The organism is Mycoplana sp. 10N416 (genome assembly GCF_056394765.1).
In genome coordinates, this window is sequence record NZ_JBFTIM010000001.1 from 505,581 (window position 1) to 561,004 (window position 55,424).

Consider the following 55,424-nt stretch of genomic DNA (forward strand, 5'->3'; position numbering starts at 1 on the left):
TCGTCGAAAACGGCGGCCCGCACCTTACGGCGGCATCGAAAATCCTGTTCACCCCGAAGCCGGAGATCGAAGCGATGCTTGCCGCCAGCGGTCTTTCGGTCGAGCGCTGGGCGGGCGACTGGCAGGGCGGCGCATGGCACGAGGACGCCCCGGAAATCATCCCGATCGGCCGGCTCTCCGCACCCTGACATCCGTCACCTCGCTGGCACGCCTCCCCCCGAGTCGTTGTGACGTATACCAATTGTTAAAATTTTAGCATCTCCTTTTATTCGGGGATAAGCGTGTTTCTTAAGCGCCCGGCAACACCCTGCGACGATCATCGGGGGATGCTGGAGGGAGTATGATGCACCCGAAATTTGCCGAGCATAGGCAGGAGCGCCGTCGCAACCTGCCGCTTGTGTCAGCCATTCCCGGCCTGATCTGTGTCGGGCTGTTGTTCGTCATTTTCGACAATATGAGCGGCGCGGGGCTGGTCACCGCCTTCCGCGCCGCGATCCAGAACTGCCAGATCAAGGGCAATATCGACCTGGTCGATGGCGCCAGGGCCTATTATCTGCCCGGTCAGGATCGATATGCGGCAATCCGCGTCCAGCCTGCTGGTGGCGAACGCTGGTTCTGCAGCGAGGAAGAGGCGCTGGCCGCGGGCTGGCACAAGGCGCGCCACTGAGCGTCGGGCAGGATGATCGGCGATGACGGCACGCCTGCCGGCGCGCCCCATCCTCCCGGATGCCATGGTCGCCATTGTAAAAAAGCATCCAAAATCAATCGCTGGCTGTAGGAATTGTGTGCGGACCAGTTCAGGTTCATTTTCCGTTCAGATACAACCTGCTTTAACGCTTACACCCAAATAATGGGGACTTTAAAGGGTTGTATAATATGAATAAGTTCAAATTTGCGGCGCTCGCTGCGGCACTTTCTCTGACCGCCGGCGCAGCCCAGGCCGAGGACCTGGTCTTCACCCTGAAGAACGGCACGAACTCCGTCTTGAACAATTTCTACGCTTCTCCGGTCGGCGTCGAGGCTTGGGAAGACGACATCTTCGGCCGCCAGGCGCTTGGCCCGGGCGAAACGATGGAAATCACGATCGCCGACGGCCGCACCGTCTGCGAATACGACATGCGCTTCGAGTTCCAGGGTGACGACCTCGACACCACGACGGACACCCAGAACCTCTGCGAGCTCGGCGAATACACCATCCACGAGTAAGCGTTCCGACGCATGAACCGGACGGTCCCCGTAATCCGGGGATCGTCAGCAGCCGGTAGTATCGAAGAATGCTCCCCGGCTTCGAGACACGCCTGACGAAGCTGGAGGCGTCCGCCGCGCCCGGATGCCAAAAATAGCCGCCTGACCGATTCCTTGCCCCATGCTATGCAACGGGTGCGACAAAGAATCGAACGCAGGGAACAGGCACGTGAACTCAGCAATGCAAACCGGTTTCTGGTGGGATGAGAAATGCTTCTGGCACTCGGGGGGCAGCTATGCCTTCATCGCGCCCGTCGGCGGCCTCGTCCAGCCGCTCGCGGCCGGCGGACTGCCGGAAAACCCGGAAACCAAGCGTCGGCTCAAGAACCTCCTGAGCGTCACCGGCCTGATCGACGAACTTTCGGTGTCGTCCGCGCCGGTGGCGAGCGAGGAGGAATTGCGGCGCGTGCATCCCGCCGCCTATCTCGAGGCCTTCAAGCGGCTGTCGGACGACAAGGGCGGCGAACTCGGCGAGCGGACGCCGTTCGGACCGGGCGGCTATGAGATCGCGGCCCTTTCGGCGGGGCTCGCCACCGGTGCGCTGCGCAGCGTGCTGTCGGGCCGCCAGCGCAATGCCTATGCACTGTCGCGCCCGCCCGGCCACCATTGCCTGCCGGACAAGCCGATGGGCTTCTGCCTGCTCGCCAACATCGCCATCGCCGTCGAGGCGGCCTTCGCCGAGAAGCGGGCCGAGCGGATCGCCGTCATCGACTGGGACGTCCACCACGGCAACGGCACCGAGGGGATCTTCTATGACCGCGCCAATGTGCTGACGATCTCGCTGCACCAGGAGAACTGCTATCCGCGCGATTCCGGCCGGGTCGCGGACCGCGGACAGGGCAAGGGCGAAGGCTGCAACATCAATATCCCGATGCTGCCGGGAACCGGCCACCTCGGCTACCTGCACGCTTTCCGGCGCATCGTGCTGCCGGCGCTCGAGCGCTACCGGCCGGATGCGATCGTCGTCGCCTGCGGCTTCGACGCCTCCGGCGTCGATCCGCTGTCGCGGATGATGGCGTCTGCGCAAACCTTCGCGGACATGACCCGCATGACCATGGAGGCCGTCGATGCGCTGTGCGGCGGCAGGCTGCTGCTCGTGCACGAGGGCGGCTATTCGGAGGCGCATGTGCCGTTCTGCGGCCACGCGGTGATCGCCACCCTCGCAGGCTCCACCATCGTCGCGCCCGACCCGCTGGCGGTCCGTCTCGATTTCCAGCAGCCCAACCCGGACTTCACCGCCTACCAGATCGCCACCATCGACCGGATGGCCGAGGTTTTCGACGGGCACAGGTTTTGAGTGAAGGGAAGCGCCCTACCCGATTAGTGGTGGGGCGATGCCCGCCCAGGCCGTCCCCGCGTTTAAACGCAGGGACGGCACTCCGGTCGCTAAATTCCGGTCCCTTGGTTCCTCAATCTTTGACAGCACTCGCAAAGACTGCAAACATTTTTACCAGCTTTTCAAAATTGTCCGGCGTAGGGGCATTTGTCCATTCGGCAATACCTTGACCAATCGCCATGATTGCCTGCGGATTATCGATACTAAAGTTCACGAAAAGTGTATGGGAAAACTTTGCGTCGGACATAACCAATTTCATTGGCATAAGCCCAGCCTGCGCGACCATTCCAACATCTTCGAAACGGGCGTTAAGTACTCGACTATAATGGTCCGCTGCGGTCATCAGAAAGATGGCCGTCATGTAAACCTTCTTGTTCGACGACAACAGTTCCGCAGTACGCGATCCGCCCTGCTCCACAATTCTTGATACCAATTCATAGACCGCATCTGATGCGAAATCGGTATCGTCTTTCTGCCCATCCACTTGAGCACCGAGAGTGGACAATGCAGCCCTGATTTGTGAGCGCGCATTGCCTGCTGACCATGCTTGGGTCATGGCCTGAAACAATTCCTGCTCGCGCTTCCTTCGACCGGTTAGCCAACCAAACAATCTAAAGCTCCATTTCCGAATTCTTGTTCGCTGTCATTTGTGCCAGCGCGCTCGTAAATATTGAAAAGACAGGCTTGAGTGATATGGCCTTCGTTACTCCTCAACAGATTTAACTCCGCCCGCTGAAGCGCGATTAAGGCACTGAATGCGGCACGTATCGAGGCGCGAACCACGTCATATGCCGCTGAATTCATTGATGAAAAATGGGTGGCTGGGGCGCCTGGATTCGAACCAGGGGATGGCGGTACCAAAAACCGCTGCCTTACCGCTTGGCTACGCCCCAACGCGCGGGCCATGTGCCCGCCAAGCGGGAGCCTGATAGCAAAGCTCATCCCGGCGGACAATCCTTAAGTTGCCATCTGCCCAAGTTTCTTTTCGGTGAGCCTTGCTGCGTTGCTGGCTGCGCGGTCGTGTCCGCTGTCGTTGCGCTGCACCGGCTTCTTCGTCCGACAATGACACTGCGGCAGGCGCGTTTCGGCGGGAGATGGCCGGGCCGGCATGAATGGCGATAACGACTTGAATCTGCGCCCGCTTCTGCCTCGGAAATCGATTCCGGTCATCGTGGTTATGCGCTAAGGTCGCCGCCGCGCGCGCCGCCACGTGCATGGGCGTGCCAGCAATTGCAATGGAGAGATCATGAGCCAGTTCCGCGCCCGCCCGCCCGCCATGCCCACCCTGCTTCTCGACGACGCGGTCGTGCGTGTCACCCGCTGGGACTTCGAGCCCGGCGCCGATACCGGCCATCACGTGCATGGGCTCGGCTACGTGGTCGTGCCGATGACCGATTGCCACCTTTTGATCGAGGACGAGAGCGGTACGAACCGCGTGCATCGGCCGGCCGGCGTCGTCTACCGCCGCGAGGCGGGCGTGGCCCACAATGTGGTCAATGGCGGCGACGAGCCGATGAGCTTCATCGAGATCGAGTACAAGTGAAAAAGTCCGCTGCACCCGCCTTCAATCTCGAATTCCAGCCGGCGTACGGCCAGGCCGTGCCGGTGGCGGAGCATGTGCAGCGCATCACTGTCAACAACCCTTCGCCGTTCACCTTCCACGGCACGAACAGCTATATCGTCGGCGACCGCTCGGTCGCCGTGATCGATCCCGGCCCTGATGACGAGGCGCATTTTCAGGCGCTGATGAAGGCGCTGAGAGGCCGCGAGGTCACCCATATCGCCGTCAGCCACACCCATCGCGACCACTCGCCCCTCGCCCGCCGGCTGAAAGCGGAAACGGGCGCGCTGATCGTCGCCGAAGGACCGCATCGGGCGGCGCGACCGCTCCATGCCGGCGAGACCAATCCGTTCGCCGAAAGCTCCGACACCGACTTCCTGCCCGACCTTGCGCTTTCCCACGGCGAGCGCGTCATCGGCGACGGCTGGTCGCTGACGGCGCTTCTGACGCCCGGCCATACCGCCAATCATGCCGCGTTCGCGCTCGGCGACACCGGCATCCTCTTTTCCGCCGATCACGTCATGGCCTGGGCCACGTCGATCGTGGCGCCGCCGGACGGCGCCATGGCCGACTACATGGCCTCGCTGGAGATGCTGCTCGAGCGCGACGACCGGCTCTACCTGCCGGGCCATGGCGGTCCAGTTCTGCAACCCGCCGCATTCCTCCGCGGCCTGCGCACGCACCGCAAGATGCGCGAGCGGGCGGTAAAGGAACGGATCCGCAAGGGCGACCGGCAGATCGCCGACATGGTGAAGGCGATCTACAAGGACACCGACCCGCGCCTGCACGGGGCTGCGGCCCTCTCCGTGCTTGCGCACCTGGAGGACCTCGTCGAGCGCGGCGAAGTTGTCACCGAGGGTCCACCGTCGCTGAAGAGCCTCTACCTGCCCGGATGAGTGGCGCGGCCGGGCCCCATCCCGCGCCAAAGCGGGTCGCGATCGTTCAGGTCGCTCGTTGTATCTTCGGATATCTCGTTAGCGCCTGACCGCACGCGCGACCGCGATCAGGATGCAAGCGCCGATGAAGCCGGCAATCAGGTAGCCGACCCATCCCCCGAGGTTCACGCCGATCAGGTTCAAGAGCAGATTGGCGACAAAGGCACCAACAATGCCGAGCACGATATTCATGAACACGCCCATTTGCGACTTCATGAACATCTCGGCCAACCATCCAGCAATGCCGCCGATGATGATGGCGGCGATCCAGCCAACGCCTGCGTTTTCCATGTGCACGGCCCTCGGTTGAAGATCAACTTAGGATAGCGCGCATTGCAGGGGCGTCAATGCCCCGCGCTCGCTCCGGCATCGTCGCACCGCAACCAAGCCGAAGGGTGCCGGTGAGGTCATGGCACTTCGCTAGTCGCCGGCAATTCCGAGAAGCTCTGCGTCGAGCGCTTTCAGATAGCGCTCCACGAAAGCGGCTCCCAGACCAAGGTCATGCGGACCGTAGCGCGAGGCAACTCGCATGTCGACGAGCGCCGTCTCCTCCTCCTCGCGCAGTCGGATCGACACGTCGAAACGGAAGCCGAACAACTGCGAACGCCACTCGCCCTGCAACAGCACGTCGCTCGGCCCGCCGCTGTTCGGCAGCAGCCCCTGTTCGACCGGACGCTCCGAAGGGACCGGGACGACGGCGATTTCGCTTTCTCCGGACTTGTCTGCCTCCGGCTTGACCACGAGGTCCTCCAGATCAGCGATCACGTTCTCCATCCCGCTTTCCTCGGTGAAGACGATGCCCTGTTCCTCGGCAACCTTGCGCACCCCCTGCAGAACGCGGTCGAGCGCCCCCTCGTAGCGGCGGCCCGTCAAGCCCGGATAGGCCGCATCCTGGACCTCCCGGTCCCTCACCGTCACCGGCGGCCGCGGCAGAAAGTCCTGGTTGGCAAGCGGCACCTTCAGCCAGGGGGGCGACGCGTAAGGATCCGTCGTTACGTCGTATATCATCGGCCGGGTGAAATAGGCCTGGACGGCATAGCCGGCCACGCCGAGCGGAAGGGCCGCTAACAGGAGCGCCGCAAAGGCTGCCTTGCCGCCACGCGCGCCAACCCGCCACAGCCGCACCAGTCCGGTGACGGCGAGCAGGACGGCACACAACGCAAGGCCGGCAGCGATGCCGGCAAGCGCGAGGAAATGCGGCGTCGTCAGCGGCCCGAAGCGATGCGACAAGGCAGCGGCGAGAAAAAGCACGAGCGCAAAGGACGCCATGCGGCGCGCCCAGTGCGCCGCATGGGAATGGGGCCGCTCGTATCGAATGACCATTGCCATTGGCCGCTCCTCTTCTCCGCCCGCGCACCACCCAAAGGCTGACGACGCAAAGCACGGCAACAAACAACTCTCTCGCAACGGCAACGTCAATGCGCGATCCGGCCGTGATCGACTGCGACCCGAATTCGGTGGACAGGATCGCCAGGAGCCGAATCTCCTTGTGTGCCGCAAAAATGACACGCTCGTTAACGATTTTCCCGGTGGGCGGGCAAAAGGAGAATACTGTATGGCATCGACATCGATGATTGGCCAGGACGTCCGTCTGGCCCTGCCTCCCCCCGCTAGCGAGCCTGCCCTTCCGCTTGAACTGATCGAATTGGAACTGTCGCTCGACGGGTTTGCCACCGAGCAGGACGGATTTTCCGAGGCGGTGCGCCGCGCCGCCAAGTCGCTCGATGGCGAGTTCCTTTTCGACCTGCCGGCCTCCGGTCTCGCCGAGGACTGCCAGCGCGTCGCGGCGCTGCGTATACCCGAGGCAAACGGCAACGGCATGAAGATCGTCTTTGCGCTTCTCGATGCCGACGGCACGGGAATTCGCGTCGAGGACCCTAGCGAAGCGACCAGCGGGCTAAAGAACTTCGCCGATTCGTTTGTGGGCGTCCTCGAGCGCATGCAGTGAACTTGCAGACGCGATCGCCACCGCTATATCTCTTCGGGTAGAAGCGATGCCACGCTCACGACGGAGGTTGGGATGCGCGTGGAGGTCCTGTTTGCGCTTGCCGCAATATCCGCGGTCCTCACCGGTTGCCAGACGATAACGCCAGAGCAGCAACGCGCCGCCGACGAGCAACAATGCCTCGATTATGGATTTAGGCGCGGCACGACCGCCTTTGCCAACTGCCTGCAACGCATCGACCTCGACCGCAGCGCCAACGCGCGTGCCAGACGCGTCGAAACGGCCGTCGAATTCGGCTGGTATCGCCCCTGGTACGGTCCGGGTCCAGGCTGGTGGTGAGCGGCCTTCGTCAGCCGTTCGATCCGCCCGCCGATTTCCGCCCGATAAAAGCCGCCTGTGCGGCCGCAAGGCGTGCGATCGGCACGCGGAACGGCGAACAGGAGACGTAGTCAAGCCCCGCCTCCTCGCAGAAGTGGATCGACGCCGGATCGCCGCCGTGCTCGCCGCAAATGCCGAGCTTGAGATTGTTGCGCGTCCGCCGGCCGCGCTCGGCGGCGATCTGGATGAGTTCTCCCACCCCGTCGAAGTCGAGCTGGACGAACGGATCGCGCTCGACAATGCCCCTCTGCAGGTAGGTCGACAGGAACGCCGATGCGTCGTCGCGCGAGATGCCGAACGTCGTCTGTGTCAGGTCGTTGGTGCCGAAAGAAAAGAACTCGGCCGATTCGGCAATCACGTGCGCCCGAAGAGCGGCGCGCGGCAGTTCGATCATCGTGCCGATGAGATATTCGAGACTGACGCCGGCTTCGGCGATCACCTCCTTCGCGACGGCCTCGATGCGCTCCTTGACGAAATCGAGCTCGGCTTTCAGGCCGACGAGCGGCACCATGATTTCCGGCACGACGGCAGCGCCCGTATCCTTGGCAGCCAGGCAGGCGGCCTCGAAGATGGCGCGGGCCTGCATCTCGGCGATTTCCGGATAGGAGATCGCCAGACGGCAGCCGCGGTGGCCGAGCATCGGATTGAACTCGTGCAGCGCATCCACCCTCTGGCGCAGTTCCGCCGGATCGAAGGAAAGGACGGACGCGACCTCGGCGATTTCCTCGTCGGTCTTTGGCAGGAACTCGTGCAGCGGCGGATCGAGTAGGCGGATCGTCACCGGCAGGCCGTGCATGATCTCGAACAGTTCGACAAAATCCGAACGCTGCATTGGCAAGAGCTTTGCGAGGGCTGCCCGCCGCCCGGCCTCGTCCTCGGCTAGGATCATCTCGCGCATCACGTTGATGCGCTCGTCCTCGAAGAACATGTGCTCGGTACGGCAAAGGCCGATGCCCTCCGCCCCGAAGGAGCGCGCCGCACGCGCATCCGCCGGCGTCTCGGCATTGGTCCGCACCTTCATGCGGCGGGTCGCGTCCGCCCACTCCATGATGCGGCCGAAATCACCGGACAGCTCCGGCTGCAGCATCGGGATCGCGCCCTTGAGCACCTGGCCGGACGAACCATCGATGGTGATGATATCGCCTTTCTTCAGCGTCACGCCCTGCGCGATCAAGAGTTCGTTGCGCAGGTCGACACGCAGCGTGCCGGCACCCGAAACGCAAGGCGTGCCCATGCCGCGGGCAACGACGGCCGCGTGGCTCGTCATGCCGCCGCGGGTCGTCAGGATGCCTTCGGCCGCATGCATGCCATGGATGTCCTCCGGGCTCGTCTCGACGCGAACCAGGATCACCTTGCGACCCTCGTCCTCCGCGTGGACCGCCTCCTCGGAGGTGAAGACGATCTCGCCGGTTGCCGCACCCGGCGAGGCAGGCAGGCCGGCGCCAATGACGTCGCGGCGCGCGCGCGGATCGATGGTGGGATGCAACAACTGATCGAGCGAAGCGGGGTCGATGCGGGCAACCGCCTCCTCCTTGCTGATCAGCCCCTCCTCCGCCATCTCGACGGCGATCTTCAGCGCGGCCTTGGCCGTGCGCTTGCCGGAACGCGTCTGCAACATCCAGAGCTTGCCGCGCTCGATCGTAAACTCGAGATCCTGCATGTCGCGGTAGTGCCCCTCGAGGCGCTTGCAGATCTCGTTGAACTCGGCGAAGGCCTCGGGCATCAGCTTTTCCAGCGACGGCTTATCGGAGCCGGAAGCGATGCGGGCCTCTTCGGTGATGTTCTGCGGTGTGCGGATGCCGGCGACGACATCCTCGCCCTGCGCGTTGACGAGGAATTCGCCATAGAGCGCGTTTTCACCGGTCGAGGGATTGCGGGTGAAGGCAACGCCGGTGGCCGAGGAATTTCCGAGGTTACCGAACACCATCGCCTGGACGTTGACCGCCGTGCCCCAGTCGGCCGGGATGTTGTGCAGGTTGCGATAGGTGATCGCGCGGGCGTTCATCCAGCTGGCAAAGACCGCGCCAATCGCGCCCCAGAGCTGCACCTCCGGATCCTGCGGGAAGCTTTCCCCCAGTTCCTCCTCGATCGTTTCCTTGTAGCGGGCGATCACGTGCTGCCATTCTACGGCGGAGAGCTCGGTGTCCTGCTCGTGTCCGAGCCGCGCCTTTTCATCCTCGAGGATTTCCTCGAAGACTTCATGGTCGAGGCCCATGACGACGTCGCCGTACATCTGGATGAAGCGGCGATAGCTGTCCCAGGCGAAGCGCGCATCGCCGGCGTCGTGACCGAGCGCCTGCACCGTCTCGTCGTTGAGACCGAGGTTGAGCACCGTGTCCATCATGCCGGGCATGGAGGCGCGTGCGCCGGAGCGGACCGACAACAGCAATGGCCGCTCGTTGTGGCCAAAGGTGCGACCGGTGATCTCCTCCATCCGGCGGATGCCGGAACGGACCTCCTCCTTCAGGCTGTCAGGAATGGCGCGGCCGTTTTCATAGTAGTGGGTGCAGGCAGTCGTGACGATCGTCAGTCCGGGAGGCACCGGCAGGCCGAGATTGCACATCTCGGCGAGATTGGCGCCCTTGCCGCCGAGAAGATTGCGCTCGCCGGCATGGCCCTCGGCGCTTCCCCCGCCAAAGGTGTAAACCCACTTCTGCATTGCTGTTCTCCACCCCGAAACAGTCTACTGTGACAGATTTATAGCATATGACACGCATTGGAAACGGAGTGCCGGCGACAATTTGTTGCAATGCACCAAAATTGCAACGGCGCCGCAGCATCAAAGACGACATGCAAGATCGCAATTTGCATGTTTCGGCGAAAAACCACCACCGGAAGGCGTCATTTTTCCTGGATCGACAGTCCGTCCTTGCCGACCCTGATCTCGACGCCATCGGGCTGCTTCTCTTGCTGATAGGCATAATAGGAGAAGCCGGCCACCACGACGATGAGCGCACCAATGATCATGTAGAGGGCATTCTTGCTCATGGTTGTCCCCTCGGTCCCGTTCGGCTCGACCTAACGTCAACGCGAGGCAGGTTGCATTTGTTCCGGACACGCCAAAGCGGGCACGGAGATCGAATAGCGCTGGCTTGGAAATCAAACGGCTTCGCGCAGTTGCTCGGCGGTCTGCAGGTCGACGGAGACGAGTTGGGACACGCCCTGCTCGGCCATGGTGACGCCGAACAGGCGGTTCATGCGGGCCATGGTGATGGGATTGTGGGTGATGATGACGAAGCGGGTCTCGGTGGAGGCAGCCATTTCGTCCATCAGGTTGCAGTAACGCTCGACGTTATGGTCGTCGAGCGGCGCGTCCACCTCATCGAGGACGCAGATCGGCGCGGGGTTGGTCAGGAAGACGGCGAAGATCAGCGCCATCGCCGTCAGCGCTTGCTCGCCGCCGGACAGCAGCGTCATCGTCTGCGGCTTCTTGCCCGGCGGGCGGGCGAGGATTTCGAGGCCGGCGTCGAGCGGATCCTCGCTCTCAATCAGTTGCAGTTCCGCCGTGCCGCCGCCGAAGAGATGCGTGAAGAGGCGCTGGAACTGGGCGTTGACGATATCGAAGGCGGCCAGAAGGCGTTCGCGACCCTCGCGGTTGAGGCTCTGGATCGCCGAACGCAGCTTGCGTATCGCCTCGATGATGTCCTCGCGCTCGGTGACGATCGCCTGCAGGTTCTCCGAAAGCTCCTTCTGCTCCTCCTCGGCGCGCAGGTTCACCGCACCCAGCCGCTCGCGTTCGATCTTCAGACGGTCAAGCTCGAGTTCGGTTTCGCGCGGATCCGGCAAGGGCTTGTCGTGCGGGTGCTCGGCAAGCTTCAGCGCCTCGTGCGGGGCGCAATGCAGCGCCTCGCGGATGCGCGCCTCGCCGTCGACGCGGCGCTCGCGGGCGGAGACCAGGCGCTCCTCGGCGCGGCCGCGCTTCTCACGGGACTCGGCCAGTTGCGACAGCGCGGTGGCGGCGACCTGGTCGGCTTCGCGCTGGCGGTTTTCCGCCGCCTGCAGTTCATCGGCGGCGACGCGGCGGGCCTGCTCGGCCCGGGCAAGTTCGCTCATCAGCGAGCGGCGCTTTTCCTCGATCTCCTCGGGGGCCTCGGCGATCTGCTCGGCCTCGTCCTGCGCTTCTGCTTCGCGTTCCCGCAGCGAAGCGATGTGGCGCTCGGCATTGGCGGCACGGTTGCGCCAGGTGTCGCGCTCGCTCGCGATCGCCGTCAGCCGGCGCTGGCGCTCGGCCATCTCGCGCGCGAGGCCGTCATGAAGCGCACGCGCCTCGGCAAGTGCGGCGCGATCGGTGGCGACAGCGGCCGTCTGCGTGGAAAGCCGCAGGTCGAGAGCCGCGACATCGGGCGCGTCCTCGAGCGCCCCACGCGCCTCCTCCAGCGTATCGGCCGCCTCCTCGACCTGCCCCTCGAGCTGGACCTTCGACTCGGAGAGCACGTCGCGCCGGCGGATCAGATCGCCCGAAGCCCGTTCGGCCGCTTCAAGCGCCTCGCGAGCCTCCGCCAGGGCACGAACAGCCAACCGCTGAGCGTCGCGCGACATCTGCACGCGTTGTGTCTCGGCGCGCGCGGCGGCCGCGGCCAGTTCCAGGCCTTGCTGTGCCGCGGCAAGCGCGTCCTGCGCCTCGGACAGTTCCAGTTCCAGCTCGCGAAGGCGGTTCTTCTGCGCCAGTCGAAGGGCTGCGGCACTTGGGGCATCCGCACCGGTCACATGGCCGTCCCAACGGAAGATCGCGCCCTCGCGGGTGACGAGACGCTGGCCCGGCTGCAGGACGGGCAGGAATGCCAGCGCCTGCTCCTGGTCGGCGACAATGCCGATCTGACGCAGGCTGCGGGTCAGAACCGCCGGGGCGCGTACGTGGGACAGCAGCGGCACGACACCATCGGGCAGGCTAGCGTCGTCGGCGCCATCGCCGGCAAGCCGCCAGTGGGCGGGGGCATCGGTATCGACCGGTGAGTCCAGATCGTCGCCGAGCGCGGCGCCCAGCGCCGCCTCATAGCCCTTGTCGACCTGCACGTCCTCGACAACCGGGGCGAAGGAACCGCCGACCGTGCCGGCCTCCAGGATGCGCCGGATCGTCCGCATCTCCGTTTCGACGGCATTGACCTGTCCGCGCGCGGCTTCCACCGGAGGACGTGCCTCGATCTCGGCAAGCCGTGCCGTCTCCAGCGCCTCTTCGGCTTCGGCGAGCCGCTCGCCTGCTTCCTCCAGCACACCTTCGGCCGTCTGCACGTCTTGCCGCTTCTGCTCCGGATCAGGAAGGGCGGCGATGCGCTCGTCCATGGCAGTAATTTCGGCTTCGAGGTTCATGAACTGCTGGGCAAGACGCGCCCGGCGGTCGGAAAGATCGCGGATGGTCTTTTCGAGTTGGTTGCGCACCGCCTGGGCCTCGGCGCGCTCGGCCGTGATCGCGCCGAGCACCTGTTCGTTTTCGGCAAGTTTTTCCGCAGCCGCGTCCATCGTCTCGCGCGCGGCCGCCGCACGGTCGTCGGCCTCGCCGAGGATGCCGCCGATCTCCTCCTCCTCGGCCGCAAGCCGTTCGAGGATTTCCGCATTGTCGGCGACCATCGCCTCCTCGCGCGCAATGTCCTCGGCAAGCTGGGTCAGGCGGCGGGCCAGCTCGTCGCGGCGGCGCAGCAGCCGGCCGGCATCCTCCTCCAGTTGCGAGCGGGCAATCTGCAGGCGCTGCAAGGCGGCGGCGAACTTTGCCTCATTCTCGCGCAGTTCCGGCAGTTTCAGGCTGGCAATGGCCTGAACCTTCGCCGCCTCCATCTGCATTTGCGCCCGTTCGGCGACCAGCGAGGTTGCCTGGTTCAGCTGGCTTTCCGCCTCGCCCTCGGCCTCCTTGGCCTGGGCCCAACGCATGTGCAGCAGCATCGCCTCGTGGCGGCGGATGTCGGCCGACAGCATCTTGAAGCGGTTCGCCTGGCGCGACTGGCGCTTGAGGCTGTCAATCTGGCTTTCGAGCTGCGAGGTAACGTCGTCGAGGCGTTCCAGATTGGTCTCGGCGGCGCGCAGCCGCAGTTCGGCCTCGTGGCGGCGCGAATGCAAACCGGAAATGCCGGCGGCTTCTTCCAGCAACTGCCGGCGCGCCTGCGGCTTGGCCTGGATCAGCTCGCCGATGCGGCCCTGCCCCACCATCGAGGGCGAGCGGGCGCCGGTGGAGGCGTCGGCGAAAAGAAGCTGCACGTCCTTGGCGCGCGCCTCCTTGCCGTTGATGCGATAGACCGAGCCCTGCTCGCGCTCGATGCGGCGCGACACCTGGATCTCGTCGCTGTCGTTGAAGGCGGCCGGTGCGGTACGATCGGAATTGTCGAGGTAGAGGCCGACTTCCGCCGTGTTGCGGGCCGGCCGGTTGCCGGAGCCGGAGAAGATCACGTCGTCCATGCCGGACGCGCGCATGTTCTTGTAGGAGTTCTCCCCCATCACCCAGCGCAGCGCCTCGACGAGGTTCGACTTGCCGCAGCCGTTCGGGCCGACGACGCCGGTCAGGCCGCGTTCGATGACGAACTCGGTCGGCTCGACGAAGGACTTGAAGCCGAGAAGGCGGAGCTTGGTGAATTTCATGGGCGGCACACGGAGACGACGGAATGCCCGCCACTTGCGCGGTGAAGGCTGGCACTGCCCCTCACCTGCCTGCCGGCATCCTCTCCCCGCAAGCGGGGCGAGGAGCGAAAGCCGCGCCGTTCTGCCCCTTCTCCCCGTTCACGGGGAGAAGGTCCCGGCAGGGGGATGAGGGGCAGTGCCGAGGCCAGCCGTTCAAAATCAAAAGCAGGCGCGCGGCTTCCGCCGCCGCCCACTTCACATCCGGTCGAACGATCAGAGCTTGCTGTCGATAAGGGCCGACATGGTGTCAACCGACATGCCTCCGGAATAACGCTGGCCGTTGATCAGGAAGGTCGGCGTTGCCGCAATGCCGAATTCCTTGGCACCGCGCTCGCGTACCGCGTTCACATCATCGAGAAGTTTCTGGTTCGTCAAGCAAGCCTCGAAGCTCTCCTGTGTAAAACCGGCGAGTTTCGACATCTGCAGCAGTGCTTCGCGGCCATTTTCCGCTGCAGCCCATTGTTCCTGCTGCTTGAACAGCATGGAGATCATCGGGAAATACTGCTCGGACGGCGCGCAACGGGCCAGCATGAAGGCGGCAGCGGCACGCGGATCGAACGGGAATTCGCGCACGATGAAGCGGACCTTGCCGGTGTCGACATACTTCTGCTTGATCGGCTCGAAGGTCTCGTTGTGGAAGGTGGCGCAATGCGGACAGGTCATCGACATGTATTCGACGATCGTGACCGGCGCGTTCGCGTCGCCGATCGCCATTTCCGGCAGCGGGCCGGGCTCGAGCACCTTGGCCATGTCGACGTCGCCATCGGCGGCCGGGACCTCGGCCTTGGCAGCGGGAGCAGCCTGGGCCGTCTCGGTGGCTGCCGGCGCAGTCGCCGCGGTCGTGACTGTGTCCGCAGGTTTGGTTTCGGCGCTTTCCGTCGTTGCCGGCGCGGTCTCCGGAGCCGACGCCGTCTCCTTCTTCTCGTCGCTGCAGGCGGCAAGCGTGACGGCGAGCGCGGCAACGGCGACGCCGCCCATCAGACGCTTCAAAAGGCTCAATTCGGAAAGGGACATGGTCTCTCCTGTGGGGACAATGAAAAATACTTCCGGCACACCGGATATACCGGCTTTCGGATGCGAACAAGCACCGCCAACACCATGATCTTCAAAGAATTGTGACCGCGTGATGGTGCACGTCAGCGCCGGGTCGAGCCTTGCTTGCCGAGCACGGCCGTGCCGAGCCGTTTCAGCGCGGCCTTCAGCGCGTCCCCTTCGATCCCCTGCACCAGGTCTTCGAGGTGGCGTGCCGCCTCTCCGGTCAAGGGCCGCGGCGCCCGCCGACGCCTTGTCGGCGGCGAGACCGGCTTCTGTACGATCCTCACCTGATGGATCGCGGGAAAGCCGAAGAAGCCGTTGATGCGCTGAATGAGTTCGCCCTGCTGGTGGGAGAGAAAGAGCGCGCGTGAGCCTTCGCAGGCGATCGTCAGAACGCCCGGTTGGTAGCCGCCGCCCTCGCCCGCCATCTCGGACGCCCGGCGCGGCCAGGCGATCTTCTCGGGTCGGGTGCAATCGGCGAACGAGCTGCCGGCAATCTCGTCCCACGATCCGAGCAGCAACGTGTTGATGCCGGCGCGTTTGGCAAGCACCGGATCGATCAGGTCGTTGGCGACTTCGCTGATCTGCATGGCGCCCCTGCGGAATGGACGGGAACTCACGGTGATCGGTACTCCGGCGGTTGACCTTTCTTCCTCCGGCGAATTTTGCCTTGAAGAAAGTGCGTTGCTTGGCCAGTTATACGCTTCCTCTTCGCATCCAGGCAAATCATGACCGACACGCATACAGGGACAAGTCCGACCCGCCAGATCCTCGCCTGGTACGACCGGCACCATCGCGACCTGCCCTGGCGCGTCTCGCCGGCCATGGCCGCGCGTGGCGTCCGGGCCGATCCCTATCGCGTGTGGCTGTCCGAGGTGATGCTGCAACAGACGACGGTGCAGGCGGTCAAACGCTATTTCGATCTCTTCACGTCGAAATGGCCGACCGTGACCGATCTTGCCAAGGCGGAAACGGAAGAGGTGATGAAGGCCTGGGCGGGGCTCGGCTATTATGCGCGGGCGCGCAACCTGAAGAAGTGCGCCGAAGCCGTCGCCTTCGCACATGGCGGACACTTCCCGGACACCGAAGTCGGATTGAAGGTACTTCCCGGCATCGGCGACTATACGGCTGCGGCCATCGCCGCGATCGCCTTCGACCGGCAAGCCGCCGTGCTCGACGGCAACGTCGAGCGGGTGATCTCCCGCTTCCATGCGATCGACGCCCCCCTGCCCGGCTCGAAGCCGCAGATGCGCGCATCCGTGGCCGCGATGACGCCGACAGACCGCCCCGGCGACTTCGCGCAGGCGATGATGGATCTCGGCGCCACGATCTGCACGCCGAAGCGCCCGGCCTGCGCGCTCTGTCCGCTCAAGGAAGACTGCCGGGCGCTGGCCGGAGACGACCCGGAACGCTTTCCCGTCAAGGCGGCAAAGAAGGAGAAGCCCGTCAGGCTCGGCGCCGCCTTCGTGGCGGTCGACGAGACGGGCGCGGTGCTCCTGCGCAAGCGCCCCGGCCATGGCCTGCTCGGCGGCATGACGGAAGTCCCCAACAGTGACTGGAACGCCCGTCGTGACGGTTCGACGGAACCGGACGCCGCTCCCTTCGCCGCCGCCTGGCAAACCTGTGGTACAATCATACACGTGTTCACACATTTTGAGTTGCGACTTGCCGTCTTCCGCTGCAGGGTCAGCCGCGCCGCGGCCGGAGGGCCTGGATGGTGGGAGCCGTGGCAGACGCTCGACGGGCAGGCCCTGCCGACCGTCATGAAGAAGGCAATCCAGCAGGCGCTCCCAGCGGCCTTCGAGCCGAAAATGCCTGCGCGCGAAAAGGTGAGAACCCCATGACAAGCGAAATCCGGCATATCGTCTTCGATATCGGACGTGTGCTGATCCACTACGACCCCCAGATCCCCTACAGCCGCCTGATCCCCGACGAGGGGCAGCGGAAATGGTTCTTCGCCAATGTCTGCACCCCCGACTGGAACATCGAGCAGGATCGCGGCCGGAAATGGGAGGATGCCGAGGCGCTGCTGATCGAGGATTATCCGCAGCAGGAGGAACTGATCCGCGCCTTCCGCAAGTACTGGCATGAGATGGTGTCGCACGCCTATGTGGAAAGCGTCGCGATCATGGAGAGGCTGATCGCCAATGGGCGCGACGTCACCATGCTGACGAACTTTGCAGCGGACACATTCAAGGAGGCACGCAAGCTCTATCCCTTCCTCGACCTGCCCCGCGGCGTCACCGTTTCCGGTGAGGTCGGGCTGATCAAGCCGGACCTGGCGATCTACGAGAAGCATAGCCGTGATTTCGCACTCGAGCCGGCGCGCACGCTCTTCATCGACGACAGCGACAAGAACGTCGAGGCGGCGCGCATGGCAGGCTGGAACGCGGTCCTCTTCACCGGTGCGGAAAAGTTGAAGGGCGATCTTGCCGCCCACGGCGTCGCGCTTTGACCGTTTCGCCAAATAGAAACGCCCGGAGCCATTGCTGGCTCCGGGCGTTCGTGCCTGTCCGGGACTGAAGGTACGAAACCGGAAGGCCGAAGCGGTTTGTGAAGGGCCGCGGAAGTGTCCTTCGCATTTGTTGACATCATCCTATGGGGTGGTGGTTAACAGCGATTGAACAATCTCCACTCCAAGAACCGATTTCGCCAATATTCACAAAAGCTTGCATTGGCGCACCAATTGAGCGCATTTGCTGCACCGGACTCTTCTGGCGAATTGAAATGAGAAGCGCGACCCGTGAACCCGGGCCGGCGAATTGGGTGGAAATCGATCAGAAGCGCGAACGGTTGTTCGGGCGAATGACGTTCATCTGCAACTCATGGGCGGACGCATAGCGGCCAAGAATCTTGATGAGCCGCTTCTCCTCGGCCCGATGGATGCCGGCCTTGCGGCAGTATTCGGAAACCTCCCAGACATGCTTGGCCCGATGATGGTCGAGCTGCCTGATATCGATATGCCTCATGATCGCCTCCCAACTGACGAGGTACAACGCAATCCTTCGCCCCAGGTTCCGGCCCCGACACGATCGTGACCAGCATCACTTTGCTCGCATGTGCAAGGCTATTGAGATCATAGCGCCGGCGCTTTGTCCACGTATGACTAAAGTCTAATATGACCATCACTCATGTTCGCGCCGCAAGGGGGTTGGACAAGCCCCTTCAAACTGCTGCAACCTCCGGCGCAGGAGCACCGAAGGCCGCAACAGGAGGTAACTTTTTTGTAACGCCAGGCAGGCTCAGTCGAGCTTGGCCATGTCGCTGCGAATGACGGCGCGCAGGTCGTCGATCGGCTTCAGTTCCTTACCCTTGGCATAGTGCCAGAAGGTCCAGCCGTTGCAGGCGTCGAGACCCTGCAGCTTGGCGCCGAGGCGATGGATCGATCCGGCTTCGTTGCCGGAAGCAAGTGTGCCGTCGGCCCGCACGATCGCGCTGTAGCGACGCTTCGCATCGGTCAGGACGGTGCCCGGCGCGATCAGACCGCTCTCGATCAGCGTGATGAAGGCGACGCGCGGCTCGGCCTTCTTGCCGCTCAGGACCGTCAGCGTCTGCTTGCCGAGCGGCTCCACCGCGTCGATCCGGGCGAGCGCTGCATCGATATAGTCCTGCTCGCGCTCGATGCCGACGAAGTGGCGGCCGAGACGCTTGGCGACGGCGCCGGTGGTGCCGGAGCCGAAGAAGGGATCGAGAACGACGTCGCCCGGCTTGGTGGAGGCCATGATGACGCGGGCCAGCAGCGCTTCCGGCTTCTGGGTCGGATGGACCTTCTTGCCGTCGGCATCCTTCAGCCGTTCGCCGCCCGAGCAGATCGGGAACAGCCAGTCGGAGCGCATCTGCACGTCGTCGTTGGCAGCCTTCATGGCGTCGTAGTTGAACGTATAGCCCTTCGCCTTGGGGTCACGGCTCGCCCAGATCATCGTCTCATGCGCGTTCTGGAAGCGGCGGCCCTTGAAGTTCGGCATCGGATTGGTCTTGCGCCAGACGACATCGTTGAGGATCCAGAAGTTGAGGTCCTGCAGCGTGGCGCCAACGCGGAAGATGTTGTGATAGGAGCCGATCACCCAGATGGTGCCGTTCGGCTTGAGCACGCGGCGGCAGGCGAGCAGCCAGGCGCGGGTGAAGGCGTCATAGGCCTCGAAGGAAGCGAACTGATCCCATTCGTCATCAACCGCATCGACCAGCGACTGATCGGGACGGTGCAGTGTGCCGCCAAGCTGAAGATTGTAGGGCGGGTCGGCGAAGATCACGTCGACGGACTGGTCCGGAAGCGCTTCGAGGGCGGCGACGCAGTCGCCCTTGATGATCGTGTCGAGCCAGCCATTGGGGCGGACGGAACGGGCTTCGGCAAGCGAAAGAAATTTTGACATGGGAAACTCGCTGATACGCTTACTCGGATACGAACTTTCTGACCCTTATGGTTACCGAAGATGGTTACCGAAGAGTGAAAGACCTCGAAGAAAGTGACGTATCCGGCGGCTCGTGGCGGTTTACGGGCGGCGCGGGCTGAAGTGTCCGCACCACCCAGCCATTGTCGCATTGTCCGGCAGCACATGCCAGTTCCGCTGTCTGGATGCGTCAGACGCCCTCGTGCCAGACACGACTATCAGCCGGCGCCTCTGCGCGCTCGAACATGCCATAGTCACGCAGGACCGAGACGACGCGCAGGCGATAGTCGGCGAAGGCTCCGTTCCGACCGGCTTGCTGCGCTGCCCGGTGCTCGGCGCTGTTTCGCCACGCACTGACGGCCTTTTCGTCGCGCCAGAACGACAGCGACAGGATCTTGCCGGGGATCGAGAGGCTTTCGAAGCGCTCGATGGAAACGAAGCCGTCGATCTCCTGTAGCCGTGCAATCAGCCCGGCGGCGAGATTGAGATAGACGTCGCGGCGGCCGACCGCGGGTGAGACCTCGAAGATGACGGCAATCATGGCACCACTCGTGCGGCGTGCGGGAGGGATACGTTCTTCAGGAAGATGCGATCCTCGCGAAGGATGAAGCGTTCGCGCTTGGCAAACTGGTAGTTCTCGGCGCCCAGCGGATCGGCCGCAAGCCGGGCGCGATAGGCCTCGTAGGCCGCGAGGCTTTCGATATTGTAGACGCCATAGGCTGTCGTCGCCGAACCTTCATGTGGGCCGAAATAGCCGATCAGGTCGGCGCCGTTGCGGGGAATCGCCTGTCCCCAGTTGCGGGCGTAGGTGGAAAACTCCTCCTTCTTGAACGGGTCGATCTCGTAGCGGATGAAGCAGGTAATCATCGTCAGGCTCCTGGAATTTCGATGCCCCGTGATGCCACATTGATCGAAGGCAATGCTTCGACTATGATCGAAGTATGAAAGAAGGCCCGGACATAGCCCAGATTGGCGCGCTCATCGGCGACCCAGCCCGCGCCAACATGCTGACCGCCCTTATGGGCGGCCAGGCGCTGACGGCAACGGAGCTCGCGGGGGCTGCCGGGATAACGCTGCAGACGGCGAGTTCGCACCTGGCGAAGCTGGAGGCCGGCAGCCTCGTGACCCAGCGCAAGCAGGGGCGGCACCGCTACTTTGCGCTTTCCGACGACGAGGTCGGCCTGCTGCTTGAAGGCCTGATGGGCTTTGCCGCCAACCGTGGCTTTTTGCGCGCGCGGCCCGGGCCGAAGGACCCAGCTTTGAGGAAGGCCCGGGTCTGTTACAACCATCTCGCTGGCGATTTTGGCGTTCGAATGCTGGATCGCCTGGTGGCGGATGGGCATGTCGCCGTCAATGGCGACGATGCGATTTTGACCGAAGCAGGCGAAGCGCGGATGGCCGAGATCGGAATAAACCTTGACACGCTTCGCGGCCAGCGACGCCCCATCTGCCGTACATGCCTTGATTGGAGTGAACGGCGCTCCCATCTGGCAGGCTCGCTCGGGGAGGCACTGCTTATCCGCTTCATCGACAGAGGATGGGCCAGACGGAGCGGTGACAGTCGCGCCGTCCAGTTCACGCCGGCCGGAGAGCGGGCGTTCCTCGACCTGTTTCCCGTCCTCGATCGGGTCTGACTGCAAATATCGAAGTGGCGTGCCCGATCCTTGAGCCGGACTCTGCGGCTGCGGAGTTGAGCTTTGCGCCACCATCGTATAAATGACGCATCGATACATCACGCCGCGACACCTGCTCAGCCGGCGCGCCTAACACCCTCCCTCAAGGACGATCTTCATGGACGGTTTCGACCTCATCATCTTCGATTGCGACGGCGTTCTGGTCGATTCCGAGATCATCGCGGCCGAAGTCGAATCGCGGCTGCTGACGGAGGCGGGCTATCCGATCGGCGTCGAGGAGATGGGCGAGCGCTTCGCCGGCATGACCTGGCAGAACATCCTGCTGACGATCGAGCGCGAGGCCTCGATTCCCTTCTCGGCCTCGCTTCTCGACAAATCGGAAAAGCTTCTGGATGAACGGCTGGCCAATGAGGTGACGGTCATCGACGGCGTGAAGCTCGCTCTGTCGCGGCTGAAGCGGCCCTATTGCATCTGCTCCAACTCCGCGGCGCACCGCCTCGACCTGATGCTGAGCCGGGTCGGCCTGCGGGAGGTCTTCGCGCCGCACATCTATTCGGCGAAGGATCTCGGGCCCGACCGGGTGAAGCCGAAGCCCGACATCTTCCTGCACGGCGCCAGGCAATTCGACGCCGATCCGGCGCGCACCCTCGTCATCGAGGATTCCGTGCACGGCATTCATGGCGCGCGCGCGGCCGGCATGCGCGTTGTCGGCTTCACCGGCGCCTCGCATACCTACCCCTCACATGCCGACCGGCTGACGGATGCGGGCGCCGAAACGGTGATCTCGCGCATGAGCGATCTGCCCGGCGTCATCGCGGCACTCGCGGAGTGGCAGGAAGCGATCTGACAGCCTCGGCGCGTCGAGGCGATCGCTGTCCCGTCGTCGCATTCGGCAAGAACTGAAATGGCCGGGCCGGCGTGATCGAGACCGCGTCGCCAGAACATCCGGCTTCACGGATCGCCGCCGTCGGAAAATGCCTGGAGAGGGCATCACGTGCCCGCACCCGGTTGCCCCACATGCCGGGGACCGAGGTGACAACAATGCCCGTTCTCAGCCGTCGTCCCTCCGCCCCTTCGTTCCACAGTGAAACTGGAGGGGCAAGAGATCGCCAGCCAACAACTCAGTTCGCAGTGTAGGGACCTTCGTCGAAGCCAACATAGATCTTGGCATAGGAACCCGCGCCGCCGGGGATGACGACGTTCGCGTCGGTAAAGACGTACTGGGTCGTGCCTTCGGGCGGAATGGTAACGCCGAATTTGCTCAGGTTCGAGTACAGCGTGTTCTCGCCGTCGGTCGCAGCCACGCGAATGGGGAGGTTGACAGCGCCTGGGGATCCGGCCGGACCGGCGAGGATGCGCCCCTGAACCATGACGGTAACCTTCAGGCTGTCCGCCGTCTGCACGCACTGACGCGTCGTCGCCGAGAGTGTTGCCTGGTAGAGCACCTTCTGCGGATCATCCTTGGCGCCCTTGGCATAGGCGCGATGGACGGAGGTTCCCTCACGCAGGAAGACCTGCGGACAAGCGCCCTGGATCACCGGGGCTTGCTGCGAAGCCACCTGTTGCTGGCCTTCACCGGGCGACACGCCGAGATCGGCGGCCTTTTCCGTCTGGTTGCAGCCTGCAATGATGGCGAGTAGGGAAACGGCCAGAAGGCGGCGGCCAGTGGTAGCAGTCACGTTTGTCTCACCCCTGCATTCGGACTTGAGATGCCCGTTCAACTTACAAAAAACGGGCCTTTCTTGACCCACGCGGATGCTCTATAGCAGCGGTGCAGCAAAAAATCGATTGTCCAAAATTAACGTTCCACTTTTTGCTGTATCCGCGGGCGAAGGACCTTGCCATCGCTCGCCGCACGGAGAGCCGCGCGCCCAGCCGGTTCGATCAGTCTCGCCCGGCGCGACATTCGTCGCGTCCGAACCGGAAGGAAGTCTTTGTGACCGCAGCCCTGCGCCGACCCGGCCTCCTGCCACTTTCCTTCCGCCAGTCTGCCGCTCACTTTCAGGGATCATGACGTGAAGTACATTTCGACGCGGGGCGAGGCCCCTACCCTCGGTTTCTGCGACGCTCTGCTTGCGGGCCTTGCAAGCGACGGCGGCCTCTACGTGCCGCAGGAGTGGCCGACGTTCACGAAGAAGCAGATCCGGGCGATGCGTGGGATGAGCTACCAGCAAATCGCATTCACCGTGCTGTCCCCCTTCGTCGACGGTGAGATCGACGACAAGACCTTCCGCGCGATGATCGACGAGGCCTATGCCACGTTCCGTCACCCGGCGATCACGCCGCTCGTGCAAACCGGCCCGAACGAGTTCATCCTCGAACTCTTCCACGGCACGACGCTCGCCTTCAAGGACGTGGCGATGCAGCTTCTGGCACGGCTGATGGACCATGTGCTGGCCGAGCGCGGAAAGCGGGCGACGATCGTCGGCGCCACCTCCGGCGATACGGGCGGTGCGGCCATCGACGCCTTTGCCGGTCGCGAGCGCACCGACATCTTCATCCTCTTCCCGCACGGCAAGGTCTCGCCGGTGCAGCAGCGCCAGATGACCACGTCGGCCGCCGGCAACGTCCACGCGCTTGCCGTCCGGGGCACCTTCGACGACTGCCAGAACCTCGTGAAGGCGATGTTCAACGACAAGGGCTTCCGCGAAAGGATGCAGCTTTCCGGCGTCAACTCGATCAACTGGGCCCGCATCATGGCCCAGATCGTCTACTACTTCACCAGCGCCATCGCGCTCGGCGCACCGGACAAGAAGGTGTCGTTCACCGTGCCGACCGGCAATTTCGGCGACATTTTCGCCGGTTTCGTCGCCAAGCGGATGGGCCTGCCGATCGACCGGTTGGTGATCGCCACCAACGACAACGACATCCTCGCCCGCACCCTGAAGACCGGTCGCTACGAGATGCGCGGCGTCGTCGCGACAACGTCGCCGTCGATGGATATCCAGATTTCCTCGAACTTCGAGCGCCTCCTGTTCCAGGCCGCCGACCGGGATTCGGCCGAGGTCCGGACGCTGATGGGCGGCTTGAAGCAGTCAGGATCGTTCCAGATCGGCGACAAGGCGCTGAAGGCGATCCGCAAGGAATTCCGCGCCGGCCGCGCCACCCAGAAGCAGGTCGCCAAGACGATCGCCGAAACGCTGGAAAAGACCGGTTACCTTCTCGATCCCCACACCGCCACCGGCGTCTTCGTCGCGGCGAAGCATGCCCGCGCTGCGAGCCCGATGGTGACGCTTGCGACCGCGCACCCGGCAAAATTCCCCGACGCCGTAAAATCGGCGAGCGGTATTGACCCGACGCTTCCGCCGTGGCTTGCTGGCATGATGCAAAGGGAGGAGCGTTACGAAACCCTGGATCCAGATCTTGCAAAGGTGGAAGCCTACGTCGGCAGCCACTCCCGCTCCGGGGTTAGTGATCGCGGAAAGTCGGAAAATGAAAGTTGAGTGCACCAGGCTGCCGTCCGGTCTGACGGTCGTCACCGAAAACATGCCGCACCTCGAGAGCGCTGCTCTCGGTGTATGGATCAAGTCCGGCTCACGCAACGAGACGGTGGACGAACACGGCATCGCCCACCTGCTCGAGCACATGGCCTTCAAGGGCACGGCCCGTCGCTCGGCCCGGCAGATCGCCGAGGAGATCGAAAACGTCGGCGGCGAGGTGAACGCCGCCACCTCGACCGAGACCACATCCTACTATGCCCGCGTGCTGAAGGATCATGTGTCGCTGGCGACCGACATCCTCGCCGACATCCTGACGGAGTCGGTGTTCGACGAGGAAGAACTCGCCCGCGAGAAGCAGGTCATCCTCCAGGAGATCGGTGCGGCGAACGACACGCCCGACGATGTCGTCTTCGACAAGTTCTCCGAGGTCGCCTACCGCGACCAGACGATCGGGCGCGCCATCCTCGGCACGCCGGAAACGGTGCTTTCCTTCGAACCCAACGAAATCCGCGCCTATCTCGATCGCAATTATACGACCGATCGCATGTTCGTCGTCGCCGCCGGCGCCGTCGACCACGACAACTTCGTGCGCGACGTGGAAAAGCGCTTCGCCTCTCTGCCGCAGGCGCCTTCGGCTCCGCCCGTTTCGGAAACGGCCCGCTACACCGGTGGCGATACGCGCGAGACGCGCGACCTGATGGACGCACAGGTACTGCTCGGCTTCGAGGGCAAGGCCTACCACGCCCGCGATTTCTACTGTTCGCAGATCCTTGCGAACATTCTCGGCGGCGGCATGTCTTCCAGGCTGTTCCAGGAGGTTCGCGAGCACCGCGGGCTCTGTTACTCGGTCTATGCCTTCCACTGGGGCTTTTCCGACACCGGGATCTTCGGCATCCATGCGGCGACCGGCGGCGAGAACCTTCCCGAACTCGTGCCCGTCATCATCGAGGAACTGCGCAAGTCCGCCAACCGGATCGACGAGCAGGAAATCGACCGGGCGCGCGCGCAGATCCGCGCGCAGTTGCTGATGGGGCAGGAAAGCCCGGCGGCGCGCGCTGGCCAGATCGCCCGACAGATGATGCTTTATGGACGCCCCATTCCGAACGACGAATTGATGGAGCGGCTTGCGGGCATCAACGCGGTCCGCCTGACAGACCTCGCCGGGCGGCTGTTCTTCGACACGCGCCCCACGCTTTCGGCGATCGGTCCCCTGGAGCAACTCGCCTCCGCCGACGACATCGTCGGTGCGCTCACGCGCGGCGACGCGGCGCATCGTGCGGCCAGCTAGGCTCAGCCCAGGCGCGATAGCCGTTTGACGGCGTCGCAGACGCTGGCGTAGAGTTCGCCGATGGCGGGCTGCAACGCTCAGGGACGAGCCGTCGCGTGTGGCTGTCGCAGCGGAGAGACATAGATGACGCGATCGGTATTTCGGTTCCTGTCCAGACAGCCCGACACCGTCGTGCTCGAAGACGAAACCCACCTGCTGCGCCTGCCTCGCTATTCCGACTATCGTCAGTGGTATCCGTTGCGCTCCGCGAGCCGTCAGTTCCTTGAGCCCTGGGAGCCGACCTGGCGCAGCGACGAGCTGACCGAGAACGCGTTTCGTGGACGCGTGGTGCGCAACGAACAGGAATTTGCGAGCGGCCAGGCCGTGCCGCTCTTCCTGTTTCTCAAGTCCGAGCAACGGCTCGTGGGCGGGCTTACCATCGGCTACATCCGCCGCGGAGCGGCCCAGTGCTGCATGATCGGCTACTGGATGGGCGAACGTTACGCCGGTCACGGTCACATGCTGGGCGCGCTGAACCTGTCGATCCCCTACATCTTTTCGGGGCTTCAGTTGCACCGTATCGAGGCAGCCTGTATTCCTGACAATGTGAGGAGCATTCGCCTCCTTGAAAAGGCCGGCTTTCAGCGCGAAGGCTATCTTCGCGAATACTTGAAGATAAACGGGGAGTGGCGTGACCACGTGATGTATTCACTGTTGGCGGGGGACAGAGGCCAACAGCGGGTGCAGGCCGCGCAGGAGAGAGGGGTGCTGGCACCCCAGACGACAGGAAATTAGCATTTCGATGATATTCCGTTCCGTGCCGACACTGCTGCTCGTCAGCCGGGCGCTCGCCCTTATCCTACTGACGGCGCTGTCGCTTGTCGGGCCGTTCGTCTCGTCGGCACAGGCCGTGGAGCCGGTACAGATCTCCCGCGACGACACGGCGCTGGACCTGACGGCGACGACCGAAATCTACACCGGTCGCGGCGAGGCCTTCCAGGTCTCCACCGCCCCCGGCACCGACGGCATTGTCCGGCGCATCGAGGTGCGGGCGACCAATCCCGGACACGAGGGCGACTGGGCGGTGTTCGCGCTGGCGAACGTGTCCGAGGAGCAAATCGACCGGGTGATCGTCGCCCCCCATTTCCGGCTGGTGCGTTCCAAGCTCTTCTGGCCGGACCTCGGCTCAAAACGCATCCTCTCGATCACGCCGAGCGAAGGCTTCGCGCTCGACCGCCAGCCGAGCGAGGAGGCGGACGTGTTCCGCATCACGCTCAATCCCGGTTCCGTCGTCACCTTTGTCGCGGAACTCGCGACCCCCGAACTGCCGCAAATCTACCTTTGGGAACCCGACGCCTACAAGGACACGGTCAACGCGTTCACGCTCTATCGCGGCATCGTGCTCGGTATCGCCGGGCTGCTGGCCGTCTTCCTGACCATCCTCTTCGTGGTGAAGGGAACCTCCATGCTGCCGGCAACGGCGGCGCTCGCCTGGGCGGTATTGGGCTATATCTGCGTCGACTTCGGCTTTCTTTCCAAGCTGATCAGCATTACCGCCGGCGACGAGCGGATCTGGCGCGCAGGGACTGAAGTGTCACTGGCCGTCGGCCTCGTCGTGTTCCTGTTCACCTATCTGAGCCTCAACCGCTGGCACGCGCATCTTTCCTATGCGACGCTTGCCTGGATCCTCGGGCTCGGACTGTTGTTCGGTGTCGCGATCTATGACCCGCCGATCGCCGCGGGCATCGCCCGCATCTCGTTCGCATTGACTGCATCCGCAGGCATCATCCTGATCGCCTATCTCGGCTTCAACCGCTACGATCGGGCCATCCTGCTTGTTCCGGCCTGGGCGCTGATCCTGGTCTGGCTGTTCGGCGCCTGGATGACGGTGACGGGAAGGCTCGACAACGACATCATCCAGCCCGCGCTCGGCGGCGGCCTCGTTCTGATCGTGCTTCTGATCGGCTTTACGGTGATGCAGCACGCCTTTGCCGGCGGCGCCTATCAGCAGGGGCTGTTCTCCGACCTCGAACGGCAGTCGCTCGCCCTGACCGGTTCGGGCGACACGGTCTGGGACTGGGACGTGGCCCGCGACCGCGTCGTCACCATTCCTGACATCTCCACCCAGCTCGGCCTGTCTCCAGGCGTCATGCACGGCCCTGCCCGCAACTGGCTGCCGCGCCTGCACCCCGACGATCGCGACCGCTTCCGCGCCACGCTGGACGTGCTGCTGGAGCATCGCCGCGGCCGGCTGAACCACCAGTTCCGTGTCCGCGCCGAGGACGGCCATTATCACTGGCTGGCGATCCGGGCGCGGCCCGTGCTCGGCGCTAACGGCGAAATCATCCGCTGCGTCGGCACGATCGTCGACATCACCGAACAACGCAATTCCGTCGACCGCCTGCTGCAGGATGCGCTGCACGACAATCTCACCGGGCTTCCGAACCGCCAGGTCTTCCTCGACCGGCTGCAATCGGTGCTCTCGATCGCGGGCTCCAGCGAAACGGTCCGGCCGACCGTGCTTGCCATCGACATCGACCGCTACAAGCAGGTGAACGACGCGCTCGGAATCGCCGCCGGCGACAATATCCTCGTCGCGTTGTCGCGGCGGCTTCGACGGATACTGAAGCCCCAGGACACGCTTGCGCGGCTCTCGGGCGACCAGTTCGGGCTGATCCTGCTGTCGGAGCGCGACCCGGCCAAGGTGGCGGATTTCGCCGATGCCGTCAGCAAGGCGATCACCGTTCCGATCAACTTCGCCAATCGCGAGATCATTCTCACCGCCTCGATCGGCCTCGTCTCCTGCCTTGACCCGCAGCAGGACGCGGCCAGCCTGCTCAACGACGCCGAGCTTGCCATGTACCGGGCGAAAAAGGCCGGCGGCAATCGCGTCGAGCCGTTCCGGCCCGCCTTCCGCAGCATGGGTACCGACCGGCTGCAGATGGAAACGGACCTGCGCCGCGCAATCGACCGCAAGGAACTCTCGCTCGTCTACCAACCGATCGTACGGCTCTCGGATGCGGAGATCGCCGGCTTCGAGGCCTTGATGCGCTGGGAACACCCGAAGCGCGGCAGCATCTCGCCGGAGGAATTCATTCCGGTCGCCGAGCAGTCGGGCCTGATCAGCCAGCTTGGCGCCTTTGCCTTCGACAAGGCGGCGAGCGACCTCATGGACTGGCAATTGCAGACCGGCGACCTGCCGATCTTCGTCTCGGTCAACCTCTCCAGCGCACAACTGCTCAACAACGAACTCTACAACGACGTCAGGGCGGTGCTCTCGAAGACGCGCTGCGAGCCGCACAAGCTGAAGTTCGAGCTGACCGAGTCCGTGGTGATGGAGAATGCCGAGCAGGCACGGCTCGTATTGAACAAGCTGCGCGAGGCGGGCCTTGGCCTGGCGCTCGACGACTTCGGCACCGGCTACTCCTCGCTCGCCTATCTCACCCGTTTCCCCTTCGACACGATCAAGATCGACAAGGCACTGGTGCGGGACAGTTCGGACAAGCGCACGGTTCTGCTGCGGTCGGTGATCTCGATGGCGCTCGAAATGGAGATGCAGGTCGTCGCCGAGGGCATCGAGACGGAGGAAGACGCCATCGAACTCGGGCGGATGGGCTGCCAGTTCGGCCAGAGCTACCTCTTCGGACCGCCGGTCGGCTGCGATTCGGTGTTGCGCCTGCTGAAGGAACGGTTTCCGCTCATGAAGCGGGCCTGATCGCTCGGAGCGCGGCCCATTCCCGAATGACCGCAGGCGCCCGCGATTACGCCTTTAGATCCGGCGCTTCATGGCAGTGCCTGCCGGTCGTTGAAGATTTAAGAAGGAACAGATACCAGTGCTTGCCGGCTCAAGCGTGGCCGGCTTCCATCGACAGCATCGCCGGGGTGACCCCCATCAGCGCCAGGGCACGGTCATACTTGTCCTCGACCGTCGTGTCGAAGATCAGATCCTCCGAGGCCGGGCAGGTCAGCCAACCGTTGGCGGCAATCTCGTTCTCCAGTTGCCCCGCACCCCAGCCGGCATAGCCGAGCATCAGCAGGCCGCGCCGAGGCCCCTCCCCGCGCGAGATCGCCCGAACAATATCGAGGGTGGCGGTCAGGCTGATGTCATCGCTGACGGGGATGCTGGATTCGGAGTTGTAGTCGTCGGAATGCAGGACAAACCCGCGGCCGCTCTCGCATGGACCGCCTGCGCGGATCGGGAAATCGACCGTACCGTCGGGCATTCGGATCGCCTCGTCTTCCGCCACCAGTTGCAGGTGGAGGAGGACGTCCATGAAGTTCATCGGCTGCGAACGGTTGATGATGAAGCCCATGGCGCCGTCTTCGGAATGGGCGCAGATATAGACGACACTCCGCTCGAAATTCTTGTCGAGCATGCCCGGCATGGCGATCAGGAAATGACCGTCAAGGAAGCCGCGCTCACGTTTTTTCTTCAGGACCGACGTCGCCATAACCAACAGCCTATCAATTCACGGCCAAATGAAAAGCGCCTTCTCGCCGTGTCGCTGCTTTTGCCCGGCACCCCAAGAACCACTTCCTGATAGAAGTGGAGCAGCGCGCGCCGCGATCAAGAGAATATGATCCAGAAAGCGGCAAAGGTGGTGGAAACTTCGGTGGACGAGGGCTACATCTTTCGCCCATGAGAGGTTTGCGTTCTACCTTGTTCGTCCTAGGGGCCATGGTGATGGCTCCGACGTTGGCGGCTGGCGCCAGTTCCGACTGGATCCAGACCGAGGGCGGCCGCGTCCGCCTCGTCGTGCTGCCGGAGCAGGCCGATGGAGAGATCCCGGCACTGCTGGACGTCCACCTCGAGGCCGGCTGGAAGACCTACTGGCGCGATCCGGGCCAAAGCGGCATTCCGCCGTCGGTCAGCATTCCAGGCGCCACCGGCCTCGTGCTGGAATCGATGCGTTTTCCGGTTCCGAAACATTTCGATGACGGCTACTCACGCTACACCGGCTATGACCAGTCCGTTGCCTTTCCGCTGACGCTGAGGCGCAAAGGTTCCGTCGCCGGCAGCGACGAAGTGACCGCCGCGATCTTCCTTGGCATGTGCAAGGACATCTGCATCCCCGTGCAGGCCGAACTCACGGTCGACCTGAAGGCTGCTGCGATGGCCGGATCCGGCGACGAAACCGTCGTCGCGGCGGCCAAGGCCGGCCTTCCGGAGCCTCCCGCACCCGACTTCAACGTCAGGGACGCGCACTGGGACGCCGCGGGCAAGTCGCTTTCGGTCACCTTCATCGCCCCGCCACAGCAATCGGACAAGCCGCCGCAGGTGTTCGTTTCCGGGCCGGAAGGCTTTCAGTTCGGCGCAGGCGCCATGCCGCAGCGCGTCGGCGACGCTTACCGTGTCGACGTTCCCCTTCTGCACAAGCCGAAGTCGGCAAGCCTCGCCGGCGCCCCGATCCTCTTCACCGCCGAAAGCGGCGACCGGTCGATGGAAACGGCGCTTGCCATCGACTGACCGCGGCCTATATTCCGCGCTGACTGTTCGCGCGCACTGCGTGGGCTGGAGCAACCAAGGAGACTGATCGTGACGATTGCCGTTGGAGACAAATTGCCCGACCTGAAGCTGAAGGAAACCACGCCGGACGGACCGGCCGAGGTTTCGACCGGCGATATCTTCAAGGGCAAGCGCGTCGTGCTCTTTGCCGTTCCGGGCGCGTTTACGCCGACCTGCTCGCTGAACCACCTGCCGGGCTACCTGGAGAACCGCGACGCCATCCTCGCCAAGGGCGTCGATGACATCGTCGTCGTCGCGGTCAACGATGCGTTCGTGATGACGGCCTGGGCCAAGGAAAGCGGCGGCGCCGGCAAGCTGCGCTTCCTCGCCGACGGCAGCGCTGCTTTTGCCAAGGCCCTCGGCCTCGACATCGACCTGACCGCAGCCGGCCTCGGCGTGCGCTCCAAGCGCTACTCGATGCTGGTCGAAGACGGTGTGGTCAAGAACCTCAACATCGAGGAAAGCCCCGGCCAGGCGACCGTGTCGGCTGCAGCGGCGATGATCGGGCAGCTTTGAACTAACGCCCGCTTACCTCGTCTGAAACAACAATGCCCGCGATCTCACGGGCATTGTCATTTAAATCCGGGTGGGACGAGTTCCTCACCGTTTCTTGAACGGCTCCATGCCCATGCGGGCCAGTTCGTCGGCGCGCTCGTTCTCCGGGTGGCCGGCGTGGCCCTTGACCCAGTGGAACGTCACCTTGTGTCGACGCCGGGCCTCGTCGAGCGCCTGCCAGAGTTCGCCGTTCTTCACCGGCTTCTTGTCGGCCGTCTTCCAGCCGTTCTTCTTCCAGCCGTGGATCCATTTCTCGATGCCGTCCATGACGTATTTCGAGTCCGTGTAGAGATCGACCTCACAGGCCGCCTTCAGGGCGTCCAGGGCCGTGATCGCGGCAAGGAGTTCCATCCGGTTGTTCGTCGTCTGCGGCTCGCCGCCCGAGAGTTTCTTCTCGACCTCGCCATAGCGCAGCACCGCGCCCCAGCCGCCTGGTCCCGGATTACCCGAACAGGCGCCGTCGGTGAAAATGTCCACATGTTTCATCGATGCACCAGGCCGTATTCTTCCGCGGAGCGGACCTGGCGATGGAAGCGCAGCCTGCGCAGGTATTCGAGCGGATCCTTCTTGACCACCAGCGCACCCGGCGGGGTCATCAGCCAGTCGTAAAGGCGGGTCAGGAAGAAGCGCAACGCCGAGCCGCGCGCCAGCAACGGCAGCGACTTCAGTTCCGCACCGTTCAGCGGGCGCACCTGTTCGTAGCCGTCGAGCATTGCCATGCCCTTGGTCATGTTGAACGAGCCGTCCTTCTCGAAGCACCAGGCGTTCAAGCAGGTGACGACGTCATAGGCATAGCTGTCGTTGCAGGCGAAATAGAAGTCGATCAGCCCGGACAGCTGGTCGCCGATGAAGAAGACGTTGTCCGGGAAGAGATCGGCATGGATCACGCCGTGCGGCAGTGTCTTCGGCCAATGGCTTTCAAGAAAGGCGAGCTCCTCGGCGATCTCGTCCTGCAAGCCCGGTTCCACCTCGTCGGCGCGGGCGGCGGACTTGTCCCACAGGGGCCGCCAGCCATCGACGGACAGCGCGTTCTTGCGGGTCAGCGCAAAGCCCTGGCCGGCCACATGCATGTCTGCCAACGCCCTGCCGACCTCGCGGCAATGCTTGGCGGCCGGCTTCCTGAGCCAGGTGCCTTCGAGAAAGCTGATCATGGCGGCGGGACGGCCCGAGAGCTCGCCGAGCAACTGGCCATCCTTACGCGACAAGGGCAGCGGGCAGTTGAGGCCGCGGTCGGCGAGATGGTGCATCAGGCCGAGGAAGAACGGCAGGTCCTTCGGATCGACGCGCTTTTCGTAGAGCGTCAGGATGAAGGCGCCCTTCGTCGTGTGCAGGAGAAAGTTGGAATTCTCCACGCCTTCGGCGATGCCCTTGTAGGAAAGCAGTGTTCCCGCCTCGTATTCGGTCAGGAAGCGCGCGAGGTCGTCTTCGGTGATATCGGTATAGACTGCCAAATTTTCAGCTCACAATCGGAAGGCCCGGGAGGCAGGCCTTCTTCCTATTCCCCGTTGACGAAGGCCATGTCGGCCGCCGTCAGTTCGATGTTGCGAAGCTCACGATTGACGAGAAAGTTCTCCGTCTCTTCGACCGTATCGGCAAGCTCCACCGTCGTTGTGTAGCGGGCGCGGAACGCCTCGATGATCTCGTCGACGATGACCTCCGGCGCCGAAGCACCCGCCGACAAACCAACGGTACGAATTTCACCGATTTCATTCCAGTCGATTTCCGCTGCGCGCTGGACGAGCAACGACTTTTTTGCGCCTGCCCGCAACGCCACTTCGACGAGGCGCCGGGAATTGGAGGAATTCGGCGCGCCGACGACGAGGAACAGATCGCATCCGGGCGCGGCCTGCTTCACGGCCTCCTGCCGGTTGGTCGTGGCGTAGCAGATCGAATCGGCCGCCGGTGCCGTCAGGTTGGGGAAGCGTTCCTTCAGGCGCGCGATGACGCCGGCGGTGTCATCGACCGAAAGCGTCGTCTGCGTGACGAAGCCGAGGTTGTTCGGGTCGGCCGGCACATAGGCATCGGCGTCCGCGACGGTCTCGACCAGCGAGACGGAACCTTCCGGCAACTGCCCCATCGTGCCGATCACCTCGGGATGACCGGCGTGGCCGATGAGGATGACATGGCGGCCGAGGCGCTGGTGACGCATCGCCTGCTTGTGGACCTTGGAGACCAGCGGGCAGGTCGCATCGAGATAGAAGAGGTTGCGGGCGGCCGCGTCGGCCGGAACGGACTTCGGCACGCCATGGGCCGAGAAAACGACCGGCTGAGCGTGATGCTCCGCCGGGATCTCGTCCAGTTCCTCGACGAAGATCGCCCCCTTTGCCTCCAGCCCCTCCACGACATAGCGGTTGTGGACGATCTCGTGGCGGACATAGACCGGCGCGCCATAGGCCTTGAGCGCCAGCACGACGATCTGGATTGCCCGGTCAACGCCGGCACAAAAGCCGCGCGGGCCGCAAAGGCGGATTGTCAGGGGCGAAAGTGCAGTCGAGGAAGCCATGTCAGAAAGTCACCGATACGAAGAGAGCGCGCTGATCGCGGGCAGCCCTTGAAAGCAGAGGAACCGTAGGGGCTATGTCGGATTTAACATAAATCACGGTTGATGAAAGGCGTCACCGCCACTCCGGACAGAGAATTGCAGCATGCCTGGAACCACGTGCCGATCATCGGCGACGCGAGCGCCAGAAGTAAATCCCGCTCACACCCACCAGCGCCGCAGCCAGGCCATACCAGGTCAGCGCATATTGCAGGTGATTGTTGGGCAGGTCGAACTGGGTTACGCCTCCGACGGGCAATCCGCCGGGATTGGGCGCATTGTCCGCGTCGACAAAGAACGGCACGAGGTTATCCGGCGCGATCCCTGTGCTCGACGCCATCGCGTCGAGATCCTTCCAGTAGAAGATGTTCTTGGCGAGATCATTGTCCGGCACGACCGACGAAGGCTTGCCGTCCAGCCGGGCACGGGCGAGCCCCACGACCTGTTGCTCCCCGCTGATTTCGCCACCCTTCCGGGTCTGCACATCCTTCCTCTCGAAAGGGACAAAGCCGCGGTTGACGAACACGTGGCGTCCATCGGCCAGCCGCAGCGGCGTATAGACGTGATAGCCGGACTGGCCGTTCCAGGTGGCAAAGAAATGCCGCTCCTTGTCGTGCTCGAATGTCCCCTTGAGGATGACAGGCCGATACTCGACGTCGCCTCCACCCCGCCACATGCTCTCTATCGCAGCGAGTTCCACGGGCGCCTGCGCATGCCGCTCGGCAATATCTGCCAGCAGCTTGTCTTTCCAGGCGAGACGCTGCATCTGCCAAGTTCCGAGCGTCAGCAGGATTGCCAGCACCACAAGCAGCAAGGCAGCCGAAAGCGCCGTGCGCACGGAACGGCGCCCCCCTCGCGCCACCTCAGCCACGATCGATCTCGCCGGGACGAGCGTTGTTGCGATACTGCAGTGCGACCAGCACTCCCTTCAGCATGCGCGTCAGGACCAGGCCGAAGGCGATGGTCAGCGGGATCCACAGCAGGAAGTGCAGCCATAGCGGCGGGCTGAAGTTGACCTCCATCCACAGGGCGAGGCCGACGACAACGAACCCGACGATCAGCAGAACAAAGACGACCGGGCCATCACCGGAATCGGCAAAGGAATTGTCCAGCCCGCAGGCGGCGCAGCGTGGCTTTATCTTCAAATACCCATCGAAGAGCTTGCCCTCACCGCAGCGTGGACAATGGCCCCGCAGTCCGGTCGAGATGGGTTCGACGGGCGGGTAAAGGGCCTTGTCATCATTCATCGTCGTACTCCGGCTGACAAGACGGCCTGAACAAGAACCAGGGATCAGACCGTCTCACCACATGCATTTTGTCAAATAAGGTACGCCTCTCCGTGTCGCCCGTCTAACGGAGCGGATGCGACAAAGCGACCTTGCGCAAAAGCGAACGGCCGCATCGCTGCGGCCGTTCCTGAACGATATCCCGGCAGATCAGCCGTGGGCGATGGTCCCGCCCCAGCTTCCCCAGATGTAGATGGAGAAGAACAGGAACAGCCAGACGACGTCAACGAAATGCCAGTACCAGGCGGCGGCCTCGAGGCCGAAATGCTGCTTCGGCGTGAAGGCACCATTGATCGCGCGGATCAGGCAGACCAGCAGGAAGACGGTACCGACGAAAACGTGGAAGCCGTGGAAGCCGGTCGCCATGAAGAAGGTCGCGCCGTAGATCGAGTCCTTGAAGGCGAACGGAGCGTGGACGTACTCGTAGGCCTGCACGAACGAGAACAGCACGCCAAGCAGCACCGTCAGGGTCAGACCCTGAATGAGACCCTTGCGGTCGTTGTGCAGAATCGCATGGTGCGCCCAGGTCACGCAGGTGCCCGACAGCAGCAGGATGATGGTGTTGTAGAGCGGCAGGTGCCAGGGATCGAGAACCTCGATACCCTTCGGCGGCCAGATGCCGCCGGTATGCTCGACCCGCGTGGCCTGGATGGCCTCGCCCGGGAAGAGGCTGGCATCGAAGAACGCCCAGAACCAAGCGACGAAGAACATCACTTCGGAAGCGATGAACATGATCATGCCGTAGCGAAGGTGCAGCGAGACGACCCGCGTGTGGTGGCCCTCGTTGCCTTCCTTGATCGTGTCCGACCACCAGCCGTACATGGAATAGAGCGTGATCGCGATGCCGATCACGAAGACCCAGGGATTGGCAAATTCCAAGCCGAAGATCTTCAGCGAACCACCGGCAAGGTAGCGCATGTAGATGATACCACCGATCGCCAGCACGAAGGCGCCGATCGATGACAGCAGCGGCCACGGGCTTGGATCGATGATGTGGTAGTCGTGATTTTTCTGCGCTTGCGCCATGTCAGTCATCCCCATGTATACGTTCTCGTCCCCGGCCTGGCCGGAAACGCGTGTCTCTCAAAGCTTGCTCGCTTCCTCGTCCGTCATATCCGCCGCCGAAGCCACCGGCTTCGTCTTCTCGTGCGGGAAGAAGGTGTAGGAAAGCGTGATGGTGTGAATGTCCTTGGTCTCGACCGGTTCCACGATCTCCGGGTCGACGAAGAAAACGACCGGCATCTCCATCTCCTCACCGGGTTTCAACGTGGTTTCCGTAAAGCAGAAACACGCCACCTTGTTGAAGTAGGCGCCGGCCGCCTGCGGCGTGACGTTGAACGTCGCCTGCCCGGTTGCCTCGGCATTAGAAGTGTTGCGGGCCTTGTACAGGACCTGCACCGTCTCGCCGATCTTCAGCTCGATCTCGCGCTGCACGGGCTCGAAGGACCACGGTAGGCCGGGTCCGGTGTTGGCGTCAAAACGGACCTTGATCTTCTTGTCGAGAATGACGGAGGAGGCCTGCTCGACGCGCTGGGTCGTGCCGCCGTAGCCGGTCACCTTGCAAAACAGATCGTAGAGCGGAACGGCGGCATAGGCCATGCCAAGCATCCCGACGGCAAAGGTGAGGCAGACGGCGACAATCGTGCCGTTACCGATTCTCTGCCGCCTTGCGGGTGTGATGTCAGCCATGGCTCAGCCCGCCATGCCGCCGGCGAATTTTACCAGCGTGATGATATAGAAAAGGACAACAAGGCCGACGAGTGTAGCTGCGATCGCAATATTGCGGCCGCGGCGCGACTTCTTCTGCTTGTCGGTAAGGGTGATGGTTTCCATCAGACACTCCATCCTGCCAGCCAGGCGGCAGCCATGACGGCGCGATCGATCATCAGGCCGGAGAAAATGGCGAAGAGGTAGAAGATCGAATAGCCGAACAGCTTCTTCGCCGGGACCATGACGCGATCGGACTCCGGCATGCGCAGCACGCCGATCGAATACCACACGAAGCCGATGCCCATGGCGGCGGCAAAGATGCCGTAGCCGAGGCTGGCGAAACCCAGATAGGTCGGCGCGACGGCGATCAGCGCCGTCAGCACCGCATAGACCATGATCTGCTGCTTGGTGGTCTTCTCGCCCGCCACGTTCGGCAGCATCGGCACGCCAACGGCACCGTAGTCGCGCATCTTGAAGAGCGCGAGCGCCCAGAAATGCGGCGGCGTCCAGAGGAAGGTGATGAGGAAGAGGACGATGCTTTCGACGGACACGCCGTTCGTGACGCAGGCCCAGCCGATCATCGGCGGAAACGCGCCGGCGGCTCCGCCGATGACAATGTTCTGCGGCGTCGAACGCTTCAGCCACATCGTGTAGATGACGGCGTAGAAGAAGATCGTGAAGGCGAGCAGCCCGGCCGACAGCCAGTTGACCGCCAGCCCGAGGATCGCGACCGAGAAGGCGGAAAGCGTCAGCCCGAAGGCAAGCGCTTCGCGCGGCTGCACACGGCCGGCGGGAATGGGGCGTTTTGCGGTGCGCGACATGACGGCGTCGATGTCGGCGTCGTACCACATGTTGAGTGCGCCGGAGGCACCGGCGCCGACGGCGATGCAGAGGATCGCGATCACGCCGATGACCGGGTTGATGTGACCGGGTGCCAGAACCAGACCGGCAAACGCGGTAAAGATTACGAGCGACATCACGCGTGGCTTCAAAAGCTCAAAGTAATCGCGCGCAGTCGCCTCAGAGAGGATCATGTCCCCGCCCTCCGCAGCCGCTTCGTGATGATCGATGATTGCCATTATGCCTGTCACTTGCTGTGGGCCGATCCAACCGGCCCGGGACTTGGAGAGGCCGCCTTTCGACGGCCTCCGTGTTCGTCTGCGATCTTACTTGATCTTCGGGAGCTGTTCCCACTGGTGGAACGGCGGCGGCGAGGAGAGCTGCCACTCGAGCGTGTTCGCGCCCTCACCCCACGGGTTGTTGCCGGCGACCCGCTTGCGGGCGAAAGCTTCGAAGACGCAGAACAGGAAGATCAGAACGCCGACGCCTGCAATGTAGGAGCCGTACGAGGACACCCTGTTCCAGCCGGCGAACGCATCCGGATAGTCGATGTAACGGCGCGGCATGCCGGCCAGACCCAGGAAGTGCTGCGGGAAGAAGATCAGGTTCACGCCGATGAACATGACCCAGAAGTGCAGCTTGCCGAGGAACTCCGAGTACATGTAGCCCGTCATCTTCGGGAACCAGTAGTACCAGGCCGCGAAGATCGCAAAGACGGCACCGAGCGACAGTACGTAGTGGAAGTGAGCGACCACGTAGTAGGTGTCGTGCATGGCGCGGTCGAGGCCGGCGTTGGCGAGCTGGACGCCCGTGACGCCGCCGACGGTGAAGAGCAGGATGAAGCCGAGCGCCCAGATCATCGGAGTGGTGAAGCGGATCGACCCGCCCCACATCGTCGCAATCCACGAGAAGATCTTGATACCCGTCGGGATGGCGATGACCATCGTCGAGAAGACGAAATAGCGCTGCGTGTCGAGCGACAGTCCGACCGTATACATGTGGTGCGCCCACACGATGAAGCCGACGGCGCCGATCGCGACCATGGCATAGGCCATGCCGAGGTAGCCGAAGATCGGCTTGCGCGAGAAGGTCGAGATGATGTGGCTGACGATGCCGAAGCCCGGCAGGATCAGGATGTACACTTCCGGGTGACCGAAGAACCAGAACAGGTGCTGGTAGAGGATCGGGTCGCCGCCGCCTTCAGGCGCGAAGAATGCCGTGCCGAAGTTGCGGTCGGTCAGGAGCATGGTGATGCCGCCTGCCAGAACCGGCAGCGAAAGCAGCAGCAGGAAGGCCGTGATCAGCACCGACCAGGCAAAGAGCGGCATCTTGTGCATGGTCATGCCAGGTGCGCGCATGTTGAAGATCGTGGTGATGAAGTTGATCGCACCGAGGATCGACGAGGCACCGGCGATGTGAACGCCGAGGATCGCGAAGTCCATCGCCGGACCCGGCATGCCGGACGTCGAAAACGGCGGATAGAGCGTCCAGCCGCCACCCGCGCCATAGGCACCCGCCGGGCCTTCGACGAACATCGAAAGGAGCACGAGCAGGAATGCCGGAATGATCAGCCAGAACGAGATGTTGTTCATACGCGGGAACGCCATGTCCGGCGCACCGATCATGATCGGCACCATCCAGTTGGCGAAGCCGCCGATCAGCGCCGGCATGACCATGAAGAAGATCATGATGAGCGCGTGCGCGGTCGTGAAGACGTTGAACATGTGCTTGCCGCCGTCGATGGCAGCATCGCCCTCGAAGCCGTAGACCATCTGGGCAAGACCGTGGAAGATCTGGATGCCCGGCTCCTGGAGCTCGGCGCGCATGAAGATCGAAAGCCCACCGCCGATGATGCCGGCAATGATCGCAAAGATCAGGTAGAGCGTTCCAATGTCCTTGTGGTTCGTCGAGAGGAACCAGCGGACAAAGAACGAAGGCTTGTGGTCGTGATGACCGTGGTCATCGTGGGCAGCGGTTGTTCCGGCCATGGATTGCACTCCCTTGGAATTACTGCGCGGCGTTCTGGGCGACATCAACGGTCTTCTTTTCACCGTCGATGGATGCCGTCAGAGCCTTGTTTGCCTCGCCGATATTGGTCGCAGCGGCGGCAAGCCAGGTGTCGAATTTTTCCTGCGAGACGACGCGGATGGCGATCGGCATGTAGGCATGATCCTTGCCGCACAGCTCGGAACACTGGCCGTAGAAGAGCCCTTCACGATCGGCCTTGAACCAGGTCTCGTTCATGCGACCTGGAACGGCGTCGATCTTGATGCCGAAGGACGGCATTGCGAAGGCATGGATCACGTCGGCGCCCGTCACGAGAAGCCGGACATGCTTGCCGACCGGAACGACGGCTTCATTGTCCACGGTGAGGAGGCGCGGATATACGGCTCTGTCCTCTTTGCCTGCGGCGGCACGATCCTTGTCCTGCAACAGCAGGGAATCGAAAGAAACGGGATTATCGCCAACCTGGTACTCGTAGCCCCAGTACCACTGATAGCCGGTCGCCTTGACCGTCAATTCCGGCTCTTCCGTCGGCGCCAGCTGCTTGGTCAGCAACTGGAACGAAGGAACGGCAAGGAACAGAAGAATGATGACCGGGCCAATGGTCCAGATCACCTCGATCATCGTGTTGTGGCTGGTCCTGGACGGAACCGGGTTCGCACCCTCGCGGAACCGCACGATGACGACAGCCAGGAGAACCAGCACAAGAATCGTAATCGGGACAATGAACCACAGGGTATATTGCTCGAACCAGCGGATCTCTTCCATGATCGAGGTGGCGGCAGGCTGGAGGCCCTTCTGCCAATCGACCGGCTGGTCGGCCAGGGCGCTCGAAGCAAACAGCGAACAGCCGATGGCCGTCAGCGCTGCAAAAGCTTTCTTTATCACAACAAATCTCCCCAAAGTGTTTGATTGGGATCAAACAACGCGCAGAATCCTGCAATGCTGAGTGCTTAAAACCACAGTTTCATGCTCGCCGCAACCGCCTCGGATGAATGCTCATGCGGCATTTTTGCGCAAAGCCAAGTCTGGGGCGTAGACGGTCAAATTTTCACCAGACTCTTCAGAGTGACCGTCGAGGATGCCGGGCGCCCGTCCTGCTAACCAGGGTGGCGGAAGCACCCGCCTTCGTTGCAGAACGCGATGTTGTGGGGCCGCTAACGTAAAGAATCAGCGGCAGCGTCCAATTTCCGCCGCATAAACTGGAAAAGAGCGCTAAGGGCTTTCAATTTGCGCGATCGCTATTCAAGAATGGCGCGTATGATTCGAGACTTCGAGGTTCACATGGGTTCCGGTTCCCCTTCGCGCCTGATCAGAGCGGTTCGCGCATTTGCCGCGCTGGCCGTGATCGCGTCCAGCTCGCCTGCTTTCTCGCAGGCCCAGCAGCAGCCAGGTACGGTGAAATCGAACCACGGTGCCTGGTCGATCGTGTGCGACCAGCCGGCTGGCGCTTCGTCCGAGCAGTGCGCACTGATGCAGAACGTTATCGCCGAGGATCGTCCGGAGGTCGGCCTGTCGGTCGTCATTCTCAAGACGGCGGATCGAAAGGCGAAGATATTGCGCGTGCTCGCACCGCTCGGCGTGCTGCTGCCGAACGGACTCGGCCTCAACGTCGATGGCAAGGACATCGGCCGCGCCTATTTCGTCCGCTGCTTCTCGGACGGCTGCTATGCGGAAGTGGTGCTCGAGGAAGAACTCCTGAAAACCTTCCGCTCCGGCGCGACGGCCACCTTCATCGTGTTCCAGACGCCCGAGGAAGGCATCGGCATTCCCGTCGACCTGAAGGGGTTTGGCGAGGGCTACGACGCACTGCCCTAAATTAAAGTCCGATCAAGCCAGGCCGAGAAACACGACGAGTGCGCGGTTGACGGAGACCATGATCTCGTCGTCGATCCTGCCAAACGGCGGGCCGATCTTGTCCCTGCGGACGGTCATGACCTTGTCCACCATGATCTGGCACGGCTTGCGCAGGCCATTTCCCTCGTCGGGCTCGACCGCTATGCGAAGCAATGGCGTCTCCCGCTCCGCACTTGACAAAAGCAACACCGCTACTGTCGGGACTTCCTGAAAGAGGTCCGACTGGAGGACTAAGGCCGGCCTCGGCTTGCCGAAGTCGCCGGGCAATGCGACTGTGACGAGATCACCGCGCCTCATTCATCGAAACCGTTGAGGTCGGCTAAAGCTGCGTCCATGAAGTTGGCCAGGTCCTCGTCCGCAGACTCCGCTGCGGCAATGATCCGCGCCTGACGTCGACACTCTTCGGCAAACCCGGGTCGACGGGTGTCCGGTACCCATATCTGCACCGGCCTCAGACCGGCGGCTCGCATGGCGTCGCGCCGCTTCTGGACACGCTCGCTGACAGGCTTTCCCATCGTCATCTCCAGTTGTTACATGTAACATGAAATTCGGCAGGCGGCGTGTCAAGGACGAAGTCCAAACTTGTGGATCGTCGCTCGCACCTCTACATGGTAGGCGAAAATTAAGCCTCTGCGCGGAGTCCCGCCCATGAACACCGATCTTCTATCCCTATTCGACGCCGACGAGGCAGCGGTCCGCAAGGTGCTCAGCCACAGCCTTGCAAATGCGGATGACGGCGAACTGTATCTTGAACACGCACAGGCGGAGTCGCTGACCTTCGACAACGGACGGCTGAAGGGCGGCAGCTTCAACACGGACCAGGGGTTCGGCCTGCGAGCGGTCGCTGGCGAGGCGGTCGGCTATGCGCATTCGGGGGAACTGTCGCTGTCAGCCCTGAAGCGGGCGGCGGATGCTGCGGCAGCGGTGACGCGCGGCTACGCCGGCAACTATGCCGCGGCGCCGCAAGGAACGAACCGCCGGCTCTACGGCCAGGAAAACCCTATCGGCAGCCCGACCTTTGAGGAAAAGGTGACGCTTCTGCAGGAGATCGATGCCTACCTGCGCGGCAAGGAGCCGAAAGTGCGCCAGGTCACGGCAGCGATCTCAGCCAGCTGGCAGGTGGTCAACATTCTCCGCGCCGACGGCCACAAGTTTGTCGACGTGCGCCCGATGACGCGCATCAGCATCTCCGTCATCGTCGGTGAGGGCGACCGGCAGGAGACCGGTTCCTTCGGCATGGGCGGCCGGCGCGGCTTCGGCGAATTCCTGACGACGGAGAGCTGGCAGCACGGGGCGGATGAGGCATTGCGGCAGGCGCTTGTAAACCTCGAGGCGATCGATGCTCCGGCCGGCACGATGGACGTCGTGCTTTCGTCCGGCTGGCCCGGCGTCATGCTGCACGAGGCGGTCGGCCATGGGCTCGAGGGCGATTTCAACAGAAAGAAGACCTCCGCGTTTTCCGGCCTGATGGGCGAGCAGGTCGCGGCCAAGGGCGTCACGGTTGTCGACGATGGCACGATCGAGGCCCGCCGCGGGTCGCTGACCATCGACGACGAGGGCACGCCGTCGGGCTACAACGTGCTGATCGAGGACGGCAAGCTCGTCGGTTACATGCAGGACCGGCAGAACGCGCGGCTGATGGGCATGAAGGCGACCGGCAACGGCCGCCGTCAATCCTATGCGCACAGTCCGATGCCGCGCATGACCAACACCTACATGCTGTCGGGCGACAGGACGCCGGACGAGATCATCGCGTCGGTGAAGAACGGTATCTATGCCGTCTCCTTCGGCGGCGGCCAGGTCGATATCACTTCCGGCAAGTTCGTCTTCGGCTGCACCGAGGCCTATCTCATCGAGAACGGCAAGGTCGGGGCCCCGGTCAAGGGCGCGATGATCATTGGCAATGGCCCCGAGGCCATGCGGCGGGTCACGATGGTCGGAAACGACTCCAAGCTCGACACCGGAATCGGCATGTGCGGCAAGGGCGGCCAGAGCGTGCCGGTCGGCGTCGGACAGCCGCATCTGCGCATGGACCAGATCACCGTCGGCGGCACAAGGACCTGAACCGCAGCGGCAGATGCCGCTCCCGCGATGCGCGTTAACTGCGCAGATACCATACCCCCCGCATAAAGGCGGCAAGAGAATCGCCTACGGGAGCGCAGATGCCGACATTGCAAAATGTGATGCGCCAGAGCCTCAAGCGCGCCGCCATTACGAGCGGGCTGGAACTGTCCAACTTGGCCGGGCGCGCCGGCCTGCTGGCGTCCGCGCGAGGCCGCGGCGCGATCTTCACGCTGCACCATGTGCGGCCAAAGATCGAACAATCCTTCGACCCGAACGCCCATCTGGAAATCACCCCCGAATTCCTCGATGAGACGATCCGCTTCCTCGCTGCGGACGGATACCAGTTCGTCGCCCTGCATCACCTTGCCGCGCGCATGGCGATCGCCCGTCCCGAGGAGCGGTTCGCAGCCTTCACCCTGGATGACGGCTACCGGAACAACGCCCTCCACGCCCAGCCGGTCTTCACCGAGCATCGGGTTCCGTTCACCGTCTTCATTACCGGCGGCTTCGCCGGCCGGACCCACAGCATCTGGTGGGAAACCCTGGCCGAACTGCTGCGCGCCCTGCCGCACATCGAGTTCGATTTCGGCTCCGGTCCGGTGACCTTGCCCCTGGCCACCAACCGGCACAAGGAGGCCGCCTTCGCGCGCTTCTCCGCCTTCATCCATTCCAGCGACGAGACAGAGGCGGTCAAGGCGCTTGACGCGGCGGCAAAGTCCAATGGCATCGACCCGCTGCTGATCACGGAGCGGCTGGTCATGCGCGAGCCGGAACTCAAGAGCCTGGTCCTAAACCCGCTCGCAACACTTGGGGCCCATACGATCAGCCACCGGGCGCTGGCCCGGCTTGAGGAACACGAAGCCAGGGAAGAGATGCAGGCTTCCGCCGAGCGGCTGGAGTGCCTCACCGGCGTTCGACCGGTCGCTTTTGCCTACCCCTACGGCTTCAATCCCACCGTTTCGCGGCGCGAGCACCAGATCGCCGGCGAACTTGGGTTCACCGTCGCCGTCACCACGGATCCCGGGACACTCGACGTACGCAGTTTCGACACGCCCATGGCGTTGCCGCGCATCTCGTTGAACGGGCTCTACCAGAAGCGCAAATATGTGTCGGCGCTCGCTTCCGGCATTCCCTTCAAGCTGCTGCGGCGCTAGCCGGCGGTCGGCCAGGAGGCTTTTTCTAGGCGAGCTTCAGCGCAGACGAAATCTCGGCGACCGTCGCCTTCTCCGCCTCGCTCACCGGCGTCCCACCGAATCCGAGGAACCCGCCCTCTTTCGAAGCTTCGGCGACATCAGTGCTGATTTGCAGGAGCCATGCCTTGAAGGCCGGCGCATCGGCGGGGGCCTTGGCGTCGACGACCTCCGCCGCCCGTCGAACCACCTCGATGCATTTCGTCTTGATCTCGTCGGATTTCGCACCTTTCAACGTGGCCTGCAGCCCGTCGCGGGCAGCGTTGCGGCCTTCGGAGGATTCGAAACTCTCGACGACTGCGGTCATCAACTGGGTCGAACCGGTGCCGGATTTTGCCTGCAGCAGCGCGCGGCTACTCGCCAAGCCCTCCTTCAGCATGCCCCAAAGACCGCTCGGCTCGGCGGCGGTGACGGCAATTCCCGCCGCCATCACGCCTTCCAGCAGTTGGTTCCATTCGTCGGGTGCAAAGGTCGTTTTGTCAGCCATGGCTTATCGCCTCCTCTTGTTAGAGTTGACGTGCGGGAGGATTTGTTCGGGGAGCCGCCGGCGACGGGCCGGCGGTGTTCCCTACTGCATGTTTCCTCAAATCGTGGCCGATTTGAGGATAAAAACATGCAGCAATTCAAAGCGCTACAGCGACCTTTGCGCGTCTTATAAGACGCGCGGCGCTGTAGTCGAAGGTCACGGTGCCAGCGTCGCCAGTTTTGCCTTCAAAGCATCGATCGTCGGCTTCAGGACATCCGAGACGCCCGGAACCGCCAGAACCTTGTCGAACAAGGCATTGAGGCTCGTGAGGCCTGGCTTGACGAGGCTTGACAACGCAGCCTTCTGCTCCGCCGAAAGCTGCCCGAGCATCCCGTCGACCTTGTTGAAGGTGTCGGTTGCAGTCTGAAGCTTGGGCAAGGCGGCCTGCGCCGTCGCCGCATCCGTGACGCCGTTCAGTGTCGTCTGCAACTCGGCCATCGCGTCGGTGACCTGCTTGCCGACGTCGACGCCGGCAACCGTCAGCGACGGGGCGGCGGGTGTTGCAGGTTGGGTTTGGGTCTGGGTTTCGGGCTGGGCCGGCTGAGTCTGGGTCTCGGCCGGAGCCGGGGTTTGCGGCTGTGCCGGCTGGGTCTCGGTCTGGGCCGGGGCCTGGGGTTCGGGCGGCGTCTGTTCCGCCGTGCGATGGGTCGGGCGGCCGAACAGGTAGTAGAGGATCGCCAGGAGCACCAACGCCGCCAGAAGCCAATAGAGCCAGTTGCTGCCACTGCGCGTGGCAGTTGTCGCCGTTGCTGCGGTCGTCCGGGCGGCGGTGGCCGCCGACGCGGTGGCGCGCGCCGCGGCATCGCTGCCGGCTGCGGCGGCCGTACGTGCCGCTCCACCAAGCGAGTCCAGGAGCCCGGTGCCGGCCAGCATGTCCCGCAGACCCGAAGGCATTGCGGCTGCAATATTGTCTCGCTGGCCGGCCAGCAATCCGCCGATAGCGTTTGCGCTGAGGTCACCGCCCGTGTTCTTGGCGATGCCGCCCAAAACGAGCGGTACCAGCATGCCGAGCAGGGAGTTGCCGGCATTCTGGCCGAGCCCGGAGTAGTTACCGATCGAGCTCGCCAGCGCGCCGCTGACGTTGCCGCCCAAAAGCGAAGAAAGCAGTTGCGAGCCGGATTGCATCAGCGGAGATTGGCCCCCGCCGGAAAGCAGGCCGCCGAGGTTGTCGAGAACGCCGCTTTGCTGTCCGGCGGCATCCGCGACCTTCTGAGCACCGCCGGGTTGCGCGGCAACACCGGCCAGCCCCGCAAGGACCGCCGGTACGGCCGCCGCGACACCGCGCTGGACCTTGTCGGTGTCGAGCCCCAGCGCGGCTGCCAGTCGCGCAATCACGTCGGGGGTCAAAAATTGCATGAGATAGGAAACGAGATTGCTGGCCATTGAATTCTCCTCCGCATGAATGCCTCGAGATTCAGCCTTGCCTGATGCGCGTTGTGTCGCTTCAAAACGAGAATGCGACATGCCCGTCCCGTGAACTGCGGGCCAAATGCTTTCCTGTCTTGGCAAAAAATATAGCACACCAATTGGAGTTGTATACTCCGACAGCCCTTTACGGCCTGTGCGTGCTTCACGATTCGAGACCGCCGGCCACCGCATCAGGCGGCCGGCACAAAGGCGATCTTGTCAGCAATCCGGATGCATCAGGGATACATCCGGACCTTCTCCCATCTTTCGCCGCCTGCAGCGCGACGGAACTCCAGCCGGTCATGCAGACGGAAGGGTCGATCGTGCCAAAACTCAATCGACACCGGCTTGATGCGGAAGCCCGACCAATGGGATGGACGCGGGATTTCGCCGATCGCATAGCGGGCTGTGTACTCTGCAACGGCCTTTTCGAGTGCGAAGCGGCTTTCCAGCGGCCGGGACTGCTTCGAGGCCCAGGCGCCGATGCGGCTGCCGCGCGGCCGGGATGCGTAGTATTCATCGGCCTCCGCGTCGGAAACGATTTCAACCGGTCCGCGAACCCGCACCTGGCGGCGCAGCGATTTCCAGTGGAAACACATCGCCGCCTTCCCCGCCCCTAGGATCTCCTGGCCTTTCTGGCTTTCGAAATTCGTGTAGAAGACAAAACCGCGTTCATCGAATCCCTTCAGGAGAACCATGCGCACATTCGGCAGACCGGAAGCGTCGACAGTCGCGAGCGCCACGGCGTTCGGGTCGTTCGGTTCGCTCTTCTCGGCATCCTCCAGCCACTTTCCGAACAGGGAGAAGGGCTCGCTTTCCTCGGTAAAGTCACCGGTTGTTAACTCTATGTCGCTCATATTTGAATCCAATGCCGAATATCGGTCCGTTGGGACATGCCGGGGTTGAAGTCATAGCAAAGTCGCGACGGGAGACAACGATATTGTGGACGAGACGGTCACGGATCGCCCTTTTAGTGCTTTGCCTTGCACCCCTGTCGGGATGCATGAGCGGACTTGATTTTGCTTCGGAGATGTCCGTCGACAAGGCCGTCAAGACGAGCGCGGTCCCTGGTGCAGGTCTCGACAACACCACGGACGCAGCGACGGTGCGCAACGCCGTTTCGTCCGCCGACCTTGGCCGCAATGCCGGCAACCCCATTCCCTGGGCGAATACCGTTTCTGGCAGTGCCGGCGTCGTCAGCAGCGTTCTGGAACTGAACGACGAGGCAGGCCGGACCTGCCGCGACTTCACCACGACACTTCATTCCTACACGGGAATTGCCAACTATGACGGCCGGACCTGCGTCGGCGGCGACGGCATGTGGTCCCTGACGCGCTTCGACCGGCAGCAGTAGCCCCTACTCCGGAAACCAGCATCACACGAATGCATCCTCTGCGATTCTGCGATGGATACCGTAACCATCGGTTAGGACGTTATTGGCATCATCCATGCCCGCGGGCTTTGCAGGGGCCCAAAGACGACAAGGCGTAAAGGCTCCAGGGAAAAGAAGAGCGGCATAATGTTGATGCGTGATCCGTATGCGGTGCTGGGCGTCAAGCGCGACGCGGGACAGGAAGAGATCCGGGCGGCCTGGCGAATCGTCGCCAAGACCGTTCATCCCGACCAGAACCAGGACGATCCCTTCGCCACCATCCGCTTTACCGAGGTTGGCCGCGCCTACGACCTTCTGCGCGACCCGCAGAAGCGCAGCCGATACGACCAAGCACACCGCGAAGCAGAAATCCGGCGCGAGATGGAACTGCGCCGCATGGAACAGATGCGCCGCCAGCAGAGCGCCCGCAAGGCCCAGCCGGAGAATGTTCAAGGCACAACCGAGAGCGCCGAGGACGTGGTGTCGCGCATTTTCGGCATCGATCCGCGCCAACAGCCGGCGAGCAATGCCGCGCCGCCGCCCCAACCCTCTGCCAGCAGCGAACGGCAAGGGCCATCCGGAGCGCCGGCCTCGAGCCTGGACAATTCTGATCTGCCAGTCCCGGCGGCACGCCGCACGACCGCGGCAGTCGATATCCTTTCGGCCCTCGTGCGCCGCATACGCGGCCTGCGCCCGGTGGTCGACAAGGCCCCGGATCTTGTTTGCGACCTTGTCGTGACGCTCGAAGACCTGATGAAGCAGTCGCGCGTCACGCTGGAGGTCAACGGTGAAACGCTGAGGGTGCCGCTTGCGACCGGCACGACGGACGGCACCGTCATTCGGCTGAAGGATCAGGGGCATCGGATCAACGAATTGAAGCGCGGCGACGCCGTGCTCACCGTTCGGGTGGCCCCAGGTCCGTTCCGTGTCGACGGTTTCGACCTGCGCATGACCCTCCCGGTGACGATCGAGAACGCCGTCCTGGGCTGCGAGACCACGGTCACCGCGCCGAGCGGCGATGATCTGCCGGTGGTCGTCCCGGCCTGGTCCAGTTCGGACCACGTCATCCATATCGACGGTCAAGGCCTCGCGGACGAGGAAGGCAACCGCGGCAAGCTTGTTGTCGAACTGCGGCTTCTGCTATGGGACAGGCCGGACGACAAGATGATCGATCTGATGCGCAGCCTGCGCGAAGGGCTCTATCTGTGATGGTTTCGTGAAATGCGCACTCATTGTTACCAGTGCTAACAGTTCCTGAACCCGTCGTGCTTGAACCCTAATGCTGCCTATGTCATAGGCAAAATCCAAAGGAAATCAGCAAGGGACATTCCATGGTTCAGGTATCCGGTCTGATGAGCGGCAAGCGCGGCGTCATCATGGGCGTGGCGAACAACCGGTCGATCGCTTGGGGTATCGCCAAGGCCATTCGTGCGCAGGGCGCAGAAATCGCCCTCACTTATCAGGGCGAGGCCCTCAAGAAGCGCGTCGAGCCACTTGCAGCGGAACTCGGCGGCATTCTCGCCGGCCATTGCGACGTCGCAGACGAGGCTTCCATCGATGCCGTTTTCGAGACCATCGAGAAGACCTGGGGCAAGATCGACTTTTTCGTGCACGCCATCGGCTTCTCCGACAAGGACGAACTGACGGGCCGCTACATCGACACGTCGGCGGAGAACTTCGCCAAGACGATGCAGATTTCCGTCTACTCGTTCACCTCGGTCGCACGCCGCGCTGAGAAACTGATGACGGACGGCGGCTCGATGCTGACGCTCACCTACTACGGCGCCGAGAAGGTCATGCCGAACTACAACGTCATGGGCGTCGCCAAGGCGGCACTTGAGGCGAGCGTGAAATATCTCGCCGTCGACCTTGGCCCGAAGAACATCCGCGTCAACGCGATCTCGGCCGGCCCGATCAAGACGCTGGCCGCGTCCGGCATCGGCGACTTCCGCTACATTCTGAAGTGGAACGAGTACAATGCGCCGCTGCGCAGGACCGTGACGATCGAAGACATCGGCGACGTCGGCCTGTACATGCTGTCGGATCTCTCGCGCTCCGTCACCGGCGAAGTGCATCACGCCGACAGCGGCTACCATGTCGTCGGCATGAAGGCCGTTGACGCCCCTGACATCTCGGTCGTCAAGGACTGAGGCTTGCTGCGGAGCACGGCGGTGCTTGTCTACATGATCCGTCATGGGCAGACCGATTGGAATGCCGAGGGACGGCTGCAAGGCCAGAAGGACATTCCGCTGAACGCCATCGGACGCCGGCAGGCGTCCGAAAACGGCCGGGCCCTGAAGGCCGTTCTCGGCAGTACCGCCAATGACTTCGACTATGTCGCAAGCCCGCTCGGGCGCACACGCGAGACGATGGAACTCGTGCGTGGCGCCATGGGCCTCGATCCCCTCGCCTACCGCACCGACGATCGCCTGGTCGAAGTCTCCTTCGGCGACTGGGAAGGGTTCACCATCTCCGAACTCAAGAAGACCGTTCGCGATCGGGTCAAGGAACGCTCGCGTTCGAAATGGGACTTCATCCCGCCCGGAGAGGCCGCAGAGAGCTACGAGATCCTGTCCTGGCGCGTCGCTTCATGGTTCAAGGAAATCGACAAGCCGACCGTATGCGTCAGCCATGGCGGCGTGTTCCGGGCGCTCTTCAAGTTCAGCGGCATGCCGGTGATCGAGGCGTCCCATGCTCCCGTCTATCAGGACCGCATCCTACGTATCGATGACGATGGAGCGACATGGCTGTAGCCCCGGGCGCCGCCCGCAAGGCTGCGCCACCACGGAATACGCCTCGCGTGCTACTGGATGATTTCCAGGTCGTCGATGATGCGCTTGCCGTCGACCTCGGTGTAGAACACAAGCACCTTCACGCCCGGTGAAAGCCCTTCGAAGTTAAACTCCTCCGGCGCCTGATAGTTCTTCCCGTCGTCGAGCGAGAGGCTTAGTCCGGTCGTGTCGACCTTGGTGATGACGGCCTCGACATCGGCGCTCTCGGCATACGATGTCAGCGGCGCGAGCATGCCGACCGCAGCCAACAGAGCGACTATCATGAAACGCATCTTGCGAACCCCCGTGGTCGAAGCAGTGTTCTTGTCTGTCACGCTTGATGCCTTTCGAATATGGCGAAATTCGCCCGATGCCACGCCTTGCGTTCAAATGGATGCCGGGAATCCAAAGTTCGATCAAGACCCAATCGTTTGCCATCCCCGTACGAGTTCCGCGCCGCCGCCGTGCCTTACAACCTATGCGAAAGCATCAATTCAATCTTAATCAAAGCGTCCTAGGGTGAAGATTGACGTGAGGGGATGGCGCCATATTGCGGCCGGGGCGGATCAGACACACACTCAACAGCGTTGCCTATTGGGCCAGGCCGTCCCTTCTGCCGGCCGCCATCGCGGCTATCGTCATCGTCGGCGCCGGCTACGCCTATGAGGCGCAAAACGACCGGCTCCACCGCAACGAGCTGCATGCCCGCGTCGATACAGAACTCGGCCTCATCGGCTCGCGGCTTGAGGGCGAAATCAACCGGAACGTGACTGCGCTACAAGGGCTTGCGAACATGTTCGCTGCAGCCCCCGACCAGGCGGCTGCCCAGTTCCCGGTTTTGGCGCGCAAACTGCTCGCGCAGAACAACCAATTTCACCGCGTCGCCGCAGCTCCGAACGGGGTTGTAGCGCAGACCTTCCCGGTCGGGGGTAACGAGCGGTACAATGGGACCGATCTCAAACGGTTTGTTGCGTCCGACGTGAAGCGGGCCTTCGGGCAACTGGCCATGACCGGCCCGATGCAATTGTCCGACGGCAGCCGCGGATTCGACCTGCTCATTCCTGTCATCAGCAGCGGCGCCGGACCTACCGCCTGGTGGGGTTATGTCGAAGGTGTCATAGACGAACGCAGGCTGTACATCCGAGCGGGGTTGATCGACCGGCCGGACGACAGAAGCGAACTTCGAAAAGGTGCGGCTGGCCTCAATGTTTCCATTCGCACCATCGGTTCGGGGTCGAGCCAGCAACCGCTCTTTGGCAATGCCGCGATCTTCGACGGCGAAGCTGTCCGACGCACGGTCAACTTCCCGGGCGGGACCTGGGAACTCGCGGCCGTTCCGGCCGAAGGCTGGGAAACACCGTCGGACAATCAACGGCGGATCCGCCTTGCGACTGCGATCGCTGCCCTCGTCATCATCGGACCGATCCTGCTGGCCGGCGGCCTCGTCGGGGAGCGACAGCGACACATTGCGGGCCTCAAGGCGCGCGAGACACTGATCCGTTCGCTCTCACAGCGACTGGATCTCGCACTGGAGGCGTCCAAGACCGGCATTTGGGAACTATCGCTGTCCGACCGCGGCCGCGAGTGGGATCGTCAGATGTACATCCTGCATGGCCTCACAGAAGAGCAGTCGCCCAGTGAGGAATCGTGGCGGGCCACCGTGCATCCCGAGGACCTTGCGGCCGCCGAAGCGGCCATTGCCGCCGCCATCGCGGATCGTACCGACTACTGGTCGCAATATCGGGTGGTGCTGCCGGATGGCAGTGTCCGTCACATCCGCAGCGTCGGTTCGCGACTGACGATCGGCGACGACGAAAAGCTGACCGGCATCAGCTGGGACGTTACCGAGGACGTGCTTCTCAATGAACGGCTGAAGTCGGCCAAGGAGCAATCCGACCGGCAGAAGGACGCACTTTTCAAGATCACCCAGCGCCTCGACATGGCGTTGAGCGCCTATCAGTGCGGACTGTGGGAGGCGGACCTGGACGAGGGGCTGACGATCTGGGATGCGCGTATGTGCCAGCTCTACGGCATTCCAGATACAGGCGAGCGCATAACCCACGAGACATGGCTGAACGCAATTCACCCCGATGACCGCAAGGACGCCGAGGCAACCGCGGCAGAAAGCATAGCGACGGGCACGCCCTATCTGCGCAAGGCGCGCGTTGTTCATGCCGATGGCACGGTCCGATACATCCAGTCGGTCGGCAAACTTCATGTCGAGGCGAGCGGGAAGCGCAAGTTCGTCGGCCTCGCCTTCGATGTCACCGACGACATGCTGATGACCGAACAGCTCAAGCACGCCAAGGCGGTGGCAGATGCGAAGAACCTCGAGCTCGAACAGGCAAAGAACCGTATCGAGCACAATTCTCTCCACGATCCGCTGACGGGTCTCGGCAACCGGCGAAAGCTGGATGGTCATCTGGAGGGGCTGGCCAAACGCAGCCGCAGCAAAGCCGTCAACATCGCCATCCTCCACATCGATCTCGACCGGTTCAAGCAGATCAACGACACCCTCGGCCATGCGGCCGGCGATGCGCTTCTCGTCCATGCCGCCCAGATCCTGCGCTCCTCTGTCGACCATAACGACCTGGTCGCGCGCATTGGCGGCGACGAATTCGTGGTGGTGATCGAAAGCGACGACCACACCCATCTTTCGGCGCTGTCGCAACGCATCACCAGCCTGATGCGTCAACCGGTCGACTACAACGGCCACATGTGCCGCTTCGGCGTCAGCATCGGCATCGCGGTCGCAAGCGGCACCCGGATCGACACGCGCAAGCTGCTCGTCAACGCCGATATCGCACTTTATCGGGCCAAGGGGCTCGGGCGTAACCGGCACGAGTTCTTCACGTCGGTTCTCGAGGCCGAAATCGTCAGCAACAAGCGCATGGCCGACGACATCCTGAGCGGTATCGAGAACAATGAGTTTATCCCCTACTACCAGCCGCAGATCTGCGCGCGCACCCTGAAGCTTGCGGGCGTCGAGGCACTGATCCGCTGGCACCACCCGCAAAACGGCCTTTTGTTACCCGATCGCTTCCTGAAGGTTGCCGAAGATTTGAACGTTACGGCAACGCTGGACCGGATCGTGTTGGAAAAGGCGCTGATCGACTGTAGCCGATGGGCTGCAAAGGGCATCCTGATGCCGAAGATCTCGGTCAACGTGTCGGCCCGGCGCCTGCGCGACGAAACGCTGGTCGAGACCTTGACCGGTCTTTCCATCCTGCCAGGCCAGATAACATTCGAGCTCGTGGAATCGATCTTTCTCGACGAGAGCGACGACGTTGTCCTCGGCAACATCGAGCGGATCAAGGACCTTGGCATCGACATCGAAATCGACGATTTCGGTACCGGGCATACGTCGATCGTCAGCCTGCTGAAACTGCGGCCAAAGCGGCTGAAGATCGACCGCCAACTGGTGGCACCGATCCTCACTTCGCGCCACGAGCAGGCCCTGGTGCGGTCCATCATCGACATCGGCAAGTCGCTGGGGATCGAGATCGTCGCCGAGGGCGTGGAAACGATGGCGCATGCCGAGATGTTGAGTGCGCTCGGTTGCGACCTTCTGCAGGGCTTTGCCTTCGCCGCGCCACTGCCGGGCAACAAATTCCAGGCCTACGCACTCGGACATCGCCGGAAAGCTGCCTCCTGAAGGAATCTGGGCGCGCGCGCTGAAAGCTCTGCATCACCCGGCCTTTCCCATCAAAAAGACTTCAACTTTGCGCCAATCGGCTCTATGAGTGCCGCAACAGGAAGGAGCGGATCGTGGCGCATGTCGCGACCGTGAGCGCACTGGGCAGGATTTCATGTCGCACAATACTTTCGGCCATCTTTTCCGCGTGACCACCTGGGGCGAGAGCCACGGCCCGGCGCTGGGTTGCGTCGTCGACGGCTGCCCGCCCGGCCTCCGCTTCAAGCTCGCGGAGATCCAGGCCTGGCTCGACAAGCGCAAGCCGGGGCAGTCGCGCTTCGTCACCCAGCGGCGCGAAGACGATCTGGTCCGCGTGCTCTCCGGCGTCATGCTCGA

General features: G+C 63.2%; 58 protein-coding genes and 1 tRNA gene (2 of these 59 cut by a window edge). 27 read left to right on the forward strand and 32 right to left on the reverse strand.

Annotation, left to right across the window (positions count from 1 at the left end):
- The 4 genes from AC1DDS_RS02420 to AC1DDS_RS02435 all read left to right on the forward strand — a co-directional run.
- Nucleotides 1–188: the final stretch of a class I SAM-dependent methyltransferase gene (locus AC1DDS_RS02420; RefSeq protein WP_477477427.1), read on the forward strand. It extends 562 nt beyond the left edge of the window; 188 of the gene's 750 nt are visible here — the last part of the coding sequence; the start codon falls outside the window, past its left edge; the stop codon is at nt 186–188.
- Nucleotides 189–340: 152 nt separating this feature from the next.
- Nucleotides 341–667, forward strand: a complete 327-nt coding sequence (locus AC1DDS_RS02425) for a sunset domain-containing protein (RefSeq protein ID WP_477477428.1) — start codon at nt 341–343, stop codon at nt 665–667.
- A gap of 209 nt (nt 668–876) precedes the next feature.
- The gene (locus tag AC1DDS_RS02430) at nt 877–1,206 is read left to right on the forward strand and encodes a hypothetical protein (RefSeq protein WP_477477429.1); all 330 of its coding nucleotides are present in this window, start codon (nt 877–879) and stop codon (nt 1,204–1,206) included.
- Nucleotides 1,207–1,414: 208 nt separating this feature from the next.
- On the forward strand, nt 1,415–2,542 hold the full coding sequence (locus tag AC1DDS_RS02435) for a class II histone deacetylase (RefSeq protein ID WP_477477430.1): 1,128 nt from the start codon (nt 1,415–1,417) through the stop codon (nt 2,540–2,542).
- A 112-nt stretch (nt 2,543–2,654) separates the two neighbouring features.
- Here the strand turns inward: AC1DDS_RS02435 and AC1DDS_RS02440 are convergent, their stop codons facing one another.
- Both AC1DDS_RS02440 and AC1DDS_RS02445 read right to left on the reverse strand, forming a co-directional pair.
- Entirely contained in the window at nt 2,655–3,137 is a 483-nt protein-coding gene (locus AC1DDS_RS02440) for a hypothetical protein (RefSeq protein WP_477477431.1), read from the reverse strand.
- 262 nt (nt 3,138–3,399) lie between these two features.
- Nucleotides 3,400–3,474, reverse strand: a tRNA-Gln gene (locus tag AC1DDS_RS02445).
- 353 nt (nt 3,475–3,827) lie between these two features.
- Between AC1DDS_RS02445 and AC1DDS_RS02450 the strand changes: the two genes are divergently transcribed.
- The gene (locus AC1DDS_RS02450; RefSeq protein ID WP_477477432.1) at nt 3,828–4,124 is read left to right on the forward strand and encodes a cupin domain-containing protein; all 297 of its coding nucleotides are present in this window, start codon (nt 3,828–3,830) and stop codon (nt 4,122–4,124) included.
- A complete protein-coding gene (locus AC1DDS_RS02455) occupies nt 4,121–5,038 on the forward strand; it encodes an MBL fold metallo-hydrolase (protein WP_477477433.1) in 918 nt (305 codons plus the stop codon). The genes AC1DDS_RS02450 and AC1DDS_RS02455 overlap by 4 nt, the downstream gene beginning before the upstream one ends.
- A gap of 78 nt (nt 5,039–5,116) precedes the next feature.
- On the opposite strand, the gene AC1DDS_RS02460 is transcribed toward AC1DDS_RS02455, so the two are convergent.
- Both AC1DDS_RS02460 and AC1DDS_RS02465 read right to left on the reverse strand, forming a co-directional pair.
- On the reverse strand, nt 5,117–5,368 hold the full coding sequence (locus AC1DDS_RS02460; protein WP_477477434.1) for a GlsB/YeaQ/YmgE family stress response membrane protein: 252 nt from the start codon (nt 5,366–5,368) through the stop codon (nt 5,117–5,119).
- 129 nt (nt 5,369–5,497) lie between these two features.
- Nucleotides 5,498–6,400 carry a DUF1499 domain-containing protein gene (locus tag AC1DDS_RS02465; RefSeq protein WP_477477748.1) on the reverse strand — a complete coding sequence of 301 codons (903 nt, stop codon included), beginning with the start codon at nt 6,398–6,400 and terminating at the stop codon, nt 5,498–5,500.
- Between the two features lie 232 nt (nt 6,401–6,632).
- Between AC1DDS_RS02465 and AC1DDS_RS02470 the strand changes: the two genes are divergently transcribed.
- Together AC1DDS_RS02470 and AC1DDS_RS02475 are read left to right on the forward strand one after the other, a co-directional pair.
- Nucleotides 6,633–7,025 (forward strand): hypothetical protein, encoded by a 393-nt coding sequence (locus tag AC1DDS_RS02470; protein WP_477477435.1) that lies wholly within the window; start codon nt 6,633–6,635, stop codon nt 7,023–7,025.
- 72 nt (nt 7,026–7,097) lie between these two features.
- Entirely contained in the window at nt 7,098–7,361 is a 264-nt protein-coding gene (locus AC1DDS_RS02475; protein ID WP_477477436.1) for a hypothetical protein, read from the forward strand.
- 10 nt (nt 7,362–7,371) lie between these two features.
- On the opposite strand, the gene ppdK is transcribed toward AC1DDS_RS02475, so the two are convergent.
- The 5 genes from ppdK to AC1DDS_RS02500 all read right to left on the reverse strand — a co-directional run bounded on the left by ppdK (nt 7,372) and on the right by AC1DDS_RS02500 (nt 15,628).
- Nucleotides 7,372–10,059, reverse strand: coding sequence for a pyruvate, phosphate dikinase (gene ppdK, locus AC1DDS_RS02480; protein WP_477477437.1), 2,688 nt, complete (start codon nt 10,057–10,059; stop codon nt 7,372–7,374).
- Nucleotides 10,060–10,241: 182 nt separating this feature from the next.
- Nucleotides 10,242–10,388: a hypothetical protein gene (locus AC1DDS_RS02485; RefSeq protein ID WP_310414776.1), complete on the reverse strand. Its 147-nt coding sequence runs from the start codon at nt 10,386–10,388 to the stop codon at nt 10,242–10,244.
- Nucleotides 10,389–10,499: 111 nt separating this feature from the next.
- On the reverse strand, nt 10,500–13,964 hold the full coding sequence (gene smc / locus AC1DDS_RS02490; RefSeq protein WP_477477438.1) for a chromosome segregation protein SMC: 3,465 nt from the start codon (nt 13,962–13,964) through the stop codon (nt 10,500–10,502).
- Between the two features lie 252 nt (nt 13,965–14,216).
- Nucleotides 14,217–15,017 carry a DsbA family protein gene (locus AC1DDS_RS02495; protein WP_477477439.1) on the reverse strand — a complete coding sequence of 267 codons (801 nt, stop codon included), beginning with the start codon at nt 15,015–15,017 and terminating at the stop codon, nt 14,217–14,219.
- Nucleotides 15,018–15,139: 122 nt separating this feature from the next.
- Nucleotides 15,140–15,628, reverse strand: coding sequence for a DUF721 domain-containing protein (locus tag AC1DDS_RS02500; RefSeq protein ID WP_310414788.1), 489 nt, complete (start codon nt 15,626–15,628; stop codon nt 15,140–15,142).
- Nucleotides 15,629–15,766: 138 nt separating this feature from the next.
- Between AC1DDS_RS02500 and mutY the strand changes: the two genes are divergently transcribed.
- Both mutY and AC1DDS_RS02510 read left to right on the forward strand, forming a co-directional pair.
- Nucleotides 15,767–16,882: an A/G-specific adenine glycosylase gene (gene mutY, locus AC1DDS_RS02505; RefSeq protein ID WP_477477440.1), complete on the forward strand. Its 1,116-nt coding sequence runs from the start codon at nt 15,767–15,769 to the stop codon at nt 16,880–16,882.
- Nucleotides 16,879–17,493: an HAD family hydrolase gene (locus tag AC1DDS_RS02510; protein ID WP_477477441.1), complete on the forward strand. Its 615-nt coding sequence runs from the start codon at nt 16,879–16,881 to the stop codon at nt 17,491–17,493. The genes mutY and AC1DDS_RS02510 overlap by 4 nt, the downstream gene beginning before the upstream one ends.
- A gap of 322 nt (nt 17,494–17,815) precedes the next feature.
- Here the strand turns inward: AC1DDS_RS02510 and AC1DDS_RS02515 are convergent, their stop codons facing one another.
- From AC1DDS_RS02515 to AC1DDS_RS02530, 4 genes are all read right to left on the reverse strand, one after another.
- A complete protein-coding gene (locus AC1DDS_RS02515) occupies nt 17,816–18,007 on the reverse strand; it encodes a hypothetical protein (protein ID WP_477477442.1) in 192 nt (63 codons plus the stop codon).
- A gap of 273 nt (nt 18,008–18,280) precedes the next feature.
- A complete protein-coding gene (locus AC1DDS_RS02520) occupies nt 18,281–19,408 on the reverse strand; it encodes a DNA methyltransferase (protein ID WP_477477443.1) in 1,128 nt (375 codons plus the stop codon).
- A 208-nt stretch (nt 19,409–19,616) separates the two neighbouring features.
- Nucleotides 19,617–19,967, reverse strand: coding sequence for an antibiotic biosynthesis monooxygenase family protein (locus AC1DDS_RS02525; RefSeq protein ID WP_477477444.1), 351 nt, complete (start codon nt 19,965–19,967; stop codon nt 19,617–19,619).
- On the reverse strand, nt 19,964–20,293 hold the full coding sequence (locus AC1DDS_RS02530; protein ID WP_477477445.1) for an NIPSNAP family protein: 330 nt from the start codon (nt 20,291–20,293) through the stop codon (nt 19,964–19,966). The genes AC1DDS_RS02525 and AC1DDS_RS02530 overlap by 4 nt, the downstream gene beginning before the upstream one ends.
- A gap of 74 nt (nt 20,294–20,367) precedes the next feature.
- On the opposite strand from AC1DDS_RS02530, the gene AC1DDS_RS02535 reads away from it, so the two are divergent.
- Nucleotides 20,368–21,060, forward strand: coding sequence for an ArsR/SmtB family transcription factor (locus tag AC1DDS_RS02535; RefSeq protein WP_310414810.1), 693 nt, complete (start codon nt 20,368–20,370; stop codon nt 21,058–21,060).
- Between the two features lie 157 nt (nt 21,061–21,217).
- Nucleotides 21,218–21,907: an HAD family hydrolase gene (locus tag AC1DDS_RS02540; protein ID WP_477477446.1), complete on the forward strand. Its 690-nt coding sequence runs from the start codon at nt 21,218–21,220 to the stop codon at nt 21,905–21,907.
- A 274-nt stretch (nt 21,908–22,181) separates the two neighbouring features.
- Here the strand turns inward: AC1DDS_RS02540 and AC1DDS_RS02545 are convergent, their stop codons facing one another.
- Nucleotides 22,182–22,739 (reverse strand): hypothetical protein, encoded by a 558-nt coding sequence (locus tag AC1DDS_RS02545; protein WP_310414818.1) that lies wholly within the window; start codon nt 22,737–22,739, stop codon nt 22,182–22,184.
- 336 nt (nt 22,740–23,075) lie between these two features.
- Here AC1DDS_RS02545 and thrC point away from each other — a divergent pair, with 336 nt between their 5' ends.
- From thrC to AC1DDS_RS02565, 4 genes are all read left to right on the forward strand, one after another.
- Nucleotides 23,076–24,503 (forward strand): threonine synthase, encoded by a 1,428-nt coding sequence (gene thrC, locus AC1DDS_RS02550; RefSeq protein WP_477477447.1) that lies wholly within the window; start codon nt 23,076–23,078, stop codon nt 24,501–24,503.
- Nucleotides 24,493–25,788, forward strand: a complete 1,296-nt coding sequence (locus tag AC1DDS_RS02555; protein WP_477477448.1) for a M16 family metallopeptidase — start codon at nt 24,493–24,495, stop codon at nt 25,786–25,788. The genes thrC and AC1DDS_RS02555 overlap by 11 nt, the downstream gene beginning before the upstream one ends.
- A 123-nt stretch (nt 25,789–25,911) precedes the next feature.
- The gene (locus tag AC1DDS_RS02560) at nt 25,912–26,562 is read left to right on the forward strand and encodes a GNAT family N-acetyltransferase (protein ID WP_477477449.1); all 651 of its coding nucleotides are present in this window, start codon (nt 25,912–25,914) and stop codon (nt 26,560–26,562) included.
- Nucleotides 26,563–26,569: 7 nt separating this feature from the next.
- Nucleotides 26,570–29,482, forward strand: coding sequence for an EAL domain-containing protein (locus AC1DDS_RS02565; RefSeq protein ID WP_477477450.1), 2,913 nt, complete (start codon nt 26,570–26,572; stop codon nt 29,480–29,482).
- Between the two features lie 130 nt (nt 29,483–29,612).
- Here AC1DDS_RS02565 and AC1DDS_RS02570 read toward each other — a convergent pair whose 3' ends face one another.
- Entirely contained in the window at nt 29,613–30,218 is a 606-nt protein-coding gene (locus AC1DDS_RS02570; protein ID WP_477477451.1) for a YqgE/AlgH family protein, read from the reverse strand.
- Nucleotides 30,219–30,451: 233 nt separating this feature from the next.
- Here AC1DDS_RS02570 and AC1DDS_RS02575 point away from each other — a divergent pair, with 233 nt between their 5' ends.
- Together AC1DDS_RS02575 and AC1DDS_RS02580 are read left to right on the forward strand one after the other, a co-directional pair.
- Nucleotides 30,452–31,234 carry a protein-disulfide reductase DsbD domain-containing protein gene (locus tag AC1DDS_RS02575; RefSeq protein WP_477477452.1) on the forward strand — a complete coding sequence of 261 codons (783 nt, stop codon included), beginning with the start codon at nt 30,452–30,454 and terminating at the stop codon, nt 31,232–31,234.
- A gap of 69 nt (nt 31,235–31,303) precedes the next feature.
- Nucleotides 31,304–31,789, forward strand: coding sequence for a peroxiredoxin (locus AC1DDS_RS02580; protein WP_310414840.1), 486 nt, complete (start codon nt 31,304–31,306; stop codon nt 31,787–31,789).
- Nucleotides 31,790–31,873: 84 nt separating this feature from the next.
- Here AC1DDS_RS02580 and rnhA read toward each other — a convergent pair whose 3' ends face one another.
- The 11 genes from rnhA to coxB form a co-directional block, all read right to left on the reverse strand.
- Nucleotides 31,874–32,314, reverse strand: a complete 441-nt coding sequence (gene rnhA, locus AC1DDS_RS02585; protein ID WP_477477453.1) for a ribonuclease HI — start codon at nt 32,312–32,314, stop codon at nt 31,874–31,876.
- Complete coding sequence (locus AC1DDS_RS02590; protein ID WP_477477454.1) at nt 32,311–33,279, reverse strand: homoserine kinase; 969 nt, start codon at nt 33,277–33,279, stop codon at nt 32,311–32,313. The genes rnhA and AC1DDS_RS02590 overlap by 4 nt, the downstream gene beginning before the upstream one ends.
- A gap of 44 nt (nt 33,280–33,323) precedes the next feature.
- The gene (ispH, locus tag AC1DDS_RS02595; RefSeq protein WP_477477455.1) at nt 33,324–34,331 is read right to left on the reverse strand and encodes a 4-hydroxy-3-methylbut-2-enyl diphosphate reductase; all 1,008 of its coding nucleotides are present in this window, start codon (nt 34,329–34,331) and stop codon (nt 33,324–33,326) included.
- Nucleotides 34,332–34,494: 163 nt separating this feature from the next.
- The gene (locus tag AC1DDS_RS02600) at nt 34,495–35,241 is read right to left on the reverse strand and encodes an SURF1 family protein (RefSeq protein WP_477477749.1); all 747 of its coding nucleotides are present in this window, start codon (nt 35,239–35,241) and stop codon (nt 34,495–34,497) included.
- Nucleotides 35,231–35,614, reverse strand: coding sequence for a DUF983 domain-containing protein (locus AC1DDS_RS02605; protein WP_477477456.1), 384 nt, complete (start codon nt 35,612–35,614; stop codon nt 35,231–35,233). The genes AC1DDS_RS02600 and AC1DDS_RS02605 overlap by 11 nt, the downstream gene beginning before the upstream one ends.
- A gap of 189 nt (nt 35,615–35,803) precedes the next feature.
- Nucleotides 35,804–36,679 (reverse strand): cytochrome c oxidase subunit 3, encoded by an 876-nt coding sequence (locus AC1DDS_RS02610; RefSeq protein ID WP_477477457.1) that lies wholly within the window; start codon nt 36,677–36,679, stop codon nt 35,804–35,806.
- Nucleotides 36,680–36,736: 57 nt separating this feature from the next.
- Nucleotides 36,737–37,342 (reverse strand): cytochrome c oxidase assembly protein, encoded by a 606-nt coding sequence (locus tag AC1DDS_RS02615; RefSeq protein WP_477477458.1) that lies wholly within the window; start codon nt 37,340–37,342, stop codon nt 36,737–36,739.
- Nucleotides 37,343–37,345: 3 nt separating this feature from the next.
- Nucleotides 37,346–37,486, reverse strand: coding sequence for a hypothetical protein (locus AC1DDS_RS02620; protein ID WP_310414862.1), 141 nt, complete (start codon nt 37,484–37,486; stop codon nt 37,346–37,348).
- Nucleotides 37,486–38,442, reverse strand: coding sequence for a heme o synthase (locus AC1DDS_RS02625; RefSeq protein WP_477477459.1), 957 nt, complete (start codon nt 38,440–38,442; stop codon nt 37,486–37,488). Before AC1DDS_RS02625 ends, AC1DDS_RS02620 begins: the two co-directional genes overlap by 1 nt.
- 87 nt (nt 38,443–38,529) lie before the next feature.
- Entirely contained in the window at nt 38,530–40,191 is a 1,662-nt protein-coding gene (gene ctaD, locus AC1DDS_RS02630) for a cytochrome c oxidase subunit I (protein ID WP_477477460.1), read from the reverse strand.
- 19 nt (nt 40,192–40,210) lie between these two features.
- Nucleotides 40,211–41,095, reverse strand: a complete 885-nt coding sequence (coxB, locus tag AC1DDS_RS02635; protein WP_477477461.1) for a cytochrome c oxidase subunit II — start codon at nt 41,093–41,095, stop codon at nt 40,211–40,213.
- A gap of 396 nt (nt 41,096–41,491) precedes the next feature.
- Here coxB and AC1DDS_RS02640 point away from each other — a divergent pair, with 396 nt between their 5' ends.
- Entirely contained in the window at nt 41,492–42,025 is a 534-nt protein-coding gene (locus AC1DDS_RS02640; RefSeq protein ID WP_310414875.1) for an invasion associated locus B family protein, read from the forward strand.
- A gap of 12 nt (nt 42,026–42,037) precedes the next feature.
- Here the strand turns inward: AC1DDS_RS02640 and AC1DDS_RS02645 are convergent, their stop codons facing one another.
- Together AC1DDS_RS02645 and AC1DDS_RS02650 are read right to left on the reverse strand one after the other, a co-directional pair.
- Nucleotides 42,038–42,361: a type II toxin-antitoxin system PemK/MazF family toxin gene (locus tag AC1DDS_RS02645; RefSeq protein ID WP_477477462.1), complete on the reverse strand. Its 324-nt coding sequence runs from the start codon at nt 42,359–42,361 to the stop codon at nt 42,038–42,040.
- A complete protein-coding gene (locus AC1DDS_RS02650) occupies nt 42,358–42,579 on the reverse strand; it encodes an antitoxin MazE family protein (RefSeq protein ID WP_477477463.1) in 222 nt (73 codons plus the stop codon). Before AC1DDS_RS02650 ends, AC1DDS_RS02645 begins: the two co-directional genes overlap by 4 nt.
- A 133-nt stretch (nt 42,580–42,712) precedes the next feature.
- On the opposite strand from AC1DDS_RS02650, the gene tldD reads away from it, so the two are divergent.
- The gene (gene tldD / locus AC1DDS_RS02655; RefSeq protein ID WP_477477464.1) at nt 42,713–44,128 is read left to right on the forward strand and encodes a metalloprotease TldD; all 1,416 of its coding nucleotides are present in this window, start codon (nt 42,713–42,715) and stop codon (nt 44,126–44,128) included.
- A gap of 98 nt (nt 44,129–44,226) precedes the next feature.
- Nucleotides 44,227–45,282 (forward strand): polysaccharide deacetylase family protein, encoded by a 1,056-nt coding sequence (locus AC1DDS_RS02660; RefSeq protein WP_477477465.1) that lies wholly within the window; start codon nt 44,227–44,229, stop codon nt 45,280–45,282.
- Between the two features lie 25 nt (nt 45,283–45,307).
- Here AC1DDS_RS02660 and AC1DDS_RS02665 read toward each other — a convergent pair whose 3' ends face one another.
- The 3 genes from AC1DDS_RS02665 to pdxH form a co-directional block, all read right to left on the reverse strand.
- Nucleotides 45,308–45,805, reverse strand: a complete 498-nt coding sequence (locus AC1DDS_RS02665) for a hypothetical protein (protein WP_477477466.1) — start codon at nt 45,803–45,805, stop codon at nt 45,308–45,310.
- Between the two features lie 195 nt (nt 45,806–46,000).
- Nucleotides 46,001–47,227: a DUF937 domain-containing protein gene (locus tag AC1DDS_RS02670; RefSeq protein WP_477477467.1), complete on the reverse strand. Its 1,227-nt coding sequence runs from the start codon at nt 47,225–47,227 to the stop codon at nt 46,001–46,003.
- Between the two features lie 260 nt (nt 47,228–47,487).
- Nucleotides 47,488–48,108, reverse strand: coding sequence for a pyridoxamine 5'-phosphate oxidase (pdxH, locus tag AC1DDS_RS02675; RefSeq protein ID WP_310414889.1), 621 nt, complete (start codon nt 48,106–48,108; stop codon nt 47,488–47,490).
- Between the two features lie 146 nt (nt 48,109–48,254).
- Here pdxH and AC1DDS_RS02680 point away from each other — a divergent pair, with 146 nt between their 5' ends.
- From AC1DDS_RS02680 to AC1DDS_RS02695, 4 genes are all read left to right on the forward strand, one after another.
- On the forward strand, nt 48,255–48,605 hold the full coding sequence (locus tag AC1DDS_RS02680; protein WP_477477468.1) for an RT0821/Lpp0805 family surface protein: 351 nt from the start codon (nt 48,255–48,257) through the stop codon (nt 48,603–48,605).
- 171 nt (nt 48,606–48,776) lie between these two features.
- On the forward strand, nt 48,777–49,832 hold the full coding sequence (locus tag AC1DDS_RS02685; RefSeq protein ID WP_477477750.1) for a DnaJ C-terminal domain-containing protein: 1,056 nt from the start codon (nt 48,777–48,779) through the stop codon (nt 49,830–49,832).
- 122 nt (nt 49,833–49,954) lie between these two features.
- Nucleotides 49,955–50,773 (forward strand): enoyl-ACP reductase FabI, encoded by an 819-nt coding sequence (gene fabI, locus AC1DDS_RS02690; protein ID WP_310414894.1) that lies wholly within the window; start codon nt 49,955–49,957, stop codon nt 50,771–50,773.
- A gap of 21 nt (nt 50,774–50,794) precedes the next feature.
- Nucleotides 50,795–51,376, forward strand: a complete 582-nt coding sequence (locus tag AC1DDS_RS02695) for a histidine phosphatase family protein (RefSeq protein ID WP_477477751.1) — start codon at nt 50,795–50,797, stop codon at nt 51,374–51,376.
- Nucleotides 51,377–51,426: 50 nt separating this feature from the next.
- On the opposite strand, the gene AC1DDS_RS02700 is transcribed toward AC1DDS_RS02695, so the two are convergent.
- Nucleotides 51,427–51,687: a DUF1344 domain-containing protein gene (locus AC1DDS_RS02700; RefSeq protein ID WP_477477469.1), complete on the reverse strand. Its 261-nt coding sequence runs from the start codon at nt 51,685–51,687 to the stop codon at nt 51,427–51,429.
- Nucleotides 51,688–51,944: 257 nt separating this feature from the next.
- Between AC1DDS_RS02700 and AC1DDS_RS02705 the strand changes: the two genes are divergently transcribed.
- Nucleotides 51,945–55,049 carry a bifunctional diguanylate cyclase/phosphodiesterase gene (locus tag AC1DDS_RS02705; protein WP_477477470.1) on the forward strand — a complete coding sequence of 1,035 codons (3,105 nt, stop codon included), beginning with the start codon at nt 51,945–51,947 and terminating at the stop codon, nt 55,047–55,049.
- 154 nt (nt 55,050–55,203) lie between these two features.
- A protein-coding gene (gene aroC / locus AC1DDS_RS02710) for a chorismate synthase (RefSeq protein WP_477477471.1) crosses the window boundary here: on the forward strand, nt 55,204–55,424 show its 5' end (the start). 877 nt of this gene lie beyond the right edge of the window; the window shows 221 of its 1,098 coding nt (coding positions 1–221); the start codon lies at nt 55,204–55,206; its stop codon lies beyond the right edge, outside the window.

Bases quoted from the DNA above. Each gene is read 5' to 3' on its own strand.
- AC1DDS_RS02495 (WP_477477439.1), bottom strand. From the start codon at position 15,017: ATGTCCCTTTCCGAATTGAGCCTTTTGAAGCGTCTGATGGGCGGCGTC.
- AC1DDS_RS02670 (WP_477477467.1), bottom strand. From the start codon at position 47,227: ATGGCCAGCAATCTCGTTTCCTATCTCATGCAATTTTTGACCCCCGAC.
- fabI (WP_310414894.1), top strand. From the start codon at position 49,955: ATGGTTCAGGTATCCGGTCTGATGAGCGGCAAGCGCGGCGTCATCATG.
- AC1DDS_RS02620 (WP_310414862.1), bottom strand. From the start codon at position 37,486: ATGGAAACCATCACCCTTACCGACAAGCAGAAGAAGTCGCGCCGCGGC.
- pdxH (WP_310414889.1), bottom strand. From the start codon at position 48,108: ATGAGCGACATAGAGTTAACAACCGGTGACTTTACCGAGGAAAGCGAG.
- AC1DDS_RS02570 (WP_477477451.1), bottom strand. From the start codon at position 30,218: ATGGCGACGTCGGTCCTGAAGAAAAAACGTGAGCGCGGCTTCCTTGAC.
- tldD (WP_477477464.1), top strand. From the start codon at position 42,713: ATGAACACCGATCTTCTATCCCTATTCGACGCCGACGAGGCAGCGGTC.
- AC1DDS_RS02425 (WP_477477428.1), top strand. From the start codon at position 341: ATGATGCACCCGAAATTTGCCGAGCATAGGCAGGAGCGCCGTCGCAAC.
- AC1DDS_RS02650 (WP_477477463.1), bottom strand. From the start codon at position 42,579: ATGGGAAAGCCTGTCAGCGAGCGTGTCCAGAAGCGGCGCGACGCCATG.
- AC1DDS_RS02685 (WP_477477750.1), top strand. From the start codon at position 48,777: ATGCGTGATCCGTATGCGGTGCTGGGCGTCAAGCGCGACGCGGGACAG.
- AC1DDS_RS02665 (WP_477477466.1), bottom strand. From the start codon at position 45,805: ATGGCTGACAAAACGACCTTTGCACCCGACGAATGGAACCAACTGCTG.
- AC1DDS_RS02475 (WP_477477436.1), top strand. From the start codon at position 7,098: ATGCGCGTGGAGGTCCTGTTTGCGCTTGCCGCAATATCCGCGGTCCTC.
- AC1DDS_RS02510 (WP_477477441.1), top strand. From the start codon at position 16,879: ATGACAAGCGAAATCCGGCATATCGTCTTCGATATCGGACGTGTGCTG.
- AC1DDS_RS02610 (WP_477477457.1), bottom strand. From the start codon at position 36,679: ATGGCGCAAGCGCAGAAAAATCACGACTACCACATCATCGATCCAAGC.
- AC1DDS_RS02465 (WP_477477748.1), bottom strand. From the start codon at position 6,400: ATGGTCATTCGATACGAGCGGCCCCATTCCCATGCGGCGCACTGGGCG.
- AC1DDS_RS02555 (WP_477477448.1), top strand. From the start codon at position 24,493: ATGAAAGTTGAGTGCACCAGGCTGCCGTCCGGTCTGACGGTCGTCACC.
- AC1DDS_RS02565 (WP_477477450.1), top strand. From the start codon at position 26,570: ATGATATTCCGTTCCGTGCCGACACTGCTGCTCGTCAGCCGGGCGCTC.
- smc (WP_477477438.1), bottom strand. From the start codon at position 13,964: ATGAAATTCACCAAGCTCCGCCTTCTCGGCTTCAAGTCCTTCGTCGAG.
- AC1DDS_RS02440 (WP_477477431.1), bottom strand. From the start codon at position 3,137: ATGACCCAAGCATGGTCAGCAGGCAATGCGCGCTCACAAATCAGGGCT.
- AC1DDS_RS02575 (WP_477477452.1), top strand. From the start codon at position 30,452: ATGGCTCCGACGTTGGCGGCTGGCGCCAGTTCCGACTGGATCCAGACC.
- AC1DDS_RS02680 (WP_477477468.1), top strand. From the start codon at position 48,255: ATGAGCGGACTTGATTTTGCTTCGGAGATGTCCGTCGACAAGGCCGTC.
- AC1DDS_RS02515 (WP_477477442.1), bottom strand. From the start codon at position 18,007: ATGAGGCATATCGATATCAGGCAGCTCGACCATCATCGGGCCAAGCAT.
- AC1DDS_RS02625 (WP_477477459.1), bottom strand. From the start codon at position 38,442: ATGGCAATCATCGATCATCACGAAGCGGCTGCGGAGGGCGGGGACATG.
- mutY (WP_477477440.1), top strand. From the start codon at position 15,767: ATGACCGACACGCATACAGGGACAAGTCCGACCCGCCAGATCCTCGCC.
- AC1DDS_RS02535 (WP_310414810.1), top strand. From the start codon at position 20,368: ATGAAAGAAGGCCCGGACATAGCCCAGATTGGCGCGCTCATCGGCGAC.
- ctaD (WP_477477460.1), bottom strand. From the start codon at position 40,191: ATGGCCGGAACAACCGCTGCCCACGATGACCACGGTCATCACGACCAC.
- AC1DDS_RS02520 (WP_477477443.1), bottom strand. From the start codon at position 19,408: ATGTCAAAATTTCTTTCGCTTGCCGAAGCCCGTTCCGTCCGCCCCAAT.
- AC1DDS_RS02605 (WP_477477456.1), bottom strand. From the start codon at position 35,614: ATGAATGATGACAAGGCCCTTTACCCGCCCGTCGAACCCATCTCGACC.
- ppdK (WP_477477437.1), bottom strand. From the start codon at position 10,059: ATGCAGAAGTGGGTTTACACCTTTGGCGGGGGAAGCGCCGAGGGCCAT.
- AC1DDS_RS02430 (WP_477477429.1), top strand. From the start codon at position 877: ATGAATAAGTTCAAATTTGCGGCGCTCGCTGCGGCACTTTCTCTGACC.
- AC1DDS_RS02460 (WP_477477434.1), bottom strand. From the start codon at position 5,368: ATGGAAAACGCAGGCGTTGGCTGGATCGCCGCCATCATCATCGGCGGC.
- AC1DDS_RS02470 (WP_477477435.1), top strand. From the start codon at position 6,633: ATGGCATCGACATCGATGATTGGCCAGGACGTCCGTCTGGCCCTGCCT.
- AC1DDS_RS02660 (WP_477477465.1), top strand. From the start codon at position 44,227: ATGCCGACATTGCAAAATGTGATGCGCCAGAGCCTCAAGCGCGCCGCC.
- ispH (WP_477477455.1), bottom strand. From the start codon at position 34,331: ATGGCTTCCTCGACTGCACTTTCGCCCCTGACAATCCGCCTTTGCGGC.
- AC1DDS_RS02525 (WP_477477444.1), bottom strand. From the start codon at position 19,967: ATGATTGCCGTCATCTTCGAGGTCTCACCCGCGGTCGGCCGCCGCGAC.
- AC1DDS_RS02700 (WP_477477469.1), bottom strand. From the start codon at position 51,687: ATGCGTTTCATGATAGTCGCTCTGTTGGCTGCGGTCGGCATGCTCGCG.
- AC1DDS_RS02640 (WP_310414875.1), top strand. From the start codon at position 41,492: ATGGGTTCCGGTTCCCCTTCGCGCCTGATCAGAGCGGTTCGCGCATTT.
- AC1DDS_RS02560 (WP_477477449.1), top strand. From the start codon at position 25,912: ATGACGCGATCGGTATTTCGGTTCCTGTCCAGACAGCCCGACACCGTC.
- AC1DDS_RS02530 (WP_477477445.1), bottom strand. From the start codon at position 20,293: ATGATTACCTGCTTCATCCGCTACGAGATCGACCCGTTCAAGAAGGAG.
- AC1DDS_RS02450 (WP_477477432.1), top strand. From the start codon at position 3,828: ATGAGCCAGTTCCGCGCCCGCCCGCCCGCCATGCCCACCCTGCTTCTC.
- AC1DDS_RS02645 (WP_477477462.1), bottom strand. From the start codon at position 42,361: ATGAGGCGCGGTGATCTCGTCACAGTCGCATTGCCCGGCGACTTCGGC.
- AC1DDS_RS02615 (WP_477477458.1), bottom strand. From the start codon at position 37,342: ATGGCTGACATCACACCCGCAAGGCGGCAGAGAATCGGTAACGGCACG.
- AC1DDS_RS02500 (WP_310414788.1), bottom strand. From the start codon at position 15,628: ATGCAGATCAGCGAAGTCGCCAACGACCTGATCGATCCGGTGCTTGCC.
- rnhA (WP_477477453.1), bottom strand. From the start codon at position 32,314: ATGAAACATGTGGACATTTTCACCGACGGCGCCTGTTCGGGTAATCCG.
- AC1DDS_RS02540 (WP_477477446.1), top strand. From the start codon at position 21,218: ATGGACGGTTTCGACCTCATCATCTTCGATTGCGACGGCGTTCTGGTC.
- AC1DDS_RS02485 (WP_310414776.1), bottom strand. From the start codon at position 10,388: ATGAGCAAGAATGCCCTCTACATGATCATTGGTGCGCTCATCGTCGTG.